Here is a 41,070-nt window from a genome sequence, read left to right as displayed (position 1 = left end):
GGTCAAGCCCGCGCATGACGACTTTAGGAGAATTTCGTCATGGCCGGGTTTGACCTGGCCATACACGTCTTCTTCCTGAATCGCGTGCGCAAGCCGCCCGACGCCACTAATGCCCGTTCGTCATTCGCAGGAATTCTTCGCGCGTCTTTGGGTCCGTCCGCACAGCGCCGATGAGATGGCTGGTGCTCAGCGAGGCTTCGGGGGTGTTGACGCCGCGCAGTGTCATGCAGGCATGTTCGGCCTGGATGACGACGCCGACGCCGCGGGGTTTCAGGATTTCGTCGATTGCCTTGGCAATGTCCGCGGTGAGCTTTTCCTGAATCTGCAGGCGGCGCGAGAAGCCGTTGACGACTCGGGCAAGTTTGGAAATGCCCACGACGCGTTTTGAAGGCAGATAACCGACATGGGCATAGCCGGTGACGGGCAGCATGTGATGCTCGCAGAAGCTCACGACACGGATGTTGCGCAGTACGATCAATTCGTCATAGCCGCCGACTTCCTCGAAGACGCGCTTGAGATATGCGCGCGGGTCGACTTCGTAGCCGGAAAACAGTTCGCTATAGGAGCGGACGACGCGGGATGGCGTGTCGACAAGGCCTTCGCGGTCGGGATCGTCGCCGGCCCAGCGCAGCAATGTGCGCACGGCGGCTTCCGCTTCATCGGCGGTCGGCTTGCCTTCGGCAGAGCGCTTCGGCGCGGTGGATTTTTTGGACGTTGCGGCCTTGGCCATGTTCGGACTCCTTCGATTTGAAAACTGTTTTCGGTTGCACGCGTCGGGCCGCGGCGTTTTTCGATTGCGAATGAGCGCGACATGCCCGGAGCGGTGTCACTCCTCGAACATGGCTTCCGATTGCGCATAGGGCGTGAAGCCGTGACGCTGATAAAGGCGCAGGGCATTTGGATGATCGAGTGTGCATGTCTGCACCGTGAGGCGCTCCGGTCCGCGCGACCAGGCAAGGCCGATAGCGGCGCAAAGCAGATAGCGGCCGATCCCCATGCCGATGAATTCCGGCATGACGCCGAGAAAACACAAATCGGCATCGGGCATCATGCGGAAATCGATCTCGGTGAAACCGACCGGCGAGCCATTGAGCCAGAGGACGTAAATCTCGACATCGTCATTGTGAATGATGGCGATGAGCTCTGCGTCGGTGAGCTTCTTGCGGCTGACCCAGGCGTAGTCGCGGCCAACCGTATTGTAGAGATAACGGTAGAAATGAACGGGCGGCTTTTCAGCGCGCACCAGCGCATATTTTCCTTGAGGCTTCGGCACGGGCGGCAGGCGCGGCTCGGCTCGCATCTCAAGATGGGTAATCGTCGTTTTGTGGACCTTGCCCATCGATTGTCTTCTCAAACCTCTATCGGTAAACCCGGGACAGCGCCCCATTCCGCCCATGAACCATCGTAAATCGCAGCCTGATCGCGCCCGATGACGGCAAGACCAAGCGCCAGAATGCAGGCGCTGACGCCAGACCCGCAGGTGGCGACGACCGGACGCTTGAGATCGATGCCTGCATCGCCGAAGAGGCGGGCAAGTTCGTCAGGCGTCTTGAGCGTCCCGTCCATATTGACGAGTTGAGACGAAGGAAGGTTCCGGCTGCCGGGAATATGGCCTCTGGCAAGGCCGGGGCGGGGCTCGGCCTCCTGCGCGTGAAAGCGCGGGCCGCTGCGCGCATCGATGATCTGCTCGGCGCAGGTGTCGAGGTTGCGGAGTATCGCCTCGCGGTCGCGGAACAGAGGCGCATAGCGCCGTGCCGTGAAGTGGCGCGGGCTTGCGACGCTGCGCTCATCGGTGACGGGGCGTCCTTCGGCTTTCCACTTCTTAAGGCCGCCATCCAGCACGACGACATCGGCATAACCCATGACGCGGAACATCCACCAGACGCGCGGGGCGCTGAAAATGCCTGCGCCGTCATAGACGACGACACGCGCGCCGTCGCCAAGCCCGAGCGCGCGGACGCGGGACGAGAACTTTTCCGGCGCGGGCAGCATGTGCGGATAGGGGCTCGACGTGTCGGCGATCTCGTCTATGTCGAAGAATACGGCGCCGGGAATGTGGCCGCTTTCATATTCGGCACGCGGATCGCGCTGCGCGGTCGGGAGATACCAGGACGCATCGACAATGCGAACATCCGGCGCGTCGAGATGGGCCGCAAGCCATTCGGTGCTGACAAGAGGGCTGTCGGAAACAGAAGGCATGGCGCGGTCCTCGTATCGAAACGAATTCATGCAACTTGCGTCATGCGCGGGCTTGACCCGCGTATCCACGTCTTTTTGCTAAACCCCAAGGAAGACGTGGATGGCCGGGTCGAGCCCGGCCATGACGGCGAATTTCAAAGCCAATCCGGTGCCGGCAGGTTTTTCTCCTTCAGGAAGACCGGGTTGAAGAGTTTACTCTGATAGCGCGTGCCGTAGTCGCAAAGAATAGTGACAATGGTGTGGCCGGGACCGAGGTCGCGGGCGAGGCGGATTGCGCCTGCGACGTTGATGCCGGACGAGCCGCCAAGGCAGAGGCCTTCTTCCTTCAGCAACTGGAAGACGATGGGGAGCGCCTCCTCGTCGGGGATCTGATAGGCCTCGTCGATTGGTGCGTCTACAAGGTTTGCCGTGATACGGCCCTGGCCAATGCCTTCGGTGATCGAGGAGCCTTCGGCTTTCAACTCGCCATGCTTGTAGAAATTGTAAAGTGCGGCGCCCATCGGATCTGCAAGCGCGATCCTGACGTTCTTGTTGCGCGCCTTGAGCGCGATGCCGATGCCTGCAAGCGTGCCGCCGGTGCCGACCGCGCAGGTGAAGCCGTCAACCTTGCCGTCGGTCTGTGCCCAGATTTCGGGGCCGGTGGTTTCGATATGCGCCTGACGGTTTGCGATATTGTCGAACTGGTTTGCCCAGATCGCGCCCGCGGGCTCCCTGGCGGCGATCTCGGCGGCGAGGCGGCCGGAATATTTGACGTAGTTCATCTCGTCCTTATAGGGGACGGCGGGAACTTCGATGAGGTGCGCGCCGCAAAGGCGCAGCATGTCTTTCTTTTCCTGCGACTGCGTGTCGGGAATGACGATGACGCTCTTGAAGCCGAGTGCATTGCCGACAAGCGCAAGGCCGATGCCGGTATTGCCCGCCGTGCCTTCAACGATGGTGCCGCCGGGGCGCAGCGTGCCCTTGGCGACCGCGTCCTGAATGATGTAGAGCGCTGCACGGTCCTTGACCGACTGGCCGGGGTTCAGGAACTCCGCCTTGCCCAGAATTTCGCAGCCCGTTTCCTCGGAGGCGCGTTTCAGTCGGATCATCGGCGTGTTGCCGATTGAGTCCACAAGTCCCTGTTTGATGTCCATGTTGATTCCCGGCGGCGTGAGTTGCTGTAGGGGCAACATACGGAGCGGCGGAGCCGCGTTCAAGGCGTGAGAGGCAAATCGACGTTCAACCGAGTTTTGTCTTATTGGCCGTAAGCCATTGAATCATCAATATGGTCTTGGCGTCGCGGATACGGCCATCCATTGCCGCTTCATAAGCTTCGGCAAGCGGCACAGCGACAGCGCGGATGTCTTCATGCTCATGGGCAAGGCCGTGGACGCCGCCGGCATGCGCAAGATCGGCGCGGGCGGCATACATGAAGGTGCGCTCGCCATAGCCGCCGGGAGACGACCAGACGGTGGCAATATGGACGGGTGCGGCGATGGTGCAATTGGCTTCTTCCATCGCCTCGCGGGCGGCGACTTCCGGCGGCGTCTCGCCCGGGTCGACGATGCCCGCTACAGCCTCGAAAAGCCACGTCGCCTCGCCCCAATAGAGGCCGCAGGTGCGGAACTGCTCGATGAGGATGACGGCATCGAGCGCCGGATCGTAAGGCAGGACCATGGCGACTTCGCCGATGGTGTAGAGATCGCGCGTGACGGTCTGCGACCAGTCGCCATCGAAACGACGATGGCGGAATGTGAAACGCTCCAGCTTGCCCCAGCCCTGACCGATGAGATCGCGCGACTTGATCTCCACGTCGTCGAGCGAACGCGGGGTCGGGATGAGGCGGGTTTCCATGGGGAGGCTCCGGACTGAATGGATGCACAGTCTAGCAGCCGGGAGGAAGCCCTGTCAGGTCAGGGTCGCGTGATCGTGAGTTGGGTCACGTCGACATGGCCGGTGCGGAAGCCCGCTTCGCAATAGGCGAGGTAATATTCCCACATGCGGCGGAAGCGTTCATCGAAGCCGAGGTGCTGAATCTCGGGCCATGCGGCGCTGAAGCGCTGGCGCCATTGCTTCAGCGTCTCGGCATAGTCGAGGCCGAAGTCCAGATTGCTGCCCCAGGTGAGGCCAGCGGCTGCGACCTGTTCTTTCAGGATTTTCGGCGAAGGCAACATGCCGCCGGGGAAAATGTAGCGCTGAATGAAATCGACGCCCTTGCGGTAGCTCGGGAATGTGTGGTCGCCGATGGTGATGATCTGCAAGCCCGCAACGCCGCCGGGCTTCAGGCAGTCGCGAAGCTTCTGGAAATAGGTCGGCCAATATTGCTCGCCGACAGCTTCGAACATTTCGATGGAGGCGATGCGGTCGAAACGCTCCGTCACGTCGCGATAATCCTGATAGCGAATTTCGACGCGGTCGGAGAGGCCTTTCTTCGTCATGCGTTCGCGCGCGAAGGCGAGTTGCTCCTTGCTGAGCGTGATGCCAGTGACGCGGCAGCCGATTTCGCTTGCCGCATATTCGGCAAAGCCGCCCCAGCCCGAGCCGATTTCGAGCACATGATGCTCACGCTTCAAACCGATGCGTTCGGCAAGCGAGCGGTATTTGTTGATCTGTGCGTCGGCGAGAGGTTGATCGGGAAAAGCGAAGCGGGCGGACGAATAGGTCATCGTGCCATCGAGCCAGCGCCGATAGAAGCTGTTGCCGAGGTCGTAGTGAAATTCGATGTTCCGCTTCGATCCGCTTTTCGAGTTGCGGCGCGCGATGTGATAGATGCGCGCGGCAAAGCGGGCGAAGGGGAAGCCTTTCAGCCTTTCGTGCAAGGCGTCCTTGTTGCGCGCGAAGAGCTCGAGGAAGGCGGTGATGTTGGGACTGTCCCACATGCCTTCGAGGAAAGCTTCGGCGGCGCCGAGATCGCCATTGGCGACGATACGGCGCGCCATTCCGAAGTCGCGGATTTCCATGATCGCTTCCGCGCCGGGCTCGCCACCCCTGAAACGCAACTGACGCCCATCCGGCAGGATGGCGGTCAGGCTGCCGCTCTTGAGGCGCAGCAGGATGCGAAAGGCAAAACGGACAAGAAGGGGGATGCCGGGCAGACGACCCAAATTCTCGGACGTGACGTCAATCGCCTCGACGCCGTTGCGTGGAACAGTATCGGCAAGCACGACCATACAAACCTCCCCGGATTGTACATGTAAGGACTATAGCGTGGTCGGGGCCGAACGCCCAATGACTCATTCGCTCCTGTCTACGCAGGCGGCGGCTTGCCGGTTCATCTGCGAAAGCCGGTGCATGGGGGGCGCGGCTGGTGGTAGGGTCGACCGAGGCGTGGTGAGCGGGGGCGGCGTGACGATGCTGAGTGTGAATCCAAAAGCTCTTTTGGCCGACAAGCGATTTATCGCGGCCTTCCGCATCGCACTCGCCTTTCTCATCGCCTCCTATGCCTATCTCTATGGCTCCGACTGGCTGGTGAGCGCCGTGGTGCCCAAGCCCTGGCTCTTTACGGTCAATCTCGCCAAGGGCTTCGTCTATATGACGGTGATGGCGCTGGCGCTGTTCTATTTCATTCATCGCGCGCTCGTTGCCACGCAAGCGGCAGAGGCGCAGTTCCAGCATATTTTCGATGCGAGCCCGCATGGCATCTTGCTGGCGACCGCCGACGGGAAAATAGCGGCGGCGAACCCTGCGCTTGCCGAGATGCTTGGGCGGACGCAAGCCGAACTCATCGGGCAGGGGCGCGGCATCATGGTCGATCCCGAAGCGCCGGAGGTGATGCAAGCGATCGAGGCAAGGCGACGTCATGGTGAAGCGCGGATGCGCTATCGGTTTACAAAAAAGGATGGCAGCGAAATCCCGATCTATGCGGCGTTTCGTTCATTCACGCTGCCCAATGGCGACGAGCGCATTTGCGGCATCGTTCAGGACCTGACGGAATCGGACAGGCTCGACGCGATCTATCGCGAAGGAGAGCGGCTGCGTCTTGTCGGCCATCTCGCGGGCGGCATTGCGCATGATTTCAATAATCTGCTGACGGTCATTTCTGGAAATGCGGAAGTGCTTGTCGACATAGAGCAACCGGGCAGCCCGCAATATCGCGCGGCGGAAATCATCGCGACGGCGGGAGATCAGGCCGCGCAACTCGTGCAGCAACTTCTCGCATTCGCGCGGCAGCAAACGCTCGACCCGGCGTCATTCTCCATTCCTGAACGCCTGACCGACCTGATGCCGCTGCTGTCCAAGGCAGCCGGTGCGCAGATGCGGATCGAGCTTGTCTGCAAGGATGAGATTTGGCCCGCCTATGCTGATGCGGCGCAATTTGAGGATGCTGTTCTCAATCTGGTGCTGAACTCGAAAGAAGCATTGCCGGATGGCGGCGCTATCCGCATCGAGGCCGAGAACGTGTCTGTCGGCGCCGACACGCGGATGTCAGGCATGCTGGTGCCAGGCGACTATGTGAAGCTGAGTGTGACGGATAATGGCGCGGGCATGACGGCGGAAGTGATGGCTCGTGCGATTGAGCCTTTTTTCTCGACCAAGGAGGCGGGGCACGGGAGCGGCCTCGGGCTCAGCACGGCATTCGGCTTTGCCAAACAGTCGGGCGGCCATCTCGAACTGCAGAGCAAGCCGGGCGAGGGCTCGACGGTGACGATCTATCTGCCGCGGTCGGTCGGCATGCAGTTGCAGCCGTCTGTTGAGGCGATGTCTGGAGCGATCAAGGGCAGGCAGGAGCGCATCCTCATCGTCGAGGACGATCATCTGGTCAGGACCTTCCTGCAGAATGCGTTGTCGCAACTTGGCTATCGTGTGATCGCCGTGGAAGACGCGGCTGGCGCGCTCGACATTCTGGGGACGCAGGGCGGCGTCGATCTGCTTGTCGCCGATGTGATGCTGCCGCGCGGCCTCGGCGGGCGGGAACTCGCGGCGAAACTTCGCGAAACGCAGCCGGACCTTGCGGTCGTCTTTATTTCGGGTTTCCCCGATAGCGACGCGGTAATGGCTGACGATGCCCATATGCGGGCATTGAGAAAGCCGTTCCACGTACAGGACCTCGCCCAGCGCATCCGTCACGCGCTGGATGTCCCTGCTTGACCGGCTGGGCCGCTCCATGTGCTAAAGTCGCCGAGAATCGAGAGAAAAGGCGAATCTGGTGCGGCGTGAGGTGAACAGGACGGTCGAGGCGCGCGAGCCCGGCGATGCGTTGCGAGAGGTGTTCGGCCTTCCCTCATTCAGGGGTCAGCAGGAAGAAATCATCCTCCACGTCGTGAATGGCGGCGATGCTGTGGTGCTGCTGCCGACCGGCGCGGGCAAATCGCTCTGCTACCAGATCCCTGCGCTTTGCCGCGAAGGAACCGCGATTGTCGTCTCGCCGCTCATCGCGCTGATGCGCGATCAGGTGGAGGCGTTGCGCCAGTCGGGCGTGAGCGCCGCTGCGCTCAATTCGACGCTGACGCCTGAAGAGGCGGCGCAGATTCGAAACGATCTCGCGGCGGGCAATCTCGATCTTCTTTATGTGACGCCGGAGCGTCTCGTCAGCGACGGGTTTCTCGGTCTTTTGTCGCGGGTACGCATCGGGCTTTTCGCGATCGATGAGGCCCATTGCGTCAGCCAATGGGGCCACGATTTCCGCCCTGAATATATGCAGCTTGCCATGCTGCGCGAGCGCTTCCCCGGCGTACCGCGCATGGCGCTGACGGCGACCGCCAATCCGCTGACGCGCGACGACCTGATCCAGCGCCTGCGGCTCGACGATGCGCGGGTTTTTTCTGCGAGCTTCGACAGGCCCAATATCCGCTACACCATCGTCCAGAAGGACAATGCGCGCGCGCAGCTCGGCGCTTTCCTGCAAGGACGCACAGGCCAGAGCGGCATCGTCTATTGCCTGAGCCGCAGGAAGGTCGAGGACACGGCGGAATGGCTGCAGGCGCAAGGCTTTCGCGCGCTGCCATATCATGCGGGGCTTGATCGCCGTGTGCGCGACGCCAATCAGGATGCGTTCCTCAAGGAGGAAGGGCTGGTGCTTGTCGCGACCATTGCTTTCGGCATGGGCATCGACAAGCCGGATGTGCGCTTCGTCGCGCATCTCGATCTGCCCTCGAGCATTGAAGCCTATTATCAGGAAACGGGCCGGGCAGGGCGCGACGGCGCGCCCTCCGACGGCTGGATGACCTATGGCATGGCCGATCTCGTGCAGCGCAAGCGCATGATCGACGATGGTGCATCGCCCGACGATGTAAAGCGCGTGGAGCGCGCCGCGCTCGACGCGCTGCTCGGCGTTTGCGAGACATCCGCCTGTCGGCGGCAAACGCTGCTGGCGCATTTCGGCGAGCGTCATCCCGGCAATTGCGGCAATTGCGATACCTGCATCACGCCTGCGGAAAAATGGGACGGGACGGAGGCCGCGCGCAAGGCGCTGTCTGCGATCTATCGCACCGAGCAACGCTATGGCGCGGGCCATGTGATCGACCTGCTGCGCGGCAACAAGACCGAGAAGATCGAACGCGCCTTTCACCACACCTTGCCGACATTCGGCGTCGGCAAGGATATAGACCAGCGCACATGGGGATCGGTGATCCGGCAATTGATCGTGCTGGGGCACATCTCCGTCGATCATGCGGGCCATGGCGCATTGCGGCTGGAAGAAAGCGCCCGCGCTGTGTTGCAGGGAACGCAGCCGATCGAATTTCGCCGCGACCGCGTCGCGCCGGGCTCAGGCAGGAAGCGGGCAGGGAAGGCGGCGACGGTGCAGGTTGCCGACACGCCCGAAGAGGAAGAACTGTTCCAGGCGCTTCGCGCCGAGCGGCTTCGCCTCGCACGCGAACAGGGCGTACCGCCTTACGTTATTTTCCACGATGCGACGCTCCGCGAGATGGCGCGGGTCGAACCGTCATCATTGACGGAGATGGCTGAGATTACGGGCATCGGCTCCGCGAAATGCGCGCGCTATGGGCGCGCGTTCCTCGCCGTTATCGGCGAGCACGGGAGCTAGGAGCAGCGATGCGCGGAACTTTGACGGCGGACAAGCATTAATTCGGACGACGGCGTTTGAGGGTTGGCTGATTGCAGCCAGTGCCTTGCAGAACGCGATCCGTCGAAAGTTGTTTTGTTCAAAGGATCCACAACATGCCCTCTCAGGAAAAACCTGACGCGATTGCTTTACTCAAGGCCGATCATCGCAAAGTTGAAGACCTGTTCGCAAAGTTCGAGGCCGCCAAAGGCACTTCGAAGAAAGCGGCGCTCGCCAAGCAGATTTGCACCGAGCTGATGGCGCACGCGACTATCGAGGAAGAGATTTTCTATCCCGCGTGCAAGAGCGTGGTCGAAAAGGATTTGCTGAATGAGGCCTATGTCGAACATGACGGCGCCAAGGTCATGATCGCGGAACTTCTCGACAGCGAACCGGATGCGGATTTCTACGATGCGAAGATGAAAGTGCTATCGGAAGAGATCAAGCACCACGTCAAGGAAGAGGAGAAGCGCTCCGAGGGCATGTTCGCCCAGGCACGTGCGGCCGGGCTTGATATGGAGGAACTTGGCGAGCGCATGAGACGCCGGAAAGAAGAACTTCTGGCAAAGTTCAAGGCGAGCGGCTTGCCCGCACCCCAGACGCGCTCATTCACCGGCCACAAGCTCACACAGAGCGCTCCGGTCGAAGAAATGACCGCGCGCGCCTGACCGGCCAGATATCTGGAAAATTGAGGTGGCGTTGCCCACAAACATATAAGGCCCGGCTTCATGGAAGCCGGGCCTCGAATATGGCTCCCCGGGCCGGACTCGAACCAGCGACCAAGCGGTTAACAGCCGCTTGCTCTACCACTGAGCTACCGGGGATCACCGCCGTTAGTGATCGGCGGGAGTGGGCTGCATATAGCAAACCCGTAACGTGGATGCCAACCCTAATATCGCAGTCCTGAACTTGTCCTAAAGACTGGGCAAACCCATGTAAACGCAGATAATGCCCGAATGCGTAAGGGCTGATGGCTTGGCAAAGGATTTGGGTATGGCAGCGGTACGGCTGGGCAAGAAAAAATTTCACCTCCCCGGCTCCTCACTCGTACGTCAAACCATGGGATTCGGCCTCATCATCGGCGGCGTTTTCGGCTTTTTGCCGGTTCTCGGCTTCTGGATGATCCCCCTCGGCGTAGTGATTCTCTCGGTCGATAATCCGCAGATTCGTAGAATCCGGCGAAGGACGGAGGTCTGGTGGGGCAAGCGGCGTCAGGAAAAGCGGCGCGCGCGCTAGTCGATCCCGGCCGAGCCCATGGATTTTGCAAGCGCGAAGGGCAGGCCGCTCATCAAGACATCTACGATCCGGACGTCCTGATAGTCGCCATTGAGCGAGAGGCGCGGCAGCCGCATGAGGGCATCCGCGTGACCGGCATGGATGAGCCCCTTGCGGGTCGTCGTGGCGGAGCGGAAACCGAAATCTCGCGCAAGGTCGAAATCACGCTCGCCCGCTGAAGACGGGTCCCCGTAAGGATATGAGAAATGCGTCGGGCGGCGGCCAAGCTCTGCCTCGTGCCGCGCGAGACCTTGCTCGATCTCGGCGCGAGCGCGCGCTTCTGAAATCTGCGCCAGCGCAAAGTGGTTCGCGGTATGCGCCTCGACGCTGGCATAGGGCTGGGCGGCGAGCCTGCGCACGTCGTCCCAGCTCATCGCCAGTTCGCGCGTGATCGACGCCATGTCGAGCCCATGCTCGGCAGTGAGGCGACGAACTTCGGCGCGCAGGGCATCTTCACCGAGCGCGCGGAGGCGCCAGTAGATCGACGACCATGCCGCATTTTTATCGGCGGGCGAGGCGGTGCGGAAAACCTCTTCGCCTTCGGGAAAGATGACGCGCAAGTCGCTCGCCATTGCGATGACGCGCTCAAGCGCCACCCACCAGAGCTCCGCCGTGCCGTCGGGCAGGCTGGTTGCCAGATAGACGGTGAAGGGCACGCGATAGCGCTCGAAGATCGGCGCGGCGACTGTGAGATTGTCCTTGTAGCCATCATCCAGCGTGAAGACGGCGAAGCGCTCCGAGAAGTCACGCGCGGCGAGACGCTGCACGGCTTCGTCGAGACTGATGCAAACCAGACCGCGCTCGCGGACACGGTGGATCGTTTCTTCCAGAAAATCGGGACGGACTTCGAGAATGCGGTTGGGCGCAAAGCCGTTGGCATCGGGCTCGCGCACGCGATGCAGCATGAAGATCGTGCCGACGCCGCTGACGGAGGCAGGCGCAAAGCGATGCGCGCCGCTTGCGTAAAGCGCGAGCAGGGCATTGCGGGCCAGTGCGGGTTTCGCCACCGTGAAGGAGCGTCGAAGGTTAACGGTCATCTCTGCCTTTGCCGCATTGCCCCTTATGGGCGCGGGGAAAAGTAGCATGGAGCTTGCAAACTATCGGGCAAGGCAAGAATGCCCGTGCGGAATTGAGAAAAGGTTTCGGAAAAAGAACCGCTCAATCCCGCAATGAAACAAAAGACGTACCAGCTTGACCCTTCAGCATGGCGAGGCCCCCCGTGAAGCCGCTGACAAAGACCGAAGACAAGGCAGCCTATTTTAACCACGCCGCAGCGACGGCCGCTCAGCCGCAGGCCGACGGGCTTGTGATCGAAGGCCCATGGCGCGCGACGCCGGAAGTGCTTCTCTCGGTTCACAATGATTTCGCCTCGCTGCGCGCCACATGGACGGCGCTGGAAAAGACCGGCGATTGCACAGTTTTCCAGAGTTTCGCATGGCTCTCGACGTGGTTTGCCCATGTCGGCAAGGCGCAAGGCATCGAGCTTTGCATCGTTACCGGCTGGGACGCTGCCGTCGATGGCGCGCTGTTCATCCTGCCGCTCGGCCTGCAGCGCGGGCCGCTGGGCACGAAGCTCGTCTGGCTCGGCGGCGGGCTCTGCGACTATCAGGGCCCGGTGCTCTCCAAAGCTTTTCCGCGCTCTGTGCGCCACCGCCAGTTCAAGGCACTGTGGAAGCAGATCCGCGAAACCCTGCCCGCGCATGATGTGGTCGAGCTGACGCGTATGCCGAAAAAGATCGGCGGGCAGGTGAACCCCTTCATGCAGCTCGGCGGAATGAGGGCGCATGCATCGTCCGCCCACATGACGCGGCTGAAAGGCACGTGGGACGCCTATTACGACGAGAAGCGCTCATCCGGCAGCAAGAAGCGCGACCGCCAGAAGCGCCGCAAGCTGGAAGAATTCGGCGCGACGACGCTTGTGACGCCGACGGACAAGGCGGAAATCGCCCGCACCGTCGATGCGCTGATCGCCCAGAAGACGGCGAGCTTTGCCCGCATGGGCGTTGCCAATATTTTCGACAAGCCCGGCATGCGCGACTTCTACATGGCGTTGGCGACCGATGAGGCCGCTGGGGGCATGATCCATGTCTGCCATCTCGATGTGGGCGGCAAGATCGCGGCGGCGAACTGGGGTGTGAGCTTTGCCGGGCGCTACCATTACGTGCTGACGAGCTATGCCGAGCATGAGGAATTCGCCAAGCGCGGTCCCGGAATGATCCAGCTCATGGACCTGATGAAGCACGCCACGGAAACCGGCCACACGGAATTCGACTTCACCATCGGCGACGAAGGCTACAAGGCCGACTGGTGCGAGGTTGAAATCAAGCTCTACGACCATCTGGAAGCCGCGACGGTCCGCGGCCTGATGACGCTTCTGCCGGTCGCCGCTTTCCTGAAAGTTAAACGCTTCATCAAGCAGACGCCGGTACTTTGGGAAGCATTCACCCGCCTGCGCGCCGCGGCGGGCTCGTTTCCCGGGGCTTCTGCCATCCGGGCCTGAAGGTCGGTTGCCTCAATGAATGCCTCGGCATTGCCAAACCGCATGAAGAAGATCGCTGCACCGTTGCTCGCGAGGCTTGCCGACGCGCATCTCGGCGGCGTTGTGCGCGGGGCGGCAATGGTCATGGGCATTCGCATTGCCGGTGCCGCCATTGCGTTGATGAGCCAGGTTCTGCTCGCGCGCTGGATGGGCGTATTCGAATACGGCATTTTTGCTTATGTGTGGGTATGGGTCATCATCCTCGGCATTCTCGCGCCGATGGGCTTTGGCACCTCGACGCTCCGCTTCGTGCCTGACTATCGCGTCAATGAGAAATGGCGGCGCCTTGCCGGCATTCTCGATGCGTCATGGCGCATGGTGCTGATCTTCGGTCTTGTCGCCATGGGGCTGGGGCTGGCGGCGCTCGCGATCTTCCAGAATGAAATCGCACCCTATTATCTGCTGCCGCTTGCTGTCGCGTTGATCTGCGTTCCGGTTTTTGCATTGACCGACACGCTGGAGGGCACCGCGCGCGCATTCGGCTGGGTCTCTCTGGCCTATCTGCCCGCCTAGATCGTGCGGCCGCTCGGCATCGTCGCGGCGGGCGGCATCATCTATCTGGCGATGGGCAGGCTGACGGGGCTTGCCGCTGTCGGCGGTGCGCTCACGGCGGCGCTGCTGACGCTTGTGGGACAACGCCTGATCCTCAGTCGCCGCATCGCCAAAACGGTGCCGAAGGCGAAGCCCTTTCATCACACGCGCCACTGGATCGCGGCGTCGATGCCCTTCCTGCTGACGGAAGGGCTTTATCTCGTGCTGCTCAACAGCGATATCGTGCTGCTCGGCGTCTATGTCGATCCAGAACAGGTCGGCATTTATTTCGCCGCGACGCGGATCGTCAATCTCATCACCTTCATCTATTTCGCAGTGGCGGCGCTCGCCGTCCCGAAATTCGCCGAGCTGCATGCCAAGGGCGACCGCGAGGGGCTTCAGGCTTTCGTGCATGACATCATCCAGTGGATTTTCTGGCCGACGCTGGCCGCCGCCGCATTCATTCTGATCTTCGGAAATTTTGCGCTTCGCCTGTTCGGACAGGATTTCGGCGCGGGCTATCCGCTGCTGGCAATCCTGATGCTCGGCTTTCTCGCGCGCGCCTCGACAGGGCCGATCGAATATCTGCTGAACATGACCGGCAACCAGAACGTGACGGCTGCCGCCTATGGAAGCGCTGGTGCGCTTAACATCATGCTCAATCTGATTTTCATTCCGCGCTTCGGCCTTGAAGGCGCAGCGGCGGCGACGGCCGTGTCGCTGGTCTTTGCAAGCCTCTGGCTTTTCATTGCCGTGCGCCGCCGTCTCGGCATCTCCGCCTTTGTATTCACGTTCGCCCGCGCAGATGCGCTCGGCCCCGCGCGACCGGACCAGATATGACAGACCTCAAGCACCAACAATCATTCCTTTTGCGAACCCGCCCCAAAGCACATGCGGCGGGATCGGCGGCCAGCCTGGAGTGCGGCCCCGACATTCAGTTGCTTGATAGCGCAGAGGCCATGACGCCATTCATCGGTGCGCTGGATGAGCTTGCCGCCGCATCGACGGATGGCAATCCGCTTTTCGAAGCGGCAACGCTTGCTGCTGCCATGACGCATTTGCAGAGCGGCGGGCCGGTCAATGTGGCGCTTGTCTGGAAGACGGGTGCCGATGATGCCGCACGGCTTCTGATCGGTGCCTTTCCTTATCAGGCGCGGCGTTTCTATCTCGGGCTGCCTATTTCCGTCTGGTCGATCTGGACGCATATTCACAGCTTCATCGCGACGCCGCTGGTGCGCGCGGGCCATGAGCGGGATGCGATCCGCAGCTTCATGAATTTCGCCGACCGCTCGGGCGCGCCGCTTATGCGCTTCCCGCTGTTTCAGGCCGACGGCGCTTTTGGCCCGGCGCTGGCCGAGGTGCTTGGCGAGCGTGGGCGCGCGACTGTCGAAACGGGAAGCCATGAACGCGCCTTCCTGAAATCTGATCTCGATGGCGAAGCTTATCTCGCTGCGCATATGCGCAAGAAGAAGCGCAAGGAATATAACCGGCTCTGGAACAGGCTGGCGGAAGCGGGCGAGCTGAAATTCGAGACGCTGGATAGAGATTTCAATCTCGGCCAATGGCTTGATCAGTTCTTTGCGCTGGAGCGCAGCGGCTGGAAAGGCAAACGCGGGACGGCGCTTGCCGAGCGGGACAATGAACGCGACTTCTTTGAAGTCATGTGCCGCAAGGCGCATGAGGCGGGGAAGTTTCACGCCGCCCAGATCACGCTCGACGGGAAGCCGCTGGCGATGCTGGCGAGCTTCATCTCAGGCGGCGGCGCCTTCAGTTTCAAGATTGCCTTTGACGAAGACTATGCGCGCTATTCGCCCGGCGCGCTTTTGATGATGAAGGTCATCGGCGCATTCCATGACGATGCGCGGATCGCATGGGTGGATAGCTGCGCGATCCCGAACCATCCGATGATCGATCATATCTGGGCGGAGCGGCGCGCCATGCGCGAAGTCAACGCCGCAACCGCACACATGTTGAGCCCTTATCTCATCGCGTATTCGAGCGACATGACGGGTGCGGTTGAACGCGCCTGGGCTGCGATGCGCAAACTTTACCATCGCCTGCGTAAGGAGGTTGAGCGTGACTGATCTCGTGAAAATCGAACCCGGCACAGTCGGCGCGGAAATGCCGACAGCCACATTCCGCCTGAAGCATCAGCTTGCCGATCATCCGCTGTTCAAGCTCGACCGCTTGGCGCGGCTCGCGGCGACGCTGCCTGCCGATCAGGTGGAGTTCAATGGCCCGGTGCAGTCGAACCAGGACCCGAAGCTGACGCCGCAAAACGGCCTGAGCGCGGAAGAGACGGTGCGACGCATCGAGGAATGCCAGTCCTGGATGGTCATCAAGAATGTCGAGGCTGACCCAGAATACAAGGCGTTGCTCGATGCATGTCTGGATCAGGCGGCGGCGCAGACAGGCGGCGTCATGGGCGGCGCGAAGAAGCGACAGGCCTTCATCTTCGTCACCTCGCCGAACAACGTGACGCCGCTGCACATGGACCCCGAATATAACTTCCTGCTGCAGGTGCGCGGCACGAAGCGCATGTCGCTTTTCAATCATGAGGATCGCGGGATCGTCACCGAGGAGCAGCTTGAGCTTTATCCGGGCAAGCACCGGAACCTGCCTTACCGCGAGGATTTCGAAGCACGGGCGACGCAGCAGCATCTGGAACCGGGCGACTCGATCTTCGTGCCGCTCTTCGATCCGCATTGGGTGCAGAATGGGCCGGAGGTTTCGGTGTCATTCTCGATCACATGGCACACCGACCATTCGCTGCGAATGGTGAAGCTCTCTTATGTGAATGCCGGTTTGCGTCGGCTCGGTATGCCGCAGGCGACGGTCGGCACGCATCCCGCGCTCGACACGATCAAGGTCGCGGCCTATGACGTCGCGCGGTTCGGCTATGACGCGATGAAGCGCGTTCTGGGCGGGCGGCAGAAGGCTGTTGCGCTGGTGTTCGGGCGGAAGGCTGTGGCCTAAGCAACCCGCGCCGGGCGTGCCGGATATTCCTCGATCACGCTATCGGTATAGCGGCGATAGCGGCGCAGGTTGACGCGCGTGAGCAGGATGCCGACGCGGCGTCCGCTGGCGGCCGAAAGCATTTTTAATACACGAGCGACGACACGGCGGCTGGTGCTTGACCAGCGTGTGACGAGAACGGTGACGTCGACGATCTTCGTCAGCACCTGCGCATCGGCAGCGGCCATGGCGGCGGGCGAGTCGATGATGACGAAGTCATAAGTCTGGTCGAGCGCCTTCAGCACCCATTCCATTTGCGACGAGGCGAGCGCGGCTGTCGGATTCGGCAGCGGGCCGCCCGCCTGCATGACATGGGCGTAGCTGCCGAAATCCTGACGGATGACCTGACCGAAATTGGCGCGACCGGTGAGGAGTTCCGACAGTCCAGCCTGTTGCGGCATGCCAAGCGTCAGATGTACGCAAGGCGCGCGCATATCGGCATCGACAAGGATCGTGCGATAGCCGCCCATGGCAAGAACGCGGGCGAGGCTTGCCGCCGTTGTACTTTTGCCCTCGCCCTTATGCGCTGAGGTGATGAGCACGGTGCGGGCGCGGCGATTACCGACGCGGGCCAGCATGACGCTGCCTTGCAGGCCGCGAATGGCTTCGGCGTAGAGACCCAACGGTTCGCGCACGACCTCGGCAGCAGGCCCGCCCGGTGAGCGGCCCTCAAGCTCGGGGATGAGGCCGAGGAAGGGCGTGCCGGTGATGCGCTCGATCTGCTCGGCGGTGCGGAAGCCGCGTGAGAAGACTTCGGCAAAGACACTGATGATGAGCGCGAGGAACAGACCGGCGAAGATGGCGAGCGTCAGCACCGCGCCTTTCTTTGGGAATGTTGGTTCGGAAAGTTCTTGCGCGCGCGAGACGATGGCGGCATTTGCGGTGCGCGCATCGGCTTCGGCGCGGGCATTCGCTTCCTCGTAGCGCTTCAGGAAAGATTCCAGCAGCGAGCGATTGGTGGCTGCGTCGCGTTCGAGCGCGCGAAGCTGCACCTCATCCTGATTGAGCGCGCCCATGCGCGACTGAAGCTTGACGAGGCTGGCGCGCAGCGAGGCGGCACGGGCGCCTGCGACGCGGGCGTCGTTCGCAAGGCCCTGAATGATCTTGTCGACTTCCTTGCCGATCTGGCGATCGAGGTCGGCGAGGTTCGCCTGCGCCTCGACCATCTTGGGATGCGAGGGAAGGAAGGTTTCGGACATCTGCGCGATCTGGGCGCGAAGGGCGACTTCCTGCTGGCGCAGGCTTTGAATCAGCGGCGACTGAAGGACGGCGGCGGCTGAGTTTACTGAATTGCCGGATGCGATGAGGCTGCGGGCGTTTTCAAGTTTCGCTTCGGCTTCCGCGCGGTCGGCCTGCGCTGCGGAAAGCTGCGAGTTGAGATCTGTGAGCTGCTGCTGGGGAACTGTGGAGCCGTTGGTAAGGAAGAGGCCGGAATCGCTGCGGAATGCTTCGACGGCAGCTTCGGAGCTTTGCACCTTGGCGCGCAGATCCTCGATCTGTTGCGCGAGCCACTTTGTCGCCTGACGATTGATGCTGTTCTTCTGCTCGATCTGCTGGGCGATATAAAGCTCAGCCAATCGATTGGCGAGCAACGCGGCCATGCGCGCGCTTGTCGATGTGAACTGGATCGCGACGACGCGCGACGTGCCTTTCTGATAGACGCTGAGCTTGCTCAGAACGCGATCGATGATGGCGTCTTCATCGGGAATGCCAGCTCGGCGGCCGAGCAAGCTGCCCATGGTGCTCTTGCCGAGAGCCGGATTGAATTCCGGCTCGTCGTTGAGCTTCAGATCGGCGATGAGGCGCGAGATGAGCGAGCGCGATGTGAGGATCTGGATTTCGCTCTGCACCGTTTCGGCATCGGGCGGCGTCGGGGCGCTGCTGGCATCGAAGGTGGAGATTTCACCGGTACGCGTGGAAAGCAGAACGCGCGTCTCGACCGTATAGGTCGGCGTCACCGTCATGATCCACAAAAGCGCCAGCGCCATGAAGGCGATGAAGGCGATGCCGATGAGTTCCTTGCGCGCCCAGATGCCGCGCAAGAGCTCCCACGGCGATATGTCGCCCGCACCCTGGACATCGGGAGCAGGGCGGCGGCGATCGCCAAAACTTACGTTTGGGGTGCTCTGAATATTGCTCATGCGCTCCGCCCGCACGGAATGCGGGATTTGTGTCCGCATGGAGTAGACGGTGTTTTGGTAACGAAAGATTTAACGTTGCGGCATCCAAACGCCGAAATGTGAGGCCGGGCCGCAAGATGGCCGATCGGTGCCGCCAATTGCACGCCCGCCGGTTGCGAAAAATTAACCACTCAGGGCCTACCTTCGGACAACGCGGGACATATCGAGGATCGTCTGCCCATGGCTCGTCACGCCATTGCTTTTCTATTGCTTTGCCTGGGTGTCGCAGGGAGCGGAATTGCGGGCTGCGCGTCGCGCGCGCCGGTCGGCGAAAGGCCGATTGCCGATGCGAACGAGCCCTATCAGCTCGACAGCGGCGACAAGCTGCGCGTGACGGTTTTCGGCCAGCCCGATCTCAGCGGCGAATTCGCGGTGGACGGGAGCGGCAGCATTGCCATTCCGCTCATACCGCCGGTTGCAGCGCGCGGCCTCACCACAAACGAACTTCAGGCAAGCATCGCCGACGCGCTCGGACGCACGCTGCTGCGCAATCCGAACGTCAGCGTTCAGGTGACGGAGTTCAGGCCCTTCTTCATTCTGGGCGAGGTGATGAAGGCGGGGCAGTATCCCTTCGTCAACGGAATGACGGTGCAAAGCGCTGTCGCAATCGCAGGTGGCTTTTCCTATCGCGCCAGACAAGACACGGTGCATGTGACGCGTAAACGCGGCGACAAGCTTATCGAGATCGATGTGGATGCCAGCGCGCCGGTGCGCCCGGGTGATACAATTCTCGTCCAAGAGCGGTATTTTTGATGAGTGATGCTCTGATCCCGTCGCCGTCGATGCGGATATTGCACGTCTTTCGCGCGCCGCTTGGCGGGCTTTTTCGTCATGTCTGCGATCTGGCCGAAGGGCAGCGCGGGGCAGGGCACAAGGTCGGCGTGATTTGCGGCGATGCGCCCGACGATCCCGTTTCGATGATGCGCCTGCGCGAACTCGCCAAACATTGCGAGCTTGGTATCCGTGTTCTGCCGATGAACCGCATGCCCGGCATTGGCGATGCAGCGAACATGCTGCGTCTGATGTCGCATGTGCGTCGCGTCCGGGCCGATGTGGTGCATGGGCACGGCGCAAAGGGCGGTGCTTATGCGCGCCTGATGCCGCGCTTCGTCGGCGGATTGCGTGTCTACACGCCGCATGGCGGCGCGCTGCATTTCGACCGGCGCAACATGCAGGGCTTCGTGTTTCTGGCCGCCGAACGGCTGATGCGCCAGCGCACCGATGGGCTGATCTTCGAGTCGGATTTCGGACTGCGCACATTCATCAAGAAGATCGGCGATCCGGCGACGTCATCGGCTGTCATCCATAATGGCGTGAAGGAAGATGAATTCGCGCCAGTTGAGCAATCTTCCGATGCTGCGGATTTTGTGTTTATCGGCGAATTGCGCGAGCTCAAGGGCATCGGAACGCTGATTGACGCAGCAACGCTGGCGGGACACGAGATTCATTTGCGCATTGTCGGCTCGGGAGCCGAACGTGCGAAGTTTGAGGAAATGGCAAGCAGCGCGCCGTCGCTTGTTCGCATTGAGTTCATGGGGCCGATGCCCGCGCGCAAAGCCTTTGCGCTTGGTCGCATTGTCGTCGTGCCCTCGCATCATGAATCCCTGCCTTACGTCGTGCTTGAAGCCGCCGCAGCCGGTATGCCGGTCATTGCGACGCGCGTCGGCGGCATGAGTGAGATTTTCGGGGCCGATGCCTCCAGCCTGATTTCACCACGCGATGTCGGCGGATTGGCTGACAGGCTTCGCCATGCGATCCACCATCCCGATGAAATGGCGGCGCTTGCCGAACGGTTGCGGGCGAGGGTGCGTGCCGAGTTTTCGGCAAGGCAGATGGTGGATGGCGTCGTCGGATTTTATCGCCGCCTGCTTGATGCCCGCATCGTAAGCTCTGTCGAGCATGACGACGAAGAGAGCGCAGGCGCTGAAGGAGTTCCTTCATGAGCGAGGGAGCCGAGCGGCGTGAGGGCATGAGCGCGGCCGCAAGCGATGCGACAGCAGGCATGAGCGACGGCTTGTCGCCGCACCGTGAAGGCCGCATGCATGGTGCAGCGCCGACACAGGAACGCCGCGCTCCGATCGTTCCGATGATTTCGCCTGCCGTTGTTCAGGGCTCGGTGCGGATCGCCGATGCGGTGCTTGTCGCCCTGACAGGATTTCTGCTGTTTCACGGCTATCTCGGCGAGGATGCCGGGACTTTGGGCTTCGTCTACTATCCGACGATCATCTGCGGCGCGTTGCTGACAGTGCTCAGCTTCCAGTTCAGCCGTCTTTACAGCATACCGGTGCTGCAACAGACGCTGCTGCAGATTGGCCGAGCGGGCATGGCCTGGAGCATTGTCTTCGTTACGCTCGCGCTACTGGGGTTCCTGCTGAAGATCGGCGGCGAATATTCGCGCGTCTGGTTTGTCGGCTGGTACGTTTGCGGCCTCGGCGCGATCCTGCTGATGCGCGGCGGCATTTCGGTGCTCATCCGTCACTGGATGAAGACGGGGCGTCTGGAGCGTCGTGTCGTCATCGTCGGCGGCGGCGAGCGCGGATTGCGGCTCATTGAAGCGCTGCGGGCATCGTCCGCGACGGATATCAAGATTTGCGGTGTATTCGATGATCGCGGCTTTCAGCGCGTGCCGGAAGAGATCGCGGGATATCCAAAGCTCGGAACGGTGGATGAACTGGTGCGCTTTGCGCGCTCGAACCGGATCGACCTTCTGGTCATGGCCTTGCCGCTGACGGCAGAGCGCCGTGTGCTGGAAATGATGCGCAAGGTCTGGGTGCTGCCGGTCGATATTCGCCTGTCGGCGCTTGATGCGCCGCTGCGCATGACGGCGGGCACTTATTCCTATGTCGGCAATGTTCCGTTCTTCAATCTCTACGACAAGCCACTGTCCGACTGGGACTATGTGCTGAAGCTGCTGGAAGACCGGGTGCTTGCGGCGATTTTTCTGCTGCTGCTTTCGCCGCTGTTTCTGATGATCGCCATTGCCATCAAGCTCGACAGCAAGGGGCCGGTGTTTTTCAAACAGCGTCGCTATGGTTTCAACAATGAACTTGTCGAGGTTTACAAGTTTCGCACGCTGAAGCATGCGCAGGCGGACGCCAATGCCGACAAGCTCGTATCGGCGGGAGACGACCGTGTGACGCGGGTCGGGCGTTTCCTGCGCCGGTCGAGCTTCGACGAATTGCCGCAATTCATTACGGTGCTGAAGGGCGATATGTCGATTGTCGGTCCGCGCCCTCATGCGATCCTCGCCAAAGCGGGCGACGAGCTTTACGGCGACGTCGTCGACGGTTATTTCGCTCGCCATCGCGTGAAGCCGGGCATCACCGGCTGGGCGCAGATCAACGGCTGGCGCGGCGAGACGGATACGCGCGAGAAGATCCAGCGTCGTACCGAACACGATCTCTACTACATTGAGAACTGGTCCCCCCTGTTTGACCTCTACATCATCGCGCGGACGCCGCTGTCGATGCTGAAGGGCGAGAACGCATTCTGAGGGGCGGCGTCATGGATGGATGGTTTCCCGGCGAGCAGAGCAACAGGGCGGCACCTGCAAAGCCGTTCAGCTGGAGCGAGCGCCTCGGAGACGCGCTGGTCTTTGTCGTCGTGCTGTCGAGCTTCTACCAAAAGAGCACGCCGGGCGTGAGCCAGCCGGTGCTTTTCGATCTCGTTCTGATCGTCTGCATGGGCGTCTTCTTTTTGCTCGGGCTTAAATTTCCGCGCGGGCTCGTCTGGCCGGTTGCGATGTGGGGCCTGGTGCTTGCGGGCTACAGCATTGGCGGCATGTCGGCGACCTATATCGAAAAGGTCACGAGTGTCTTGCAGGTTGCGGCCTATCTCGTCTGCGCCTTCATTTTCTTTGCAAGCTATGTGTTTGAAGCGCCGGATCGCAGGATGCGGCTGATCTTCAATGCCTATGCGATAGCCGCCTTCGTCGCTGCGTTGACGGGCATTGCGGGATATTTCGGCATGATCGCCGATGCTTCAGGCTTCACCGGCTATGGCCGCGCATCGGGCACATTCAACGACCCGAACGTCTTCGGGCCATATCTGATCGCGCCTATACTTTATCTCGGACTACGCCTCAGCACGGCGCGGAGTGCGAAGGCGCTGATGCTCGTGCCGGCTCTTGGGGTGCTGGTGCTCGCACTGCTGCTCAGCTTCTCGCGCGGCGCATGGGGCGGCTTCCTGCTGTCTGCTGCCGTCTTTGTGGGACTGACGCTCGCCACATCGCGCTCGTCCGCGCAAACCTATCGGCTGGTTGCCTTCTCGGCCTTCATGGGCCTGCTCATTATCGGCATTGTCGGCGTCGCGCTCTCGACGCCAAAGGTTCAGGAACTGTTCGAGCAGCGCGCTTCGCTCGTGCAGGATTATGACGTGGGCGAGGCAGGGCGCTTCGACAGCCAGCGCCGCGCATTTGTGATGGCGCTGGAAAATCCGCTCGGGATCGGGCCTGAACAATGGGCGATGATCAACAAGCTCGACACGCATAATGTCTATCTGAACGTGCTTGTTGCCGGTGGCGTCCTGTCGGCGCTCGGTTTCGTGGCCTTTCTCGCCATGACTTTCGTTGCGGGCAAACGAGCGATCTTTGCAAACGGGCCGGGTCAGGAATTTCTGATCGTCGCTTATGCCTGTCTTGTCGGCCACATGGTCGAGGCTTTCATCATCGACGTCGACAACTGGCGTCACCTGTTCTTGCTCTTCGGCATGGCATGGGGCGCGATCCTCGCGACAAAGGCCATGAAGGCGGCGCCTGCCCGCAGCGCAACGCGCGAGCCGCCCGTTCTCGCCTCGGGCTTCACAGGGTGATCGTGAAATCGGCGTGAATCGGCAGTCATGCGCTTCTGCATGCCGCCTGAGCGGGAGCCGAAACGGTCGATATCCGGTGATATGGGGATTTTCTTGGAGGCCACGCCCGGAATCGAACCGGGGTAAACGGATTTGCAGTCCGGCGCGTAACCACTCCGCCACGTGGCCATCCAAGGCGCGTGATATACCAACTCCCCACGCGGGGTACAATCTCAATTGCCGGTCATTTGGCCAGGATTTGGTCTCCTGGGCGCATTAAAGGAAGCCGCGACGGGGTCAATTGAGTTTGCCGGGATGGCGCTTTATAAACGCGCCGGACAAATCTGCTACTCTCCGGCCGGATCGCCCCCGGATATTGCTTCAGGAAACGCCATGACCGATTTTAACGCCGCCCGCATCAACATGGTCGAGAACCAGGTGCGCTGCAATGGCGTGACCGATTTGCGGCTGATCGCTGCGATGAGCACAGTGGCCCGCGAGCGATTCGTGCCCGAAGCGAATCGCGGCATTGCCTACATGGATGAAGACCTGGCCATAGGTAACGGCCGCCATCTCCTGCAGCCCCGTGTTTTTGCCAAGCTCTGCCAGTTTGCCGAAGTGACAGCCACGGACAAGGTGCTCGATGTCGGTTGTGCGACGGGCTATTCGACCGCCGTTCTGGCGCAGCTCGCGGCCTCGGTCGTCGGCCTTGAAGAAGATGCGACGCTTGCCGCTGCGGCCACCGCGGCTCTGGCTGAAGCTGGTGTGTCCAATGCTTCGGTCGTGACCGGCAGCCTGCGCGAGGGTGCAGCCAAACAAGGGCCCTATGAGGTGATTTTCCTCAATGGTTCCGTGCCCGTTAAGCCTGAACACCTCTTTGGCCAGTTGGCCGAGGGTGGGAGGCTGCTCGTCGTCATCGGTGGCGACCCTGTGGGGCACGCCCATCTCTTCGTTCGCGCGCAGGGAACCGTCAGCGGACGGGTTGTCTTCGACGCCAATGTCCGCGCGCTGCCCAGCTTTGAAGTCGCCGAGAGTTTCGTTTTCTGAAGGGGCTTTTTCTCTTCTCGCGCAGTTGAGTGCAATTTGCCGGTACCATAGCCAGCATGCGGCTAGGGCTTGGCCAGTTGCATCCATATATGTAAGTTGCCGGGGACGAACCGATGACACGTCGCGGAAGCGTTGAGGGGCGAAGCCGCGTTTTGCGGAGAGAATAAAGATGAAGCGACCCTTTGGGACGTGTGCGAAATTTGCTGCCCTGAACGCCGCCAGCGCGGTTGCGCTGAGCGCTTTGCTGCTTGCCTCACCCGCATCAGCCGAGAACCTGACCGACGCGCTGGCTGCTGCCTATCAAAGCAACCCCGACCTCATGGCGCAGCGCGCCCAGTTGCGCGCCACCGACGAGCAGGTGCCCCAGGCTTTGTCCGGCTGGCTTCCAACAGTGACGGCGCAGGGTTCATATGGCGCAGCGCGGAGCAGGGCGAAAGTCACCTCCAGCTCGCCGACCATCTCGCAAAACACCAACCCGCTTACCGGCGCGGTGACGCTGAACCAGAACATCTTCGCAGGCGGACGGACGGTCAACGCGACCGAGCAGGCCGAATATACCGTGCAGGCGGGGCGCAATGCGCTGACGAGCACGGAACAGAATATCCTGCTCAACACGGTCGCGGCCTATATGGACGTGATTACGAATGAGAGCGTTGTCGAGCTGAACCGCAGCAACATCGAAGTCCTGAAGCGCCAGCTTGAAGCGACCAGCGATCGGTTCCGCGTAGGCGAGTTGACGCGCACGGACGTGGCGCAGTCGGAAGCCCGCCTCAGCGGCGCGCGCACCAGCCTGACGCAGGCGGAGGCGCAACTGACCGCAAGCCGCGCCGCTTACGCAAAGATCGTCGGCCATGCGCCCGGCACGCTTGAGCGCCCCAAGCCGAACACGGAAGTGCCACAGAGCGAAGCGCAGGCGCGCGAGGCGGCGGCCAAGAACAATCCGAACGTTCAGGCAGCGCGCAACGCCGAGGCCGCAAGCCGTGCGGCGATCTCGGTTGCCAAGGGCGCGCTTCTGCCGAGCTTCGACGTGCAGGCCCAGTACCAGTACGGGCGAGAAGCGTCGAGCGGCATTAATGTCGCCGATGAATCCTCGATCGTCGGTGTACTGACTGTGCCGCTCTATCAGGGCGGCGCCGAGTATTCCCGCGTTCGTCAGGCAAAGCAGCTTCACAGCCAGTCGATGATGGAGATCGCCTCCGCACAGCGCGCCGTGGATGAGAATGTCCGCAACGCCTGGGAAGCCGTTCGCTCGGCACGAGCCAGCATCATCTCCAGCGAGGAGCAGGTAAAAGCCAATGAAATCGCGCTGGAAGGCGTGAGGCAGGAGGAGCAGGTCGGCTCCCAGACGACGCTCGACGTGTTGAACGCCGAGCAGGAACTGCTGAATGCTCGCGTTACGCTTGTGACGGCGCAGCGGAACCAGGCCGTGGCCGAATATGGCCTGCTGGCAGCAACGGGCCAACTCACGGCCAAGCAGCTTCAGCTTCCGGTAAAATACTACGATCCGGCGGAAAATTATGACGATGTCCATTACAAGGCCATCGGCTTCGGTACCGCTCAGGACGAATAAAACGTTTCGGCTTTCATCTGGCGGCGCGATTGTTGGCTTTGCAGTCAACTTCTCCTAAGCTTTTGTCAGTTAAAGATATTGCATTCGCGACCGTCAGGATGAAGGCATGAGCAACCAAGGCCCGGCACAGGAACCGACGATGGAGGAGATTCTTGCCTCCATTCGCCGGATCATCTCCGAAGATAGCGGGGGCAAAGATGAGGCTGCGGACGCCGCGCCGCCGCCTGAGCCCGCCTATGAGGATGAGCTGGAGGAATATGAGGAGCTGGCAGCGGAGCCAGAGCCTGTGCACACGCCCCAACCCGAGCCGGAGCCGCTGCCCCTTTTCGAGGAAGAGGATATCGTATTCGACGAGGAAGAGATTCTCGAACTCACCGAACCGCTTGAGCCCGAACCTCTGCCTGAGCCCGTGGCACCACCGGAACCCGAATATGTTCCAGAGCCAGTGGCAGCCTATGCCGAGCCTGCGCCCTATCAGCCGGCTCGCCATGAACCCGAACCTGAATATATCGAGCCCGAGGAAGATATTGCCTTTGAGGAGCCTGCGATGAGCACTCAGCCGACTTATGGTTCAACAGCCCCCGCCGCAGGCCCGGCATCCAGCCTCCTGTCGAACGACGCGGCAAACGCCACATCCGCTGCTTTCGGCACGCTGGCCAGCACTTTGGTAACATCGTCGGGCGGCTCCAAGACGCTGGAAGACCTGGTCGCCGACATTCTGCGGCCGCTTCTGAAGCAGTGGCTGGACCAGAACCTGCCGACCCTGGTCGAGCAGCTCGTACGCGAGGAAATCGAGCGCGTAGCGCGTCGGCCCCGCTAAGACCTTAACGTTTTAATCGACGGTCACGGCGGCGCCCCCAAGGCGCCGCCGATTTCGGCGTTTTGGGCGCTTGCCGTAGAGGCCCGCCCCGTGCTGTAAGACGGGACGCGCCAGCCCCCTCTGAACAGGCACAAACCTATGCTCGACAAGACTTTTCGCCCCCAGGACGTGGAAGAACGCCTTTATCGCCAGTGGGAAGAAAGCGGCGCTTTCCAGCCCGACCCCGCGCGTGCCGCGGCCGGAGCGCCCTCCTATTGCATCGTCATCCCGCCGCCGAACGTGACCGGCAGCCTGCATATGGGCCACGCGCTCAACAATACGTTGCAGGACCTGCTGATCCGCTTTGAGCGCATGCGCGGCAAGGACGTGCTCTGGCAGCCGGGCCTCGACCATGCGGGCATTGCGACGCAGATGATCGTCGAGCGCCAGATGGAGGCCGAGGGCAATGTGCGCCGCCGCGATCTGGGCCGCGAGGCGTTTCTCGAGCGCGTCTGGAAGTGGAAGGCCGAGAGCGGCGGAACGATCATCGACCAGCTTCGCCGCCTTGGCGCGTCCTGCGACTGGAGCCGCGAGCGCTTCACGCTGGATGAGGGCCTGTCGAAAGCGGTGCTCAAGGTCTTTGTCGAGCTGCATCGCGATGGGCTGATCTATCGCGACAAGCGCCTCGTCAACTGGCACCCCGAATTGCAGACGGCGGTTTCCGATCTCGAAGTCGAGAACATCGAGGTCAAGGGCCACTTCTGGCATTTCCGCTATCCGCTGGCCGACGGCAAGACGGTTCGCTATGCGAGCGAGTTCGACGAAGAGGGCCAGCCGACCGCCTGGGAAGATCGCGGCTATATCATCGTCGCAACGACGCGGCCTGAAACGATGCTGGGCGATACCGCCGTCGCTGTGAATGCGGAAGACGAGCGCTACAAGCATCTCGCGGGCGCGTTTGTGGAACTGCCGCTGGTTGGTCGCCGCATCCCGATCGTCTTTGACGAGCACGCGGATCCCGAGCAGGGTTCGGGCGCGGTGAAGATCACGCCTGCGCATGACTTCAACGACTTCGAGGTCGGCAAGCGCCACAACCTTCCGCAGATCAACATTCTGACGCCGGATGGCAAGATCAACGATGAAGCGCCGCAAGCCTATCGTGGGCTTGATCGCTTCGCCGCGCGCAAGCAGGTTGTCGCGGACATTGATGCGCTCGGTCTTCTCGACAAGATCGAAGATCGCAAGATCATGGTTCCCTATGACGAGAAGTCGAAGCTGATCGTCATCGAGCCCTATCTCACCGACCAGTGGTATGTGGACGCGGCGACGCTCGCCAAGCCCGCCATCGAAGCAGTGGAGAAGGGCGACACGAAATTCGTTCCGAAGAACTGGGACAAGACTTATTACGAATGGATGCGCAACATTCAGCCCTGGTGCATTTCGCGTCAGCTTTGGTGGGGCCATCGTATTCCGGCCTGGTATGCGCCCGACGGTGAAATCTTCGTCGCCTATGACGAGGCGGAAGCGCAGGCCGCCGCCGACAAGCATTTCGGTCACAAGGTTGAACTGCGGCGCGATGAAGACGTGCTTGATACGTGGTTCTCGTCGGCGCTCTGGCCTTTCTCGACGCTGGGTTGGCCCGACGATACGCCGGAACTGAAGCGCTATTACCGGACCAATGTTCTCGTCACGGGCTTCGACATCATCTTCTTCTGGGTCGCCCGCATGATGATGATGGGCTTGCACTTTATGAAGGAAGTGCCCTTCGACGATGTCTATATTCACGCGCTGGTGCGCGACGAGCGCGGCCAGAAAATGTCGAAGACCAAGGGGAATGTGATCGATCCCCTGAAGCTTATCGATGAATATGGCGCGGACGCGCTGCGCTTCACGCTGACGGCGATGGCCGCGCAGGGCCGCGACATCAAGCTCGCAACCAATCGCGTCGAGGGCTATCGCAACTTCGGCACCAAGCTCTGGAACGCCGCGCGCTTCTGCGAGATGAACGAATGCGCCCGCGTCGAGGGCTTCGATCCCAAGGCGCTGAAGCAGAACGTCAACAAGTGGATCGTCGGTGAAGTGGCGCGTACGGCTGCGAATATCACTGCCGAGATTGAAGGTTATCGTTTCAACGAGGCCGCGGGCTCGGCCTATCGCTTCGTCTGGAACGTCTTTTGCGACTGGTATCTCGAACTCATCAAGCCGTTGCTGATGGGCGATGACGAGGCGGCCAAGGCCGAAACGCGCGCGACGGCAGCGTGGGTGCTCGATCAGATATTGCTGATCCTGCATCCCTTCATGCCCTTCATGACGGAAGAGCTGTGGGCGACGACGGCGGGCCCGAAGCGCGAAACGCTTCTCATCACCGCGCCATGGCCGGTGCTGACAAGCCTTGGCGACGAGGCGGCGGATGCCGAAATGGGTTGGGTGATCCGGCTCATTTCCGATGTGCGCTCGGTGCGCGCGGAAATGAACGTGCCCGCAGGCGCAAAGATTCCGCTGATGATAAAAGGTGCGAGTGCTGACAATCTCGCGCGACTTGCGCGACACAAGGACCTGATCGTCCGCCTCGCGCGACTGTCATCCGCCGAGGTCACGGAAACGGTGCCCGCAGGTGCGCTTCAGATGGTGCTGGACGAAGCAACGGTGCTGTTGCCGATTGCCGATGTCGTAGATCTGAAAGCTGAAACCGTTCGCCTGAAGAAAGAACTCGGCAAGCTCGACGGCGAGATCGGCAAGATCGATGCGAAACTCGGCAACGAAAAGTTCATCGCATCTGCGCCGGAGCAAGTTGTGGACGAGCAGCGCGAGCGCAAGGCCGATGCGGAAGCGGCGCGCGCGAAGCTGACGATTGCGCTGAAGATGCTGGAGGGCGCGGCTTAATTAGTCCGTTATCGCCATAAATAGCTCGATTGCCCAACGATTTCGGGTAGAGTCCTCTAGTTGGTCTGGCGGGGGCTGGGCCGTTTTTGGGGGGCGATATGAAGCACTTGGTTTTGCTCGGCTGCGCCGCATTGGCGCTGGCCGGATGCTCAACGATTGTCGAAGGCAGATCGCAGTCGATCAACATCAACACAAATCCGGCTGGCGCCGATTGCGCGTTGAAGCGCCAGGGTGGCGTTATTGGACGTGTCAATCCGACGCCGGGCGCGGCTCTGATCGAGAAATCAAAGCACGATATTTCAATCGAGTGTTCAAAAGCGGGTTATCAAACTGCCAGCTTCAACAATCACTCGGATGTCGCGGGAGCCACTGTCGGTAACGTATTGATCGGCGGACTCATCGGTTGGGGCATCGATTCGGCGACGGGCGCCGACAATAAATACGATGGCAACGTGAATATAACGCTCGTGCCGGATGTTGCTGCAACGACTCCTTCAGCCTCGCTGGCACCGACGACGCCGGGCGACAATAAATCGGCAGCGCTGACGAATTGAGTGCGAAGTTGCTGTCGGCGCTGAAGGTGCTGGAGGGCGCGGCTTAAGGGCGCTCGAGTAATCCAGTAACGTCATCCCGGGATTTATTCCCGGGATCCATGAAGCGTTGCAGCGATCAGAGAGTCAGATGGGTCCCGGGAACAAGTCCCGGGACGACACTTCTGATTGACGTTAGGCACGGGGAAAAAAAGGCGGCTCATTGAGCCGCCCCAAGTCGTTCGCTGCCGTGAAACTTACACGCTGGTTGCGTTGTCTTGCGCGCGGCGCTCGGCCATGAACTGGTCGAACTCGGCTTGATCTTTCGCACGGCGTAGGCGTTCCAGAAATTCTCCAAAAGCCTTTTGCTCCTCTTCCATGCGCTTCAGCGTCTCGTCGCGATAGGCATCGAAGGCGGAGTTGCCGGTCGAGCCGTGACGGCGAAATTTTGCGGATGAGCAGCCATAGCCGTGTTCACGCTTCCATGCCTGCATCTTTCCGCTCCAGATCAAATAGAAAAGAATTCCAAGACCGACCGGCCAGAAGAGGATGAAGCCGATCACCATGAGGGCAATCCATGCGCCTTTCGGCAAGTCGTCGAGCATTGCAACAGTGGGCATTGGCTAGTCCCCTTCGTCAGGCTCAGATTGAACGCCCGATTCAGGTAATATCGATTGCCCCCGCGTCAAGGCGTCGCAGGCCATGTGAGACTCAAAAAAACGGGCGACCCGCAGGCCGCCCATTTCACCATTGCTACGGAATTATGGGTCAGGCGTCGAAGACGATGACGGAGCGCGCGAGTTCGCCCTTTTTCAGTTCGTCGAAAGCCTCGTTGACCTGCGAGAGCTTGATGCGGCGCGAGATCATCTCGTCGAGCTTCAGCTTGCCCGACATATAGAAGTCGACGAAACGCGGCATGTCGACGGGGAAGCGGTTCGAGCCCATGACGGAGCCTTGAATGCGCTTTTCGCCAAGGAAGTCCGCGCCATGCAGCTCGATGTTCACACCGACCGGGATCATGCCGATGATGTTCGCCGTGCCGCCGCGCGCGAGCATGCGGAAGGCCTGTTCGGCGGTCTGCTTGAGGCCGACGGCTTCGAAGGAGTGATGAACGCCGCCCTTCGTCAACTCGAGGACCTGCTGCACGGGATCGCCGTCTTTCGCATTGACAACATCGGTCGCGCCGAACTGCTTGGCAAGGTTGAGCTTCGAGCCCTGCATATCGACGGCAATGATGCGGCCTGCGCCAGCAATTGCCGCGCCGTTGATTGCCGCGAGGCCGACGCCGCCGCAGCCGAGCACGGCAACGGTTTCGCCGGGGCGCACATTGGACGTGTGGATCACCGCACCGATGCCCGTCGTCACCGAGCAACCGATGAGGGCCGCGCGGTCGAAAGGCATATCCTTGCGGATCGCGACGCAGGCATGCTCGTGAATGAGCATCTGTTCGGCAAAGGACGAGAGATTGAGGAACTGGTTCATCGAGCCGACGGCATTGCCGAGGCGCGGCTCTTCATCGCTGCCGCGCTTCGTATCGGGGCTGACGCAGCGCGACATGTGGCCGGTCAGGCAATGGTCGCAATGACCGCAGAAAGCCGAGAGGCAGGTGATGACGTGATCGCCCGGCTTCACGGTGCGCACTTCCGAGCCGACCTGTTCGACGATGCCGGCGGATTCATGACCCAGCACGGCGGGGAGCGGATAGGGGTATGAGCCTTCCACGAAATGCAGATCGGAATGGCAGACGCCCGCAGCCATGGTGCGGATCAGCACTTCGTGGGGGCCGGGCTTGTTGATCTGAACATCTTCGATGGAAAGCGGGGTTCTCACCTGGCGCAGTACGGCGGCTTTCATGTTTTCGTCCTTCCCTGAGACCGGTTTTCGTTCATGTGCAAAATGCCGGATTGAAGGGATGTTGGCCCGAGGCTCCCTATATGGTCAATGTGCAAAGAGCCGCTTTGTGCCAGAATATCGGCCCGACCAACCGGAGTTGCCTATGACCGTTCGCAAAAGCCTTGCCGCTCTCGTCGCCTCGCTCGGAATGACGCTGACAATGACGGGGGCTGTGATCGCCAGCCCGACACAGGCGGCCAATTCCGCATTTGAGAGCGGCATCGAAGCCTATCGCACCGGCGATATCGCAGGCGCCGTCGGCGATTGGGAAAAGGCATCCGATGGCGGCCATCCGATGGCGGCCTATCTGCTTGGTCAGCTTTACGAGCAGGGACGCGGCGTCGAGCAATCCGCCGCGACATCGTTCCACTATTATCAGGTGGCGGCTGCCGCCGGACAGGCGCAGGCAGGCGTGAAGGTCGGCCTCATCTATCGCGATGGCAACAAGGCGCTGGGCATCAAGCGCAACTATGAAAAGGCGCTGGAGAATTTCGAGAAGGGCGCCGCGGAATCATGGCCGGAGTCGCAATATTATCTCGCCGATATGTATCGCCGCGGCCTCGGGACGCCCGCCAATCGCAGCGAGAGCATGCGCTGGTTGATCCTCGCCTCGAAGAAGCATCACGCGCCGAGCCTTCTGGAGCTTGCGCGCATTCACTTCGAAGGTGAGGGCGTCAATCCCGATCGCGTTCTGGGCTGGTCATATATCGAACTCGCCAGCCGCTTTGCGGATCAGGCTGAAGGCAAGCGCGTTAACGACGCCATGGACAAATATGGCAAGCGCATGAAGGCTGGTGAGAAGGACGAAGCCAAGAGCATTGCGGATGAATGGATGACGAAGTACGGCGCGAGCTAGAAACTCATCCGAAGATGACTTTCTCTTCGCCGAACCAGAGCGGCGATTTTGTGAAGTCGATGAACTTCGCTTCGTCTTCGAGAAGTTCGCGTCCGGCGGCCAGCGCCTCCGGCGTGCTGGCGGCGAGGTCTTCGGCGGTTGCCCACCAGAGCTGCGCGACACCGTCATAGATTGCGGGTGCATTTTCGAGCTTGCCGCCGACGCGGCTCATGCGGATCACATCGGTAGCGTCGAATGTGCCGGTGTGAAGCTGAACGTAACGCGCAATGCGCAGCGCCTTGCGATGGCGGGCGACGAGCGGCGCATGAATGTTGAGCCAATAGTGCTGAAACGCCTCGGGCGTCATGCCGGGCTTGCGGGTCAGGCAGTAGGTAATCTTTATCATCGGTCGTCCTCCCAATTTTCGTTAGAGTATCCTGATAGCAAGACCTCTGGAGTAGCTCATGCGCATAGCGGTTGGCGGATTTCAGCACGAAACGAATACGTTTGCGCCCTCGAAAGCGGACTTCGCCGCATTTGCGCAGGCGGATTCATGGCCGTCCTTGCAGCGCGGTCCGGCCCTGCTCGACACATTCAGGGGGATGAACATTCCCGTCGCGGGCTTCATTGACGCCGCGCAAGCCGCAGGACACGAGCTGGTGCCGCTGGTCTGGTGCTCGGCAACGCCGTCGGCGCATGTGACGGAAGATGCCTTTGAACGCATTACGGGCATGCTGATCGATGATCTGAAAGCGGCCGGTTCGATCGATGCCGTTTATCTCGATCTGCATGGCGCGATGGTCTGCGATCATTTCGATGACGGGGAGGGCGAGATACTTGCCCGTGTGCGCCACGTCGTCGGCAGCAAGATTCCGATTGTCGCAAGCCTCGACCTTCACGCCAACGTCACCGAAAAAATGGTCGCCAATGCCGACGCGCTGATCGCATATCGAACCTATCCGCATGTCGATATGGTGGAGACGGGCGCGCGAGCGGCAGCGCATCTCGATGCGATATTTGCAGGACTGCCGCGACAGGCAAAGGCACTTCGCAAGATCGACTATCTGATTCCGCTGACCGCGCAATGCACGTTGACCGAACCGGCTGCGCATCTCTACCGCGCGCTTGGAAACTTTGATGGCGCCGTGCTTGGCAATGGCCGCGTCAGTTCGATTTCGCTGACCACAGGATTTCCGCCCGCCGACATCAAGGATTGCAGCCCGTCGATCATCGCTTATGGCGACACGGAAGCGGCGGCGGCGGAAGCTGCCGACAAGATTGCGGCCGCTGTGCTCGCGAGTGAAAAGGACTTCCGCGAAAAGCTGTGGCAGCCGCGCGAGGCTGTCGCTTATGCGATTGCAAATTCGGCGGCGAATGGCGGCCCGATCATCCTCGCCGACACACAGGACAATCCCGGCGCAGGCGGCAATGGCGACACGGTCGGCGTGCTGGCGGAGTTGCTGGCGCAGAACGCACAACGCGCGGCGCTTGGCGTGCTCTTCGATCCGGAATCAGCGGCGCAAGCGGCAGAAGCGGGCGAGGGCGCGCATGTGCGATTGAAGCTCGGCGCGAAAACGGGCGGCGCGGATGAAAAGCCGATCGACGCGGAATTCGATGTGGTGAAGATCACCGACGGCGAATTTCTGGCGACCGGGCCGTTCTATGGCGGCTCGCGCATGTCGCTCGGCGTCACGGCGCGGCTTCGCCATGGCGGCGTCGAGATTGTGGTTGCGTCGCGAAAGGCGCAATGCGCGGACCAGCAGATGCTCCGCCATATCGGCATAGATCCGACGCGGCTTGCCATTCTCGTCGTGAAAAGCTCAGTGCATTTCCGTGCCGATTTCGGGCCGCTGGCGCGCGAAGTGCTGGTAGTCGAAAGCCCCGGCCCCAACACGGCTGATCTGGCAAAGCTGCATTACAAGCATTTGCGCAAAGGCGTGCGCGTGATGCCGGAGGGCAAGGCTTTCGCCTAGAATTCCAGTTCGGCCCAGATCGGCACGTGATCTGAGGGCTTTTCGCGGCCACGAATTTCCTGATCGATGTCGCAGGCTTTGAGGCGATCCGTTGCTTGCGGCGAAAGCAGCAGGTGATCGATGCGGATGCCCTGGCCCTTTTGCCAGCGGCCTGCCTGATAATCCCAGAACGTGTAGCGATGCGGCTCGCTGTGGCAGGCGCGAAACGCATCGGTGAAGCCGAGATTGATGAGTTCGCGCAGTTTCGCGCGGCTCTCGGGCTGATAAAGCGCATCGCCTTCCCAGGCCTTCGGATCGTAAACATCGTCCGGTGTCGGAATAACATTGTAGTCGCCGGCGAGAACCAGCGGCTCTTCGTAAGCGAGAAGCGTTGTCGCATGGCGCTTCAGGCGATCCATCCAGGCGAGCTTGTAGGTGAATTTATCCGTGCCGATGGGATTGCCGTTCGGCAAGTAGATCGACGCGACGCGCAGCACCGTCTCGCCGACCGGAATGACGCATTCGATATAGCGCGCATGATCGTCGCCATCGCCTTCTGGCAGGCCGATGGTCACGTCTTCAATGGGGCGCTTGGAGAGGATTGCGACGCCGTTATAGGTCTTCTGGCCGTGGATCGCGAGGTTGTAGCCCAGGTCCTCGATCTCTCCGCGCGGGAAGGTTTCGTCGGTAGATTTGGTCTCTTGAAGGCAGACGACGTCGGGATCGGCCTCTTTCAGCCAGTCCTTGAGATTGCCCATGCGGGCTTTAAGCGAATTGACGTTGAAAGAGGCGATTTTCATGAGGTCCGTGATCTTGATGAGGTGTGAGGAACCATAACATGACCTGGTGCCCTGAACCCATGACGCTAAAAGGGAATTGACGGACAGTCCCCCAAGGTTCAGCATAACTCATCGCTATTTGTTCGCTCTGGGGAGGGAGTGCAAATGGGTACACGGGTTGCGGCGCGTATGAGCGCCAGAACGATGGGTCGGCGATATACTTCGCCGGAAAATCTTTCGCAGCGTTGTCTTCTCTGCATTGTCGGCGTTTTGGCCAGCTTTATGGCGCTTGTGCACGGAATGATCGCCGTGCAGGGCCTTTCGGTCACGACGCCGCAGGAACTCAGCACTTATTGGCTTGTCGCTGCGCTTGGCGTCTGGGTGCCGGCTATCGCGCTTTTCGCATCGATCGTGGGAATCGTGATTCGCGACAAGATGGCCATGTCGCTATTGCTGCTGTCGCCCCTTGCCTCGATTGGCGGCTATTGCCTCTATACCTACGGGCCGACCGTCAACTTCTTCTGAGGTCAGAGCGCGAATGAGGTGCCACAGCCGCAAGAGGCTGTGGCGTTCGGATTGACGATCTTGAAGGACGAACCGATGAGGTCGTCCACAAAATCGATTTCCGAGCCTTCCAGATACATTGCCGAAACGGAATCGATCAGCACCGTCGCATTGGCCTTTTCGAGCACAAGGTCATCTGCGGCGCGCGTGTCGTCGAGCGTGAAGCCATATTGAAAACCCGAGCAGCCGCCGCCCGAAACGGAGACGCGCAGGACGACGCCTTCACCTTCGTTTTTCAGGATTTCCAAAACCCGATGTGCAGCACGATCCGTTATTGTGATCGGCTTACCGGTGCCGGGCATGATCTCGGTCAGCGTTTCGCTCATAAAAGGTCCGCTTTCACTCTGGAGCCATACTGGCTATAGCCTATCAGAGATTTAGGCATTCCGACCCTGGATTTCAAACAGAGGTTTCCTTGTCCCTTACAAACCCTGCTGCGACAGCCATTTACGCCACCCGAGCCGAGGAAAGCCGGGGCCGGCTCTTTCCCGAACCTGAAAGCGCGACCCGCACGGCTTTTCAGCGAGATCGCGACAGGATCATCCATTCCGGCGCATTTCGGCGACTGAAATACAAAACCCAGGTCTTCGTCTATCACGAGGGCGACAACTACCGCACAAGGCTCAGCCATTCGCTGGAAGTGGCGCAAATTGCCCGCTCGATCAGCCGCGTGCTGGGGCTCGATGAAGACCTCGCCGAAACGCTGGCGCTGGCGCACGACCTTGGTCACACGCCTTTCGGCCATGCGGGCGAAGATGCGCTTGATGCCTGCATGACGGGTTTTGCGGGCTTCGACCACAATGCGCAGACGCTGCGCATTGTCACCAAGCTCGAGCATCGCTATGCCGAATTCGACGGGCTGAACCTCACATGGGAAACGCTTGAAGGGCTGGTGAAGCATAACGGCCCGATCCTGACCGCAACGACGCGGGTGGAAGACCTGCCGCGCGCGCTGGTCGAATATGCCGAAACGCAGGATCTGGAACTGGCGACTTTCGCGGGACCGGAAGCGCAGGTCGCGGCACTGGCCGATGACATTGCCTATAACAATCACGACGTCGATGACGGGCTGCGCGCCGGGCTTTTCACCATCGAGGACTTGCTCGCCCTGCCGCATGTCGGCGATGCATTTCGCGCGGTCATCAATCAATATCCGGGTCTGGAAACGACGCGCGTGATCCATGAATCCGTGCGCCGCCTCATCGGCAGCATGATCGGCGATGTGATCGCCGAAACGAAGCGGCGCATCGCGGCGGCGAATCCGCAATCGGCGGCGGATGTGCGGGCGCTGAATTCGGCACTGGTCAGCTTTTCAAGCGAGATGAGCGCGCATAATGCGACGCTGAAGAAATTCCTCTTCGAGCGCATGTATCGCCACTACCGCGTCAACCGCTCGATGAGCAAGGCAAAGCGCATCGTGCGCGATCTCTTCGAGTTGCTGCATGCCGAGCCGGAGCTGCTTCCGCCTGAATGGCAGCAGGGATGCGACGGCGTGCGCGGAATGAAGACATCGCGCCGCGTCTGCGATTTCATCGCGGGCATGACCGATAAATTCGCCATCGAAGAACACAGGCGGCTGGTCAATCTCGAAGATCCGCGGGCGTAACGACGTCTGCTTCAAAGAAAATGTCACCCCGGGACAAGCCCGGAGTGACACTGTTTTTGCGGCTCGCAGCTAGTGGTGCATGCCTTCCATGCCGTCATGCGGCGCCATCAGATCGACATAGGGCGCGGGGTTCTTCAGGTCGTGCGGGCTCTGGTCGGGCTTGGGGACCTGGTTCCAGCGCACAGTCTTTGCGCCGCAAGTCTGCGTGACCGGGAAGAAGATGCGCATGACGTCCTTGTCGTCGGGCAGTTGTGCCAGAAAGACGAATTCGTCATAGCGGTCGTCGGCGAGCGAGCCGCCACTCCAGTCGACGGTCTTCACGCCTTCGGTGATCGGCTTGCCGTGAGACTTGAGCGTCTTGGCATATTTGCCGACAACGGTGGTGATCTTCCAGCCGGATTTTTCCATCGGCTTTACGGAAATGACGCCTTCGGGAATCTCGACCGAGATGCCGGTCGTCGCCGCGCCATCGCAACCATGCGGTACACGGAAGACTGCCTTGTAGTAGGAGCCCCATGACGACATGCCGGTTTCAAGCGTGATATGGGCCGATGCGGTGCCGGAAAGCGAAACAAGAGCCATGCTTGCGGCTGCGATAAGAAAGAGACGTTTCATTGGCGTTCTCCTCAAAATGATGCAGTGAAGCCGACGAAGACACTGCGGCCTTCACCGGGATAAAAAATTTCCTGTGTGGGAACGTAACTCGTGACGGTCGTATAGCTGGCGATGTAGCGCTTGTCGGTGAGGTTCCGGCCTTCGGCAAAAACACGGAGACCTTTGGTGATGTCGATGCCGCCTTCGAGGCCGAGCGTCGCGTAGCCGGGCGCTTTCTGCGTATTGGCATAATCGACATAGCCGCCATCCGGCACCCATTCGAGCTTCGGCGCTATGTCCCAGCCACTGGCGGAGCGATAGCGAAGTGCTGCAACGTAAACATGCGGCACGGCACCGGCGAGCTTGTTGTCGCCATAGGTCGCATCGCCTTCGAAGCGGAAATCGCTCCATGTATAGACCTGCTCGAAGATGAACCTGTCGCCTTCGGGCATCGCGCTGCGCAGGACGAGCGCACCGACATCGAGCGAGAGAGCGGCTTCGATGCCCTGATGAAGCGTGTTGCGTGCATTGAAGGTTGCAGCAGGAATGCTCGGGCTGGTCGTGAAGTTGACCAGCTCGTCTTCGACCTTTGCGCGATAGATCGCGACATCCCAGGCGGCAAGCCCGAGCGTGCCGCGCGTGCCCGCCTCGAAGGTCAGGGCGCGTTGCGGGTCCATCGGCGTGAACTGTGTGCCAGCGCCGAGCGTCTGTGTGAGGTCGCTCATGATCGGCGGCTCATAGCTCCGCGTCACATTCGCATAAGCCTGCGCGGCGGGGGCAATATCCCAGAGGAGGCCGAGCTTGGGACTGAGTGACGTGAAATCGGCATCGTCGCTTTTCTGAATGCCGGTTGCCGCAAGCGTCGTTTTATAGTCGCGCGTGGCGTTGATGCCTTGCAGGCCGGTCACGAGTGCGACAGTCGGCACGACATAGAAAGCATTCTCCGCATAGATCGCCGCGGTCGTCGAAATCTGCGTGCTCTCTTGAAGCAGCGCGCCGCGATTGCCGGATTTGTTGACGTAATTGTTTCCGGTCAGCGCCGTGTAACCGTAACGAACGCCCGCCGTCACGACATTGCGGTGGCCGAACAACATGCCTTCATCACTGTATCGCGTGAAGGCGCCGACATTGCTGCTGCCCTGATCGAGCACCTGATAGATCGGATGGAAGAGGGAGTGATAGCCGCCATAGACGCCGACATCGAGCTTGCCGTCGTCACCAATGGCGAAGGTGGTCTTGTTGGCGAAACGCAGCGAGCGGGCATTGCGCTGCTGGTTGCCGGTGGGTGCGCTTGTCGCGCCGACCGAGGCTGAGGTGGGGTTGGTGAGCGCCGTGTTGAGCGTCAGCGTGCCCGGCAATTCCTGATCGACTGAATTGTAGTTCAGATAGAAACGCGTCTCGGTATCGTCATTGAGGCGGTAGCCGAGATTGGCGGCAAAGCGCCCGGTCTTTTCCTTGCTGTGATCGCGATAGCCATCGGAAGTGAGGCCGGTCAGCGAGGCGAAGAAATCGACATTATCGATGATGCGCGCCACTTCGCCATGTGCGCGGATCGTGCCGAAGCTGCCGCCATCGACGCGGAAGAGGTTTTCCGCCGTCGCCGTATGGGCTGTCGGCGTGACCAGATTGATCGCGCCGCCAAGCGAGGCCGCGCCATATTGCAAGCCGTCGCCGCCGCGATAGACCTCGATATGTTGAAGGATCAGCGGATCGACTTCCTGAAAATCGCCGCTGCCATCTGCGTCATTGAGCGGGACGCCGTTCTGCAGAAGCTCGATGCTGCGCAGATGATAGCCGCGGCTGAGGCCCGCGCCACGGATCGAGAGGCGAACCTCCTGCCCATAGCGTTTGCGCGCGAATATGCCGGGCGAGAAGGTGAATGTGTCTTCAAGGTTGGCTGCGTATTTGTCCTTGAACGTGTCGGCGGGAACGATGCCGACCGCACCCGGCATGCGGGCGAGTTCGCGCTGCATGTCCTTGACGCCGGGCGAGGTGAGGGTGCCGGGCTTCGCGTTGCGCGCGTCGAGGCCTTCAAGCGGCGTCGGTTGGTCGCCCTGAACCGTGATGGGCATGAGTGCAACGGCGGGCGCTTCGTCTGCAAAAGCGGGAAATGCCGAAAAAAGCGCGGCAGCGGCCGTCGCGAGGCCGCGGTAAACGTTTCTTTTCATGTGTTTCTCTGACAGGTGACGAACGCCGGACGCGCGCGATGCGGCGTTCGACGTCAATTAAACTTCATGTGTGATGGAAGCTTGCCTGTCAGGCAGGGGGGCCGCGTGGATGAACGCTGGCAAGAAAATAACTGAAGACGGTGGCGGGTAAGGCCGGAGCCACAAAGGTGGCGAGCCAGCGCGGCGCGTCTGTCGAGAAGACGGCGATGGCGAGCGCGGCGCAATGACTGACGCAGGACGTGCAGTCGTGACGATCGACAGGAGCCGGTTTGACCGGCTTGCCGTCGGCATCGAGATAGATCTCCATCATCTCGCCGCCAGCGCAGATCGTGGTCTGCATC

At 61.0% G+C, this 41,070-nt stretch carries 37 protein-coding genes, 2 tRNA genes and 1 pseudogene; 22 read left to right on the top strand and 18 right to left on the bottom strand.

Going from position 1 to position 41,070, the window contains the following annotated elements; translation table 11 throughout:
* Positions 1–106: 106 nt before the first annotated feature.
* The 6 genes from folE to WA943_RS10155 all read right to left on the bottom strand — a co-directional run bounded on the left by folE (position 107) and on the right by WA943_RS10155 (position 5,348).
* Complete coding sequence (gene folE, locus WA943_RS10180) at positions 107–730, bottom strand: GTP cyclohydrolase I FolE (protein WP_424469762.1); 624 nt, start codon at positions 728–730, stop codon at positions 107–109.
* A 96-nt stretch (positions 731–826) separates the two neighbouring features.
* Positions 827–1,339 carry a GNAT family N-acetyltransferase gene (locus WA943_RS10175; protein ID WP_424469761.1) on the bottom strand — a complete coding sequence of 171 codons (513 nt, stop codon included), beginning with the start codon at positions 1,337–1,339 and terminating at the stop codon, positions 827–829.
* An 11-nt stretch (positions 1,340–1,350) separates the two neighbouring features.
* Positions 1,351–2,199, bottom strand: coding sequence for a 3-mercaptopyruvate sulfurtransferase (sseA, locus tag WA943_RS10170; RefSeq protein ID WP_424469760.1), 849 nt, complete (start codon positions 2,197–2,199; stop codon positions 1,351–1,353).
* A 134-nt stretch (positions 2,200–2,333) separates the two neighbouring features.
* Positions 2,334–3,332: a cysteine synthase A gene (locus tag WA943_RS10165; RefSeq protein ID WP_424469759.1), complete on the bottom strand. Its 999-nt coding sequence runs from the start codon at positions 3,330–3,332 to the stop codon at positions 2,334–2,336.
* Positions 3,333–3,417: 85 nt separating this feature from the next.
* Positions 3,418–4,032, bottom strand: coding sequence for an NUDIX domain-containing protein (locus WA943_RS10160; RefSeq protein ID WP_424469758.1), 615 nt, complete (start codon positions 4,030–4,032; stop codon positions 3,418–3,420).
* 59 nt (positions 4,033–4,091) lie between these two features.
* Entirely contained in the window at positions 4,092–5,348 is a 1,257-nt protein-coding gene (locus tag WA943_RS10155) for a class I SAM-dependent methyltransferase (protein WP_424469757.1), read from the bottom strand.
* 181 nt (positions 5,349–5,529) lie between these two features.
* On the opposite strand from WA943_RS10155, the gene WA943_RS10150 reads away from it, so the two are divergent.
* The 3 genes from WA943_RS10150 to WA943_RS10140 all read left to right on the top strand — a co-directional run bounded on the left by WA943_RS10150 (position 5,530) and on the right by WA943_RS10140 (position 9,849).
* On the top strand, positions 5,530–7,266 hold the full coding sequence (locus WA943_RS10150; protein WP_424469756.1) for an ATP-binding protein: 1,737 nt from the start codon (positions 5,530–5,532) through the stop codon (positions 7,264–7,266).
* Between the two features lie 58 nt (positions 7,267–7,324).
* Positions 7,325–9,163 carry a DNA helicase RecQ gene (recQ, locus tag WA943_RS10145; RefSeq protein WP_424469755.1) on the top strand — a complete coding sequence of 613 codons (1,839 nt, stop codon included), beginning with the start codon at positions 7,325–7,327 and terminating at the stop codon, positions 9,161–9,163.
* A gap of 134 nt (positions 9,164–9,297) precedes the next feature.
* Positions 9,298–9,849: a hemerythrin domain-containing protein gene (locus tag WA943_RS10140; RefSeq protein WP_424469754.1), complete on the top strand. Its 552-nt coding sequence runs from the start codon at positions 9,298–9,300 to the stop codon at positions 9,847–9,849.
* A gap of 81 nt (positions 9,850–9,930) precedes the next feature.
* On the opposite strand, the gene WA943_RS10135 is transcribed toward WA943_RS10140, so the two are convergent.
* Positions 9,931–10,005, bottom strand: a tRNA-Asn gene (locus WA943_RS10135).
* Between the two features lie 169 nt (positions 10,006–10,174).
* Between WA943_RS10135 and WA943_RS10130 the strand changes: the two genes are divergently transcribed.
* A complete protein-coding gene (locus WA943_RS10130) occupies positions 10,175–10,417 on the top strand; it encodes a hypothetical protein (RefSeq protein ID WP_424469753.1) in 243 nt (80 codons plus the stop codon).
* On the opposite strand, the gene WA943_RS10125 is transcribed toward WA943_RS10130, so the two are convergent.
* Positions 10,414–11,493 carry a polysaccharide deacetylase family protein gene (locus tag WA943_RS10125; protein WP_424469752.1) on the bottom strand — a complete coding sequence of 360 codons (1,080 nt, stop codon included), beginning with the start codon at positions 11,491–11,493 and terminating at the stop codon, positions 10,414–10,416. The genes WA943_RS10130 and WA943_RS10125 overlap by 4 nt on opposite strands.
* A 182-nt stretch (positions 11,494–11,675) precedes the next feature.
* Between WA943_RS10125 and WA943_RS10120 the strand changes: the two genes are divergently transcribed.
* The 5 genes and pseudogenes from WA943_RS10120 (at position 11,676) to WA943_RS10100 (ending at position 16,502) form a co-directional block, all read left to right on the top strand.
* Complete coding sequence (locus WA943_RS10120) at positions 11,676–12,956, top strand: GNAT family N-acetyltransferase (RefSeq protein ID WP_424469751.1); 1,281 nt, start codon at positions 11,676–11,678, stop codon at positions 12,954–12,956.
* 15 nt (positions 12,957–12,971) lie between these two features.
* Positions 12,972–14,003: pseudogene (locus tag WA943_RS10115) on the top strand (oligosaccharide flippase family protein); the annotation flags it as partial.
* Positions 13,989–14,366 (top strand): polysaccharide biosynthesis C-terminal domain-containing protein, encoded by a 378-nt coding sequence (locus tag WA943_RS10110; RefSeq protein WP_424469763.1) that lies wholly within the window; start codon positions 13,989–13,991, stop codon positions 14,364–14,366. The pseudogene WA943_RS10115 and the gene WA943_RS10110, both read left to right, overlap by 15 nt.
* Positions 14,367–14,485: 119 nt before the next feature.
* Positions 14,486–15,610 (top strand): GNAT family N-acetyltransferase, encoded by a 1,125-nt coding sequence (locus tag WA943_RS10105; RefSeq protein WP_424469750.1) that lies wholly within the window; start codon positions 14,486–14,488, stop codon positions 15,608–15,610.
* Positions 15,603–16,502 carry a cupin-like domain-containing protein gene (locus WA943_RS10100; protein WP_424469749.1) on the top strand — a complete coding sequence of 300 codons (900 nt, stop codon included), beginning with the start codon at positions 15,603–15,605 and terminating at the stop codon, positions 16,500–16,502. Before WA943_RS10105 ends, WA943_RS10100 begins: the two co-directional genes overlap by 8 nt.
* Here the strand turns inward: WA943_RS10100 and WA943_RS10095 are convergent.
* The gene (locus WA943_RS10095) at positions 16,499–18,682 is read right to left on the bottom strand and encodes a GumC family protein (protein WP_424469748.1); all 2,184 of its coding nucleotides are present in this window, start codon (positions 18,680–18,682) and stop codon (positions 16,499–16,501) included. The two genes, WA943_RS10100 and WA943_RS10095, sit on opposite strands and share 4 nt — an antisense overlap.
* 219 nt (positions 18,683–18,901) lie before the next feature.
* On the opposite strand from WA943_RS10095, the gene WA943_RS10090 reads away from it, so the two are divergent.
* From WA943_RS10090 to WA943_RS10075, 4 genes are read left to right on the top strand one after another with little or no spacing between them, the layout of a single operon-like run.
* Positions 18,902–19,474, top strand: coding sequence for a polysaccharide biosynthesis/export family protein (locus WA943_RS10090; RefSeq protein ID WP_424469747.1), 573 nt, complete (start codon positions 18,902–18,904; stop codon positions 19,472–19,474).
* On the top strand, positions 19,474–20,664 hold the full coding sequence (locus WA943_RS10085) for a glycosyltransferase family 4 protein (RefSeq protein ID WP_424469746.1): 1,191 nt from the start codon (positions 19,474–19,476) through the stop codon (positions 20,662–20,664). The genes WA943_RS10090 and WA943_RS10085 overlap by 1 nt, the downstream gene beginning before the upstream one ends.
* The gene (locus WA943_RS10080; protein ID WP_424469745.1) at positions 20,661–22,214 is read left to right on the top strand and encodes an undecaprenyl-phosphate glucose phosphotransferase; all 1,554 of its coding nucleotides are present in this window, start codon (positions 20,661–20,663) and stop codon (positions 22,212–22,214) included. The genes WA943_RS10085 and WA943_RS10080 overlap by 4 nt, the downstream gene beginning before the upstream one ends.
* Positions 22,215–22,225: 11 nt before the next feature.
* On the top strand, positions 22,226–23,530 hold the full coding sequence (locus WA943_RS10075; protein WP_424469744.1) for an O-antigen ligase family protein: 1,305 nt from the start codon (positions 22,226–22,228) through the stop codon (positions 23,528–23,530).
* Between the two features lie 94 nt (positions 23,531–23,624).
* Here the strand turns inward: WA943_RS10075 and WA943_RS10070 are convergent.
* Positions 23,625–23,698: transfer RNA gene (locus tag WA943_RS10070), tRNA-Cys, on the bottom strand.
* A gap of 204 nt (positions 23,699–23,902) precedes the next feature.
* Here WA943_RS10070 and WA943_RS10065 point away from each other — a divergent pair.
* The 5 genes from WA943_RS10065 to WA943_RS10045 all read left to right on the top strand — a co-directional run bounded on the left by WA943_RS10065 (position 23,903) and on the right by WA943_RS10045 (position 30,362).
* Positions 23,903–24,556, top strand: a complete 654-nt coding sequence (locus tag WA943_RS10065) for a protein-L-isoaspartate O-methyltransferase family protein (RefSeq protein ID WP_424469743.1) — start codon at positions 23,903–23,905, stop codon at positions 24,554–24,556.
* Positions 24,557–24,725: 169 nt separating this feature from the next.
* Positions 24,726–26,126, top strand: a complete 1,401-nt coding sequence (locus tag WA943_RS10060) for a TolC family outer membrane protein (protein WP_424469742.1) — start codon at positions 24,726–24,728, stop codon at positions 26,124–26,126.
* Between the two features lie 106 nt (positions 26,127–26,232).
* Positions 26,233–26,946: a DUF2497 domain-containing protein gene (locus tag WA943_RS10055; protein ID WP_424469741.1), complete on the top strand. Its 714-nt coding sequence runs from the start codon at positions 26,233–26,235 to the stop codon at positions 26,944–26,946.
* A gap of 138 nt (positions 26,947–27,084) precedes the next feature.
* Complete coding sequence (locus WA943_RS10050; protein WP_424469740.1) at positions 27,085–29,808, top strand: valine--tRNA ligase; 2,724 nt, start codon at positions 27,085–27,087, stop codon at positions 29,806–29,808.
* A gap of 107 nt (positions 29,809–29,915) precedes the next feature.
* Complete coding sequence (locus WA943_RS10045; protein ID WP_424469739.1) at positions 29,916–30,362, top strand: hypothetical protein; 447 nt, start codon at positions 29,916–29,918, stop codon at positions 30,360–30,362.
* Between the two features lie 233 nt (positions 30,363–30,595).
* On the opposite strand, the gene WA943_RS10040 is transcribed toward WA943_RS10045, so the two are convergent.
* Both WA943_RS10040 and WA943_RS10035 read right to left on the bottom strand, forming a co-directional pair.
* Positions 30,596–30,958: a DUF2852 domain-containing protein gene (locus WA943_RS10040; RefSeq protein WP_424469738.1), complete on the bottom strand. Its 363-nt coding sequence runs from the start codon at positions 30,956–30,958 to the stop codon at positions 30,596–30,598.
* A gap of 148 nt (positions 30,959–31,106) precedes the next feature.
* Positions 31,107–32,192, bottom strand: a complete 1,086-nt coding sequence (locus tag WA943_RS10035) for a Zn-dependent alcohol dehydrogenase (protein WP_424469737.1) — start codon at positions 32,190–32,192, stop codon at positions 31,107–31,109.
* Between the two features lie 142 nt (positions 32,193–32,334).
* Here WA943_RS10035 and WA943_RS10030 point away from each other — a divergent pair, with 142 nt between their 5' ends.
* Positions 32,335–33,087 (top strand): tetratricopeptide repeat protein, encoded by a 753-nt coding sequence (locus WA943_RS10030; RefSeq protein WP_424469736.1) that lies wholly within the window; start codon positions 32,335–32,337, stop codon positions 33,085–33,087.
* Between the two features lie 4 nt (positions 33,088–33,091).
* Here WA943_RS10030 and WA943_RS10025 read toward each other — a convergent pair whose 3' ends face one another.
* On the bottom strand, positions 33,092–33,472 hold the full coding sequence (locus WA943_RS10025; RefSeq protein WP_424469735.1) for an EthD domain-containing protein: 381 nt from the start codon (positions 33,470–33,472) through the stop codon (positions 33,092–33,094).
* Positions 33,473–33,530: 58 nt separating this feature from the next.
* On the opposite strand from WA943_RS10025, the gene WA943_RS10020 reads away from it, so the two are divergent.
* Complete coding sequence (locus tag WA943_RS10020; RefSeq protein WP_424469734.1) at positions 33,531–35,039, top strand: M81 family metallopeptidase; 1,509 nt, start codon at positions 33,531–33,533, stop codon at positions 35,037–35,039.
* On the opposite strand, the gene xth is transcribed toward WA943_RS10020, so the two are convergent.
* Complete coding sequence (gene xth / locus WA943_RS10015) at positions 35,036–35,818, bottom strand: exodeoxyribonuclease III (RefSeq protein WP_424469733.1); 783 nt, start codon at positions 35,816–35,818, stop codon at positions 35,036–35,038. The genes WA943_RS10020 and xth overlap by 4 nt on opposite strands.
* Positions 35,819–35,962: 144 nt before the next feature.
* Here xth and WA943_RS10010 point away from each other — a divergent pair, with 144 nt between their 5' ends.
* Positions 35,963–36,322 carry a hypothetical protein gene (locus WA943_RS10010; protein WP_424469732.1) on the top strand — a complete coding sequence of 120 codons (360 nt, stop codon included), beginning with the start codon at positions 35,963–35,965 and terminating at the stop codon, positions 36,320–36,322.
* A 2-nt stretch (positions 36,323–36,324) separates the two neighbouring features.
* On the opposite strand, the gene erpA is transcribed toward WA943_RS10010, so the two are convergent.
* Complete coding sequence (gene erpA, locus WA943_RS10005) at positions 36,325–36,687, bottom strand: iron-sulfur cluster insertion protein ErpA (RefSeq protein ID WP_424469731.1); 363 nt, start codon at positions 36,685–36,687, stop codon at positions 36,325–36,327.
* Between the two features lie 89 nt (positions 36,688–36,776).
* On the opposite strand from erpA, the gene WA943_RS10000 reads away from it, so the two are divergent.
* Positions 36,777–37,967, top strand: coding sequence for a deoxyguanosinetriphosphate triphosphohydrolase (locus tag WA943_RS10000; protein ID WP_424469730.1), 1,191 nt, complete (start codon positions 36,777–36,779; stop codon positions 37,965–37,967).
* A gap of 69 nt (positions 37,968–38,036) precedes the next feature.
* On the opposite strand, the gene WA943_RS09995 is transcribed toward WA943_RS10000, so the two are convergent.
* The 3 genes from WA943_RS09995 to WA943_RS09985 form a co-directional block, all read right to left on the bottom strand.
* Entirely contained in the window at positions 38,037–38,582 is a 546-nt protein-coding gene (locus WA943_RS09995) for a YcnI family protein (RefSeq protein ID WP_424469729.1), read from the bottom strand.
* Positions 38,583–38,593: 11 nt separating this feature from the next.
* Positions 38,594–40,729 carry a TonB-dependent receptor family protein gene (locus WA943_RS09990; RefSeq protein WP_424469728.1) on the bottom strand — a complete coding sequence of 712 codons (2,136 nt, stop codon included), beginning with the start codon at positions 40,727–40,729 and terminating at the stop codon, positions 38,594–38,596.
* A gap of 88 nt (positions 40,730–40,817) precedes the next feature.
* A partial coding sequence (locus WA943_RS09985; protein WP_424469727.1) for a hypothetical protein occupies positions 40,818–41,070 on the bottom strand: 253 nt, incomplete at its 5' end.

The sequence above is a fragment of the Parvibaculum sp. genome, assembly GCF_049651025.1.
Lineage (GTDB): Bacteria > Pseudomonadota > Alphaproteobacteria > Parvibaculales > Parvibaculaceae > Parvibaculum.
This window is presented reverse-complemented; position numbering and strand designations above follow the sequence as displayed.

Excerpts from the sequence above, each read along its gene's own strand:
- folE (WP_424469762.1), bottom strand. The coding sequence starts at position 730 with ATGGCCAAGGCCGCAACGTCCAAAAAATCCACCGCGCCGAAGCGCTCT.
- WA943_RS10175 (WP_424469761.1), bottom strand. The coding sequence starts at position 1,339 with ATGGGCAAGGTCCACAAAACGACGATTACCCATCTTGAGATGCGAGCC.
- sseA (WP_424469760.1), bottom strand. The coding sequence starts at position 2,199 with ATGCCTTCTGTTTCCGACAGCCCTCTTGTCAGCACCGAATGGCTTGCG.
- WA943_RS10165 (WP_424469759.1), bottom strand. The coding sequence starts at position 3,332 with ATGGACATCAAACAGGGACTTGTGGACTCAATCGGCAACACGCCGATG.
- WA943_RS10160 (WP_424469758.1), bottom strand. The coding sequence starts at position 4,032 with ATGGAAACCCGCCTCATCCCGACCCCGCGTTCGCTCGACGACGTGGAG.
- WA943_RS10155 (WP_424469757.1), bottom strand. The coding sequence starts at position 5,348 with ATGGTCGTGCTTGCCGATACTGTTCCACGCAACGGCGTCGAGGCGATT.
- WA943_RS10150 (WP_424469756.1), top strand. The coding sequence starts at position 5,530 with ATGCTGAGTGTGAATCCAAAAGCTCTTTTGGCCGACAAGCGATTTATC.
- WA943_RS10140 (WP_424469754.1), top strand. The coding sequence starts at position 9,298 with ATGCCCTCTCAGGAAAAACCTGACGCGATTGCTTTACTCAAGGCCGAT.
- WA943_RS10130 (WP_424469753.1), top strand. The coding sequence starts at position 10,175 with ATGGCAGCGGTACGGCTGGGCAAGAAAAAATTTCACCTCCCCGGCTCC.
- WA943_RS10125 (WP_424469752.1), bottom strand. The coding sequence starts at position 11,493 with ATGACCGTTAACCTTCGACGCTCCTTCACGGTGGCGAAACCCGCACTG.
- WA943_RS10105 (WP_424469750.1), top strand. The coding sequence starts at position 14,486 with ATGACGCCATTCATCGGTGCGCTGGATGAGCTTGCCGCCGCATCGACG.
- WA943_RS10095 (WP_424469748.1), bottom strand. The coding sequence starts at position 18,682 with ATGAGCAATATTCAGAGCACCCCAAACGTAAGTTTTGGCGATCGCCGC.
- WA943_RS10090 (WP_424469747.1), top strand. The coding sequence starts at position 18,902 with ATGGCTCGTCACGCCATTGCTTTTCTATTGCTTTGCCTGGGTGTCGCA.
- WA943_RS10085 (WP_424469746.1), top strand. The coding sequence starts at position 19,474 with ATGAGTGATGCTCTGATCCCGTCGCCGTCGATGCGGATATTGCACGTC.
- WA943_RS10080 (WP_424469745.1), top strand. The coding sequence starts at position 20,661 with ATGAGCGAGGGAGCCGAGCGGCGTGAGGGCATGAGCGCGGCCGCAAGC.
- WA943_RS10075 (WP_424469744.1), top strand. The coding sequence starts at position 22,226 with ATGGATGGATGGTTTCCCGGCGAGCAGAGCAACAGGGCGGCACCTGCA.
- WA943_RS10065 (WP_424469743.1), top strand. The coding sequence starts at position 23,903 with ATGACCGATTTTAACGCCGCCCGCATCAACATGGTCGAGAACCAGGTG.
- WA943_RS10060 (WP_424469742.1), top strand. The coding sequence starts at position 24,726 with ATGAAGCGACCCTTTGGGACGTGTGCGAAATTTGCTGCCCTGAACGCC.
- WA943_RS10055 (WP_424469741.1), top strand. The coding sequence starts at position 26,233 with ATGAGCAACCAAGGCCCGGCACAGGAACCGACGATGGAGGAGATTCTT.
- WA943_RS10050 (WP_424469740.1), top strand. The coding sequence starts at position 27,085 with ATGCTCGACAAGACTTTTCGCCCCCAGGACGTGGAAGAACGCCTTTAT.
- WA943_RS10040 (WP_424469738.1), bottom strand. The coding sequence starts at position 30,958 with ATGCCCACTGTTGCAATGCTCGACGACTTGCCGAAAGGCGCATGGATT.
- WA943_RS10035 (WP_424469737.1), bottom strand. The coding sequence starts at position 32,192 with ATGAAAGCCGCCGTACTGCGCCAGGTGAGAACCCCGCTTTCCATCGAA.
- WA943_RS10030 (WP_424469736.1), top strand. The coding sequence starts at position 32,335 with ATGACCGTTCGCAAAAGCCTTGCCGCTCTCGTCGCCTCGCTCGGAATG.
- WA943_RS10025 (WP_424469735.1), bottom strand. The coding sequence starts at position 33,472 with ATGATAAAGATTACCTACTGCCTGACCCGCAAGCCCGGCATGACGCCC.
- WA943_RS10020 (WP_424469734.1), top strand. The coding sequence starts at position 33,531 with ATGCGCATAGCGGTTGGCGGATTTCAGCACGAAACGAATACGTTTGCG.
- xth (WP_424469733.1), bottom strand. The coding sequence starts at position 35,818 with ATGAAAATCGCCTCTTTCAACGTCAATTCGCTTAAAGCCCGCATGGGC.
- WA943_RS10010 (WP_424469732.1), top strand. The coding sequence starts at position 35,963 with ATGGGTACACGGGTTGCGGCGCGTATGAGCGCCAGAACGATGGGTCGG.
- erpA (WP_424469731.1), bottom strand. The coding sequence starts at position 36,687 with ATGAGCGAAACGCTGACCGAGATCATGCCCGGCACCGGTAAGCCGATC.
- WA943_RS09995 (WP_424469729.1), bottom strand. The coding sequence starts at position 38,582 with ATGAAACGTCTCTTTCTTATCGCAGCCGCAAGCATGGCTCTTGTTTCG.
- WA943_RS09990 (WP_424469728.1), bottom strand. The coding sequence starts at position 40,729 with ATGAAAAGAAACGTTTACCGCGGCCTCGCGACGGCCGCTGCCGCGCTT.